The sequence below is a fragment of the Pseudomonas taetrolens genome, from assembly GCF_900475285.1.
GTDB lineage: Bacteria > Pseudomonadota > Gammaproteobacteria > Pseudomonadales > Pseudomonadaceae > Aquipseudomonas > Aquipseudomonas taetrolens.
This window is the reverse complement of the sequence record NZ_LS483370.1, coordinates 4693943-4745000: the sequence shown is the minus strand read 5'-3', so window position 1 is coordinate 4745000 and position 51058 is coordinate 4693943. Positions and strand designations below refer to the sequence as shown.

At 57.1% G+C, this 51058-nt stretch carries 33 protein-coding genes, 1 tRNA gene, 3 rRNA genes and 3 pseudogenes (2 of these 40 cut by a window edge); 31 read left to right on the top strand and 9 right to left on the bottom strand.

Annotated features, from left to right (window positions below; all coding sequences use genetic code 11):
- The 5 genes and pseudogenes from DQN55_RS21775 to DQN55_RS22710 all read left to right on the top strand — a co-directional run.
- Positions 1 to 1816 (top strand): 23S ribosomal RNA (locus tag DQN55_RS21775) (it extends 1076 nt beyond the left edge of the window).
- A gap of 157 nt (positions 1817 to 1973) precedes the next feature.
- Positions 1974 to 2089: ribosomal RNA gene (gene rrf, locus DQN55_RS21770) — 5S ribosomal RNA — on the top strand.
- A 106-nt stretch (positions 2090 to 2195) separates the two neighbouring features.
- A 5S ribosomal RNA gene (gene rrf, locus DQN55_RS21765) occupies positions 2196 to 2311 on the top strand.
- A 254-nt stretch (positions 2312 to 2565) separates the two neighbouring features.
- Positions 2566 to 3597 (top strand): annotated as a pseudogene (locus DQN55_RS22715) (HAMP domain-containing protein); the annotation flags it as partial.
- Between the two features lie 117 nt (positions 3598 to 3714).
- Positions 3715 to 4500: a methyl-accepting chemotaxis protein gene (locus tag DQN55_RS22710; protein ID WP_373274349.1), complete on the top strand. Its 786-nt coding sequence runs from the start codon at positions 3715 to 3717 to the stop codon at positions 4498 to 4500.
- A 67-nt stretch (positions 4501 to 4567) separates the two neighbouring features.
- Here DQN55_RS22710 and DQN55_RS21755 read toward each other — a convergent pair whose 3' ends face one another.
- Complete coding sequence (locus DQN55_RS21755) at positions 4568 to 5272, bottom strand: GntR family transcriptional regulator (protein WP_048384147.1); 705 nt, start codon at positions 5270 to 5272, stop codon at positions 4568 to 4570.
- 286 nt (positions 5273 to 5558) lie between these two features.
- On the opposite strand from DQN55_RS21755, the gene DQN55_RS21750 reads away from it, so the two are divergent.
- The 12 genes from DQN55_RS21750 (at position 5559) to DQN55_RS21695 (ending at position 27435) form a co-directional block, all read left to right on the top strand.
- Positions 5559 to 5816, top strand: coding sequence for a DUF2789 domain-containing protein (locus DQN55_RS21750; protein WP_048384165.1), 258 nt, complete (start codon positions 5559 to 5561; stop codon positions 5814 to 5816).
- Between the two features lie 100 nt (positions 5817 to 5916).
- Positions 5917 to 6348 carry a MarR family winged helix-turn-helix transcriptional regulator gene (locus DQN55_RS21745; RefSeq protein WP_048384150.1) on the top strand — a complete coding sequence of 144 codons (432 nt, stop codon included), beginning with the start codon at positions 5917 to 5919 and terminating at the stop codon, positions 6346 to 6348.
- Positions 6345 to 8429, top strand: a complete 2085-nt coding sequence (locus tag DQN55_RS21740; RefSeq protein ID WP_048384153.1) for an FUSC family protein — start codon at positions 6345 to 6347, stop codon at positions 8427 to 8429. Before DQN55_RS21745 ends, DQN55_RS21740 begins: the two co-directional genes overlap by 4 nt.
- A complete protein-coding gene (locus DQN55_RS21735; protein ID WP_048384155.1) occupies positions 8426 to 8635 on the top strand; it encodes a DUF1656 domain-containing protein in 210 nt (69 codons plus the stop codon). Before DQN55_RS21740 ends, DQN55_RS21735 begins: the two co-directional genes overlap by 4 nt.
- Complete coding sequence (locus tag DQN55_RS21730; protein WP_048384157.1) at positions 8632 to 9534, top strand: efflux RND transporter periplasmic adaptor subunit; 903 nt, start codon at positions 8632 to 8634, stop codon at positions 9532 to 9534. The genes DQN55_RS21735 and DQN55_RS21730 overlap by 4 nt, the downstream gene beginning before the upstream one ends.
- Positions 9531 to 10976 (top strand): efflux transporter outer membrane subunit, encoded by a 1446-nt coding sequence (locus tag DQN55_RS21725; RefSeq protein WP_048384159.1) that lies wholly within the window; start codon positions 9531 to 9533, stop codon positions 10974 to 10976. The genes DQN55_RS21730 and DQN55_RS21725 overlap by 4 nt, the downstream gene beginning before the upstream one ends.
- A 106-nt stretch (positions 10977 to 11082) precedes the next feature.
- On the top strand, positions 11083 to 11718 hold the full coding sequence (locus tag DQN55_RS21720; RefSeq protein ID WP_048384161.1) for a hypothetical protein: 636 nt from the start codon (positions 11083 to 11085) through the stop codon (positions 11716 to 11718).
- 139 nt (positions 11719 to 11857) lie between these two features.
- Complete coding sequence (locus DQN55_RS21715) at positions 11858 to 13360, top strand: YdgA family protein (RefSeq protein WP_048384163.1); 1503 nt, start codon at positions 11858 to 11860, stop codon at positions 13358 to 13360.
- Between the two features lie 825 nt (positions 13361 to 14185).
- A complete protein-coding gene (locus tag DQN55_RS22345; protein ID WP_197714156.1) occupies positions 14186 to 22303 on the top strand; it encodes a BapA/Bap/LapF family large adhesin in 8118 nt (2705 codons plus the stop codon).
- 249 nt (positions 22304 to 22552) lie between these two features.
- Positions 22553 to 23971 carry a TolC family outer membrane protein gene (locus DQN55_RS21705; protein WP_048384025.1) on the top strand — a complete coding sequence of 473 codons (1419 nt, stop codon included), beginning with the start codon at positions 22553 to 22555 and terminating at the stop codon, positions 23969 to 23971.
- Positions 23968 to 26151, top strand: coding sequence for a type I secretion system permease/ATPase (locus tag DQN55_RS21700; RefSeq protein ID WP_048383775.1), 2184 nt, complete (start codon positions 23968 to 23970; stop codon positions 26149 to 26151). The genes DQN55_RS21705 and DQN55_RS21700 overlap by 4 nt, the downstream gene beginning before the upstream one ends.
- Before the next feature lie 42 nt (positions 26152 to 26193).
- The gene (locus DQN55_RS21695) at positions 26194 to 27435 is read left to right on the top strand and encodes an HlyD family type I secretion periplasmic adaptor subunit (RefSeq protein ID WP_231995633.1); all 1242 of its coding nucleotides are present in this window, start codon (positions 26194 to 26196) and stop codon (positions 27433 to 27435) included.
- Between the two features lie 178 nt (positions 27436 to 27613).
- Here DQN55_RS21695 and DQN55_RS21690 read toward each other — a convergent pair whose 3' ends face one another.
- From DQN55_RS21690 to DQN55_RS21680, 3 genes are all read right to left on the bottom strand, one after another.
- Positions 27614 to 30772: a UDP-N-acetylmuramoyl-tripeptide--D-alanyl-D-alanine ligase gene (locus DQN55_RS21690; RefSeq protein WP_048383777.1), complete on the bottom strand. Its 3159-nt coding sequence runs from the start codon at positions 30770 to 30772 to the stop codon at positions 27614 to 27616.
- A gap of 239 nt (positions 30773 to 31011) precedes the next feature.
- A complete protein-coding gene (locus DQN55_RS21685; protein ID WP_048383778.1) occupies positions 31012 to 31212 on the bottom strand; it encodes a hypothetical protein in 201 nt (66 codons plus the stop codon).
- Between the two features lie 623 nt (positions 31213 to 31835).
- Positions 31836 to 31912: transfer RNA gene (locus DQN55_RS21680), tRNA-Arg, on the bottom strand.
- A 357-nt stretch (positions 31913 to 32269) separates the two neighbouring features.
- Between DQN55_RS21680 and gabD the strand changes: the two genes are divergently transcribed.
- Both gabD and gabT read left to right on the top strand, forming a co-directional pair.
- Positions 32270 to 33712: an NADP-dependent succinate-semialdehyde dehydrogenase gene (gene gabD / locus DQN55_RS21675; protein WP_048383779.1), complete on the top strand. Its 1443-nt coding sequence runs from the start codon at positions 32270 to 32272 to the stop codon at positions 33710 to 33712.
- A 175-nt stretch (positions 33713 to 33887) separates the two neighbouring features.
- Positions 33888 to 35171 (top strand): 4-aminobutyrate--2-oxoglutarate transaminase, encoded by a 1284-nt coding sequence (gabT, locus tag DQN55_RS21670; RefSeq protein ID WP_048383780.1) that lies wholly within the window; start codon positions 33888 to 33890, stop codon positions 35169 to 35171.
- Between the two features lie 148 nt (positions 35172 to 35319).
- On the opposite strand, the pseudogene desA reads toward gabT, so the two are convergent.
- Positions 35320 to 36502, bottom strand: a pseudogene (desA, locus tag DQN55_RS21665) (delta-9 fatty acid desaturase DesA).
- Between the two features lie 148 nt (positions 36503 to 36650).
- Here desA and dibA point away from each other — a divergent pair.
- Complete coding sequence (dibA, locus tag DQN55_RS21660; protein WP_048383782.1) at positions 36651 to 38573, top strand: phosphodiesterase DibA; 1923 nt, start codon at positions 36651 to 36653, stop codon at positions 38571 to 38573.
- A gap of 8 nt (positions 38574 to 38581) precedes the next feature.
- On the opposite strand, the gene DQN55_RS21655 is transcribed toward dibA, so the two are convergent.
- Complete coding sequence (locus DQN55_RS21655) at positions 38582 to 38866, bottom strand: hypothetical protein (RefSeq protein WP_048383783.1); 285 nt, start codon at positions 38864 to 38866, stop codon at positions 38582 to 38584.
- A 119-nt stretch (positions 38867 to 38985) separates the two neighbouring features.
- Here DQN55_RS21655 and DQN55_RS21650 point away from each other — a divergent pair, with 119 nt between their 5' ends.
- Entirely contained in the window at positions 38986 to 39645 is a 660-nt protein-coding gene (locus DQN55_RS21650; protein ID WP_048383784.1) for a glutathione S-transferase family protein, read from the top strand.
- 46 nt (positions 39646 to 39691) lie between these two features.
- On the opposite strand, the gene argH is transcribed toward DQN55_RS21650, so the two are convergent.
- On the bottom strand, positions 39692 to 41086 hold the full coding sequence (gene argH, locus DQN55_RS21645; RefSeq protein ID WP_048383785.1) for an argininosuccinate lyase: 1395 nt from the start codon (positions 41084 to 41086) through the stop codon (positions 39692 to 39694).
- Positions 41087 to 41351: 265 nt separating this feature from the next.
- On the opposite strand from argH, the pseudogene DQN55_RS21640 reads away from it, so the two are divergent.
- From DQN55_RS21640 to DQN55_RS21605, 8 genes and pseudogenes are all read left to right on the top strand, one after another.
- Positions 41352 to 41474, top strand: a pseudogene (locus DQN55_RS21640) (sensor histidine kinase); the annotation flags it as partial.
- On the top strand, positions 41471 to 42217 hold the full coding sequence (locus tag DQN55_RS21635; protein WP_048383786.1) for a LytR/AlgR family response regulator transcription factor: 747 nt from the start codon (positions 41471 to 41473) through the stop codon (positions 42215 to 42217). The pseudogene DQN55_RS21640 and the gene DQN55_RS21635, both read left to right, overlap by 4 nt.
- A gap of 125 nt (positions 42218 to 42342) precedes the next feature.
- Positions 42343 to 43284: a hydroxymethylbilane synthase gene (gene hemC / locus DQN55_RS21630; RefSeq protein ID WP_048383788.1), complete on the top strand. Its 942-nt coding sequence runs from the start codon at positions 42343 to 42345 to the stop codon at positions 43282 to 43284.
- Entirely contained in the window at positions 43281 to 44048 is a 768-nt protein-coding gene (locus tag DQN55_RS21625; protein ID WP_048383789.1) for a uroporphyrinogen-III synthase, read from the top strand. Before hemC ends, DQN55_RS21625 begins: the two co-directional genes overlap by 4 nt.
- Before the next feature lie 16 nt (positions 44049 to 44064).
- A complete protein-coding gene (locus DQN55_RS21620) occupies positions 44065 to 45189 on the top strand; it encodes a uroporphyrinogen-III C-methyltransferase (protein WP_048383790.1) in 1125 nt (374 codons plus the stop codon).
- Positions 45186 to 46427 (top strand): heme biosynthesis protein HemY, encoded by a 1242-nt coding sequence (locus tag DQN55_RS21615; protein ID WP_048383791.1) that lies wholly within the window; start codon positions 45186 to 45188, stop codon positions 46425 to 46427. Before DQN55_RS21620 ends, DQN55_RS21615 begins: the two co-directional genes overlap by 4 nt.
- Before the next feature lie 219 nt (positions 46428 to 46646).
- On the top strand, positions 46647 to 47147 hold the full coding sequence (locus DQN55_RS21610; RefSeq protein ID WP_048383792.1) for a disulfide bond formation protein B: 501 nt from the start codon (positions 46647 to 46649) through the stop codon (positions 47145 to 47147).
- Positions 47148 to 47365: 218 nt separating this feature from the next.
- Positions 47366 to 47848, top strand: a complete 483-nt coding sequence (locus DQN55_RS21605) for an Rsd/AlgQ family anti-sigma factor (protein ID WP_048383793.1) — start codon at positions 47366 to 47368, stop codon at positions 47846 to 47848.
- A 60-nt stretch (positions 47849 to 47908) separates the two neighbouring features.
- Here DQN55_RS21605 and DQN55_RS21600 read toward each other — a convergent pair whose 3' ends face one another.
- On the bottom strand, positions 47909 to 48574 hold the full coding sequence (locus DQN55_RS21600; protein WP_048383794.1) for an FKBP-type peptidyl-prolyl cis-trans isomerase: 666 nt from the start codon (positions 48572 to 48574) through the stop codon (positions 47909 to 47911).
- A gap of 246 nt (positions 48575 to 48820) precedes the next feature.
- Between DQN55_RS21600 and DQN55_RS21590 the strand changes: the two genes are divergently transcribed.
- The gene (locus tag DQN55_RS21590; RefSeq protein WP_048383795.1) at positions 48821 to 49789 is read left to right on the top strand and encodes an AlgP family protein; all 969 of its coding nucleotides are present in this window, start codon (positions 48821 to 48823) and stop codon (positions 49787 to 49789) included.
- Here DQN55_RS21590 and DQN55_RS21585 read toward each other — a convergent pair.
- Positions 49786 to 50250, bottom strand: a complete 465-nt coding sequence (locus DQN55_RS21585; RefSeq protein WP_048383797.1) for a TIGR02444 family protein — start codon at positions 50248 to 50250, stop codon at positions 49786 to 49788. The two genes, DQN55_RS21590 and DQN55_RS21585, sit on opposite strands and share 4 nt — an antisense overlap.
- A gap of 50 nt (positions 50251 to 50300) precedes the next feature.
- Here DQN55_RS21585 and DQN55_RS21580 point away from each other — a divergent pair, with 50 nt between their 5' ends.
- A protein-coding gene (locus DQN55_RS21580) for an ATP-binding cassette domain-containing protein (protein WP_048383798.1) crosses the window boundary here: on the top strand, positions 50301 to 51058 show its 5' portion. It continues 1153 nt past the right edge of the window; the window shows 758 of its 1911 coding nt (coding positions 1-758); the start codon lies at positions 50301 to 50303; its stop codon lies off the right edge, out of view.

Sequence of the window (51058 nt, the reverse complement as noted above, 5' to 3'; positions counted from 1 at the left end):
AGAAAGCGTAATAGCTCACTAGTCGAGTCGGCCTGCGCGGAAGATTTAACGGGGCTCAAACCATACACCGAAGCTACGGGTATCACTTAGGTGATGCGGTAGAGGAGCGTTCTGTAAGCCTGTGAAGGTGAGTTGAGAAGCTTGCTGGAGGTATCAGAAGTGCGAATGCTGACATGAGTAACGATAATGGGTGTGAAAAACACCCACGCCGAAAGACCAAGGTTTCCTGCGCAACGTTAATCGACGCAGGGTTAGTCGGTCCCTAAGGCGAGGCTGAAAAGCGTAGTCGATGGAAAACAGGTTAATATTCCTGTACTTCTGGTTATTGCGATGGAGGGACGGAGAAGGCTAGGCCAGCTTGGCGTTGGTTGTCCAAGTTTAAGGTGGTAGGCTGGAATCTTAGGTAAATCCGGGATTCCAAGGCCGAGAGCTGATGACGAGTGTTCTTTTAGAACACGAAGTGGTTGATGCCATGCTTCCAAGAAAAGCTTCTAAGCTTCAGGTAACCAGGAACCGTACCCCAAACCGACACAGGTGGTTGGGTAGAGAATACCAAGGCGCTTGAGAGAACTCGGGTGAAGGAACTAGGCAAAATGGCACCGTAACTTCGGGAGAAGGTGCGCCGGTGAGGGTGAAGCATTTACTGCGTAAGCCCACGCCGGTCGAAGATACCAGGCCGCTGCGACTGTTTATTAAAAACACAGCACTCTGCAAACACGAAAGTGGACGTATAGGGTGTGACGCCTGCCCGGTGCCGGAAGGTTAATTGATGGGGTTAGCTAACGCGAAGCTCTTGATCGAAGCCCCGGTAAACGGCGGCCGTAACTATAACGGTCCTAAGGTAGCGAAATTCCTTGTCGGGTAAGTTCCGACCTGCACGAATGGCGTAACGATGGCGGCGCTGTCTCCACCCGAGACTCAGTGAAATTGAAATCGCTGTGAAGATGCAGTGTATCCGCGGCTAGACGGAAAGACCCCGTGAACCTTTACTATAGCTTTGCACTGGACTTTGAATTTGCTTGTGTAGGATAGGTGGGAGGCTTTGAAGCGTGGACGCCAGTCTGCGTGGAGCCAACCTTGAAATACCACCCTGGCAACTTTGAGGTTCTAACTCAGGTCCGTTATCCGGATCGAGGACAGTGTATGGTGGGTAGTTTGACTGGGGCGGTCTCCTCCTAAAGAGTAACGGAGGAGTACGAAGGTGCGCTCAGACCGGTCGGAAATCGGTCGTAGAGTATAAAGGCAAAAGCGCGCTTGACTGCGAGACAGACACGTCGAGCAGGTACGAAAGTAGGTCTTAGTGATCCGGTGGTTCTGTATGGAAGGGCCATCGCTCAACGGATAAAAGGTACTCCGGGGATAACAGGCTGATACCGCCCAAGAGTTCATATCGACGGCGGTGTTTGGCACCTCGATGTCGGCTCATCACATCCTGGGGCTGAAGCCGGTCCCAAGGGTATGGCTGTTCGCCATTTAAAGTGGTACGCGAGCTGGGTTTAGAACGTCGTGAGACAGTTCGGTCCCTATCTGCCGTGGACGTTTGAGATTTGAGAGGGGCTGCTCCTAGTACGAGAGGACCGGAGTGGACGAACCTCTGGTGTTCCGGTTGTCACGCCAGTGGCATTGCCGGGTAGCTATGTTCGGGAAAGATAACCGCTGAAAGCATCTAAGCGGGAAACTTGCCTCAAGATGAGATCTCACTGGAACCTTGAGTTCCCTAAAGGGCCGTCGAAGACTACGACGTTGATAGGTTGGGTGTGTAAGCGCTGTGAGGCGTTGAGCTAACCAATACTAATTGCCCGTGAGGCTTGACCATATAACACCCAAGCAATTTGCTGACTCGAAAGAGCACCAGATTGCGGTGTGTGAAGACGATACAAACCGAAAGTTTGCAATTCACAAAACACCGACTCTATTACATACCCATTCGCTGGAGCGTGAACCGAAAGGTAAACGACCTGGCTACCGAATTTCTTGACGACCATAGAGCATTGGAACCACCTGATCCCATCCCGAACTCAGCAGTGAAACGATGCATCGCCGATGGTAGTGTGGGGTTTCCCCATGTGAGAGTAGGTCATCGTCAAGATTAAATTCCAAAATCCCTGTCTGCTCGCGCAGACGGGGATTTTGTTTTTATAGAAGTCCCAAGTTTTCACAGACACGTTTTTACTAACGGATCTGTCACAGAATTTCTTGACGACCATAGAGCATTGGAACCACCTGATCCCATCCCGAACTCAGCAGTGAAACGATGCATCGCCGATGGTAGTGTGGGGTTTCCCCATGTGAGAGTAGGTCATCGTCAAGATTGAATTCCGAAACCCCTGTCTGCTTACGCAGACAGGGGTTTTGTTTTTGCGTGCCATAAGCTTCTCAACCTCCCCCCCTCTAGCTTCGGCTTTTATCCCAAAGAATCACGCTACTGCCACCAGACCTCTGCTTTCGTCGGATTAAACTAATTGTCGTTACAAGCGGCTAATTTTTCCGTAATTGCTGCCGACAGCCTGTTGAACAATGTGTGCATTTCGTAGCAGGGCTTCGAAAAAATGTCTGCGCTGACATATGAAATGCCGCCTTCGTAAGCATCCCTCCTTTTGGCATAAGAAGTCCCATGCAATGAATCTCAAGTTCAGTCATAAAATTCTTCTGGCGGCTTCAGGCGTCGTGGTTCTGGCGTTCGCGTTGTTCACTTTGTACAACGACTATCTGCAGCGAAATACCATCAAGCAGAATATCGAGTCGTCGGTGGAGCAAGCGGGCAACCTGACTGCCAGCAGCGTTCAGAATTGGTTGGGTGGTCGTATTCTGATATTGGAAAGCCTTGCGCAGAACGTGGCTCATCAGGGCAGCGAAGCTGATTTGCCGGGACTGATCGACCAACCGGCATTCACCTCGAACTTCCAGTTCACATACGTGGGTCAGGTCAATGGCGTATTTACCCAGCGACCCGACGCTAAAATGCCTGAAGGATATGACCCTCGTCAGAGACCTTGGTACAAGCAAGCTGTGAGTGCGGGTCAGACCATGCTGACACCGCCTTACATGGCTGCCGTAGGTGGTTTGATTGTGACGATTGCCATGCCGGTCAAGAAAGACGGCCAACTATTGGGTGTGGCGGGTGGTGACCTGAGCCTGGACAGCCTGGTCAGCATTATCAACTCTGTTGATTCGGGTGGGTTGGGGTACGCATTTTTGGTCAGTGGCGATGGCCAGGTCATCGTCAGCCCTGATAAAGATCAGGTCATGAAGAACCTGAAGGATATTTATCCATCCAGTTCCCTGCGTGTTGAGAGAGGGATTCAGGATGTAACGCTTAATGGTAATGAGAGGATTATGTCCTTTACGCCAGTGACAGGTTTGCCATCGGCCGATTGGTATATCGGTCAATCGCTGGACAAGAAAAAGGCCTATGCACCGCTGTCTAAATTTCGGACATCTGCAGTCATCGCAATGTTGGTTGCTGTAGCAGCGATTGCGGCATTGCTTGGTTTGTTAATCCAAGTATTGATGCGCCCATTGAACACCATGAGTCGGGCCATGCATGACATTGCCCAGGGTGAAGGGGACCTGACGCGTCGCTTGGCGATTGAAAGTAAGGACGAGTTTGGTGATTTGGCTGGGGCCTTTAACCAGTTTGTTGAACGGATCCACGCATCTATTTCCGAAGTGTCTTCCGCGACTCGTCAGGTCCATGACTTGTCCCAGCGTGTGATGACCTCGTCCAATGCATCGATTGCAGGGTCGGACGAACAAAGTGCGCGCACTAACAGTGTTGCGGCAGCAATCAATGAGCTGGGAGCCGCTACTCAGGAAATAGCCCGTAACGCCGCCGATGCATCACAGCATGCGAGCGGCGCGAGCGAACAGGCAGATGATGGCCGTAAAGTCGTTGAGCTGACCATCCAGGCCATGACTGAGCTCTCGCAGAAGATCAGTTTGTCTTGTGCCCAGATCGAGATCCTGAATGCCAGCACCGATAACATTGGCCACATACTGGATGTTATCAAAGGTATTTCTCAGCAAACCAACCTGTTGGCCCTCAATGCGGCCATTGAGGCCGCGCGTGCGGGTGAAGCGGGTCGAGGGTTTGCAGTGGTGGCAGACGAAGTACGCAACCTCGCTCACCGGACTCAGGAGTCGGCTGAAGAGATCCATAAAATGATCACCTCGCTGCAAGTGGGCTCTCGCGAAGCGGTAAGCACCATGAATGCCAGCCAGGCTTCCAGTGAGGAAAGTGTTGAGGTGGCGAACCAGGCGGGTGCCCGTTTGATCAGCGTGACTCAGCGTATTGAAGAAATTGACGGGATGAACCAGTCAGTTGCCGCCGCAACGGAAGAACAGACGGCTGTGGTTGAAACACTCAACGTGGACATTAACCAGATCAATTTGCTCAATCAGCAAGGTGTGGTGAATCTCAACGAAACCCTTAAAGACTGCGATGCGCTCTCACAGCAAGCCAGCCGCCTCAAACAGTTGGTCGATAGTTTCAAAATCTGATACGCGGATAGGTGGTCCGCGCAAACGTCTTTACGCCGCTCATTGATTCATTAACAGCTCTGTCGTTTCAACGACCGGGCTGTTTTTGTTTCTGGCTGTGGAGGAAGGAAGTAATCGCCTGAACCCCGCGTTGTAAATGGAGTTCCAGCTCCTTGACGCTCGACTCAACATCATTCGCTTTTGCATGACGCAACAATGCCCGATGATCGTCCTGACACAATTTACCCAGATTCATCTGTTCAAGGTTGAAGCGCAGAAAACGCTCTTCTTCGATGAGGCCTGTTTCAATTAATGCCAGTAGTTTTTTATTGGGCGCCTTGCGGTAAAGCGTCTGATGAAAAAGTCGATTGAGTGTGCCGATTTTGCTGAAATCCTTTTCCACTTCAAGCGCCTCGATATAGCCAGCAGCGTCTTCAAAATCCACTTCACTCAACAACGGCAGTGACATGCGCAAGGCCTGGGCCTCGAGTAATAGCCGCAGCTCATAGGTTTCCAGCGAATTGTCTTCGATCAAGGGTGCTACGACGGCTCCCTTGTGTTGTATGACATTCAATAAGCCTTGAGCTTCAAGCTGACGTAATGCCTCGCGGACAGGCATGCGGCTGACGCCAAACAAACTCGCTAATGCCTGCTGTCGAATAGCTGTGCCGCAGGCCAGACGACCATCAAGAATGGCACTGCGCAGGACTTCTTCAATGGTCGATCGGGCCAAATGGGCAGGTATGGGGCCATGTACTTCGATATTGCTTAAAGGATTATGTTTTGCGGCCACGGCGGCACTACTCACGGGAGAAAATCAGCATATTGGGTTGGATCCAATTCAAGCTAGGTACTGACTCAATCCCTGTCAAACCTTGTTACGCATAGTTTAGCGTGACTGAGTACAGAGTGATTGCAGCTAGCCACTAGTTTTTTCGGTACCAGTTTTCTCATCTGCCAGTGGCTAATCTCCTGCCATGCAGGGGAGCTTAAGCGATACACATCGGTAATACGCGGGCTCGACTATATTGGAAGGATGTGCCGTTCAAAAGGCCATGAACCTGACGGGAGTCCACTCCATGCAAGCGCCTATCCATAGTCTCCCAGCGCTGTTCAAACAGCTGGGGTTGCCAGCCGAACCTGCTGACATCGAGAAGTTCGTCTCTTCCCATTCACCACTCAAAGCTGACCTGAGGCTGGACAAAGCTTTTTTCTGGACCCCAAGCCAGGCAGATTTTTTACGCGAGGAAATACTTGAAGATGCTGACTGGGCCGAGGTAGTCGACCAATTGAATTTGATGTTGCGCACAAAACCGATCACAGGCGCTAAGAATTAATTTGCAACACTTGACTGAGATCATTGGGCCGCGCAAAATTAATAGTTAGCAAACTAACATTGTGTGATACCTCTTGCCTGACACTCTTGATCTACTGCAAATGAGCATCAGCACCGGGATGGTGGTCGCGACTCGCCATTGGCGACGCGTCTGTCAGACCACGTTGGTCAACTACGGGATTTCCGAAGCCTGCGCCATGCCGTTACTGATTATCGGCCGCTTGGGTGAGGGCGTACGTCAAGTGACTGTGGCCCATGCTGCCGGAATGGAAAGTCCATCATTGGTGCGCCTGCTCGATCAATTATGCAGTGCGGGCTATGTGCGACGTAGTGCAGATGCCAGTGATCGCAGGGCCAAGACCTTGAGTCTGACCGAGTCCGGTCGAGTATTGGCTCAATCGATCGAGGCTCAGCTTGTACAACTGAGGCGCGCGGCTCTGGCCGGTGTCTCGCTGGAGGACCAGCAAGCTGCGTTGCGCGTGATCAATGCCTTTGAGGCTGCTGGCCAATTGCGTGATGGAGAAACCTCTTGAAAGGTTTTTTCAGCAGCGTGCCGCCTGCCCGCGACTGGTTCTATGGCTTGCGTACTTTCGCAGCGTCAATGATTGCGTTGTACATCGCGCTGTTGATGGAAATGCCTCGTCCCTATTGGGCCATGGCTACGGTCTATATCGTATCCAGCCCTTTCGTTGGACCTACCAGTTCCAAAGCCGTCTACCGTGCTCTGGGTACATTGATAGGTGCGGCCGCAGCCGTATTTTTTGTCCCGATGTTTGTGCAAACACCGTTTCTTCTGGTGCTGGTGATCGCGCTCTGGACGGGTATTTTGCTGTTTTTGTCGTTGCACCTGCGTACTGCCAACAGCTATGTGTTCATGCTCGCGGGTTACACCATGCCGATGATCGCTTTGCCGATTGTAGATAACCCACTGAACGTGTTCGATATCGCAGTCTCGCGGACAGAAGAAATCATGCTGGGAATCGTTTGCGCGGCAGTGGTGGGCAGCATGTTCTGGCCGCGTCGTCTGGCCCCTGTGTTTGTTGCTTCGGCAGCCAAGTGGTTCGATGATGCGTCCAATTACAGTAAACACTTCCTGGCCCGTGATGTAGAACCCGGCAAGGTCAGCGGTCTGCGCTCCTCAATGGTGGCAACCTTCAACAGCCTGGAGATGATGATCGGCCAGCTTCCCCATGAAGGTGCGCTACCGCAAACAGTGCGTAATACCAAAGAGTTGCGTGGGAGGATGATCCACCTGCTACCTGTCGTCGACGCGCTGGATGATGCGTTATATGCCCTGGAGCGTCGCACTCCCGAAGGAGTCGAGAAAATCACGCCTCTGCTGGCGAAAACACGAGACTGGCTCGAAAACACCAAAACAGACGCGTCTGTCGAGTCCTGGAAAGCGTTACGCCATGAGCTGGAGCAGCTACAACCGAGTGCCGAAGCGCTGGATGACCGACGTCAGCTTGTGTTCTCCAACGTGCTTTACCGATTGGGCGAGTGGATTGATTTGTGGCAAGACTGCCGCAGCTTGCAGCAGGCCATATCGACCGGGAGTCAGGATGTCTGGCGCGCAGTTTATCGACACTGGCGGCTGGGCCGGCTGACCCCGTTTCTTGATCGTGGCTTGATGTTCTACTCAGCGTTTTCAACCGTGACCGCGATCGTTGTTGCGTCGGTGTTGTGGATCTTGCTCGGCTGGACTGACGGTGCCAGCGCGGTGATTCTGGCTGCTGTCGCCTGTAGTTTTTTTGCGGCGATGGATGACCCGGCACCACAAATCTACCGTTTCTTTTTCTGGACCTCGCTGTCGGTGGTGTTCGCCAGCTTGTACCTGTTTGTGATCCTGCCCAACCTGCATGACTTCCCTATGCTAGTGCTGGCTTTTGCGGTGCCGTTTATCTGTGTCGGCACGCTGACTGTGCAGCCGCGCTTTTACTTGGGCACCTTGCTGACCATCGTGAACACCGCGTCGTTTATCAGCATTCAAGGTGCCTATGACGCGGACTTTATGATGTTCATGAACGCCAACCTGGCCGGCCCTATCGGGCTGTTGTTTGCCTTCATTTGGACCTTGATTGCCCGACCGTTCGGCGCCGAGCTGGCGGCAAAGCGCCTGACGCGTTTTAGCTGGCGCGACATTGTCACACTGACTCAGCCCGCGACTCTCGCCGATCATCGGCATATGGGGGCGCAAATGCTGGACCGCCTGATGCAACACCTGCCGCGTCTGGCGATGACTGGACAAGATACGGGTACGGCGCTGCGAGAGCTGCGCGTGGCTCTAAACCTTCTGGATCTGCTCGCTTACTCGCCACGTGTCAGCGGAGAACGGCAACAGTTGCTGGATCAAGTCGTCAACGAAGTGGGCGAATACTTCAGGGCCTGTCTCAAGGCAGGAGAGCGTTTGCCAATGCCGATGGGTTTGCAAATGACGATGGAGCGCACCCGTCGTGCATTGAACGTTCATGACTTGCAAGACGAAGGCGACGCCCGGGTGCACTTGCTGCATGCCCTAAGTGGTTTGCGTTTGGCAATCTTGCCGGGTGTGGAGTTTATCGTTGATCAGGGTGACCTGCCCCAGTCCCAAAGTATCGATGGAGCACCGCTATGATCGGCGAGGTAGATATCAGTGGCGTTTTTCTACCCACCTTGCTGGTCCTGATGGGCATTACGTACATCCTTTTTTTGCTGGTTCACGCGCTACTTACGCGCGTGCACTTTTACCGCCTGGTCTGGCACCGGGCTTTGTTCAACGTCGGTCTCTACGCTCTGCTTCTCGGCGTTGTGGATTCGTTTAGTCGATATCTGATGACATGAAAAAACCTTTACTGACCTTGGGCCGAGTGGTTCTCACCTTACTGGTGGTAGCGTTTGCCTGCGTCGTGGTCTGGCGCATGACGATGTATTACATGTTTTCGCCATGGACGCGAGACGGACATATACGCGCCAATGTGGTGCAAATAGCTCCTGATGTATCGGGCCTGATCAAGCAAGTAGACGTACGGGACAACCAGCCTGTCGTTCGGGATCAGGTGCTGTTTATCATCGATCAGGACCGATTCAAGCTGGCTTTGCGCCAAGCTCAAGCGACGGTAGCTGATCGCAAGGAAAGTCTGGCTCAGGCCCAGCGAGAAAATCGACGCAATCGGGGCTTGGGCAACCTTGTTTCCCGCGAGATGCTTGAAGAAAGCCAGTCCCGTGAGTTGCGAGCCCAGGCAGCGCTGACTGAAGCCGAAGTTGCGGTAGACAGTGCTCAACTCAACCTGGATCGCACGGTGGTACGTAGCCCGGTAGAGGGCTACGTCAATGATCGAGCGCCCCGGGTCAATGAATTCGTCACCGCAGGTCAACCGGTATTGTCGATTGTCGACAGCAGCTCGTTTCACATTGATGGCTATTTTGAAGAAACCAAGCTGGGTGGTATCCATGTTGGCCAGAGCGTTGATATTCGTGTGATGGGTGACAATGCTCGTTTGCGTGGTCATGTGGATAGCATCGTGGCGGGTATCGAGGACCGGGACCGCACCAGTGGTCGCAACTTGCTACCCAACGTCAACCCGGCGTTCAGTTGGGTGCGCTTGGCGCAGCGGATTCCTGTACGCATTGTGTTCGATGATGTCCCGGCGGACTTCCGCATGATTGCCGGGCGTACCGCCACGGTGTCGATCATCGAAGATTCTGCTTCCGCCAAGCCTACCCAGGAGAGCGCACCATGAAAGCCGTTTACCTGGCAGCTGTAGGGCTGGGAGTGCTGCTGTCTGGTTGTCAGTTATTGGGCCCCGATTATCACTTGCCCGAAGATGCCGCCATTCAACGCCCCGATCTGCAGGGCGAGCTGGTCGCGGAAGGCGCCAATGTGGTTTCGGCCCCGGTACCCGCCGACTGGTGGAAGCTCTATCAGGACCCGAAACTCAATGAGCTGGTGCACCAGGCGCTGGTTTCCAACACCGATTTACGGGTGGCTGCGGCCAATTTGTTGCGAGCGCGGGCTCAGGTTGAGCAGGCTCAATCGGCGGGTGGCTGGAGTGGTTCGGTAAAGGCGGGTGCACAGCGTCTGCAAGAGTCTGGCGAAGCTTTTCTGTTGGCGGATAAAGTGCCGGTGGCAAACGTTGGCGACTTGGGTATCAGCACGTCTTATCAGTTTGACTTGTGGGGTACGTTGCAACGAGGCATTGAAGCTGCGCAGGCCAACGCCGATGCGACTCAGGCTGCGGCAGACACCGCTCGTATAACTCTGGTGGCTGATGTGGTGCGTGCATACACCCAAGTATGCTCGGCGAATGAAGAATATGAAATCGCCAGAGAGTCACTGCATTTGCAGGCACAGAGCACCGACCTGACCCAGCGTCTGCGTGATGCCGGCCGGGGAGATGAAACGCAGGTGACGCGCTCCGAAACCCAATTCAGATCGCTGCGGGCGGAATTGCCACGCTACGAGGCCCTGCGTCAGTCCGGGCTGTTCCGTTTGTCGATGTTACTGGCTAAACCGCTGGATCAACTGCCGGCGGGTGTTGCCACCTGCGCCGAGCTGCCACATATCGCGCAATTGCTACCCGTGGGGGATGGTGCCGCGCTGTTAAAGCGTCGCCCTGATATTCGCCAGGCCGAGCGCCATCTGGCCGCGGCAACAGCTGAAATCGGTGTGGCCACCGGCGCGCTCTACCCGGATATCAGTTTCGGTGCGAGCATTGGCACGGTCGGGATCCTGGACAACCTGGGGACTGCACCCACCAACCACTGGGGTTTTGGCCCATTGCTGAGCTGGACCATTCCGAAAAATGGCTCGCGAGCGCGTATTCGGGAAGCCGAGGCGGTGACACAGGGAGCGCTGGCCAAATTTGATGGCGTAGTGCTTAACGCGATTCGTGAAACCCAGACCAGCCTGGTGCAATACACCGCTTTACTTCAGCGGCGTGAGGCACTGGCTGAAGCAGAAGCTTCTGCCAAAACGGCTGCCGATCAAACTCACCGGTTCTTCATGGCGGGACGTGAGTCGTTTCTGGCTGACCTGCAAGCCACCCGCACCTATACCGACATGCGTGCACAGCTTGCCACTGCCAACACCCAAGTTGCCATGGGCCAGATTGATCTGTTCCTGGCGCTCGGTGGCGGCTGGGAAAATGGACGAACGCCGCCCTCGGTCAGCGCGAAACCCTGACAGCGTTGCTATGCTTTGAGCTATCGGTACAGGAACGATGGCTCAGGGCTGTGCGGGTCTCAGGCCCTTCCCATCGCGCAAGCAATGCTTGATGGGGATACTAATAATGAAAAACCCTTATGCTCCCGGTTTCTGGTGTGCAGTTGCCGCCTTGGTGCTGCTCTCGGCGACCTACTTCTACGGCATCATGCTGGCTCACCAGATCGACAAGGCGATGATCTTTCTCGACAGCGCCAGTGCATTGATTGCGGTGTTGGCTATCGTGGTCGTGGCCTGGGCTTCGGTGCAAACCCGACAAATCAAAAAGCGCCAGATAGACCAGGGCCAGACGCGGGTCATGATCTGGGATACCAAAGTTGCGCTGCGTCGCGTCGAAACCGTATTCGACCGGTATTTCTGGGGCAGTTACTGGCAGCCTGGTCGTACCTTCCAGGAGTTCATGGGCGAGCTCACGGGCACCCCGCTGGAAAAAAGCCTCGAAGCCCTGAAAATCCAGTGCCTTAAGCTCGATAAGGCGTTGCCATCCGAAGATCGCCAATGGCTCGACAACGCCCGTGAGCTTTCCGACGTCGCCGCCGCAATGGCGCGTGAGCGTTATCAATTGGACTACTCAGACGTTACGTTTAATTCTGTAGGGGAAACCTGCCTGGATCATGACCTGGAAGTGCTGGTCTATACATGGAGTGCCAGCCTCAGGAGCTTTGACCATCAGCTTGACGAAATCGAGCAACAGTACGCCTGATACCCCCTCGATTCTTGCGCTCTACAGCCGCCGCCTCTGGCTAACAGCCAGTGTTAACCTGCACCCACTTTTCGGCCCATGACGGGTTCAGCAAAGACCGCATATCTTTCAACAGAACGGACATTGAACGGGTCAATTGATGAAAAAACCTTTAGGCGTATTGGTAGGGATTGTCGTTGTCGTCGGCGTTATAAGCACGGCTGGCGCGTGGTACACCGGGACCAAAATTGAAAGCGTTTTACAGGCGTCGATTCAGAAGGCCAATCAGGAGCTTGCATCGCAACTGGAGGGTACCTCGGTCCACGGTACTGTCGAGCTGGTTTCACTGGAGAGTCGTTTCTATAGCAGCACGGCACGCTATCGAGTCAACGTACAAGACGACGCTTCCGGCCCGGATGCCCAGCCGCTGGAATTGCTGATAGTCGATGAACTCGAGCATGGCCCCTTGCCCTGGTCACGTATCAAGACCTTCAAGTGGCTACCTGTGATGGCGAGTAGCAGCTATGTGCTGGAGGAAACGCCGTCTGTAGAGAAATGGTTCGCGGCCGCCAAAGACCAGTCGCCTCTCAACGGCCGGGCAACCCTGAATTATGACCGCTCTGTGGTTGGACATATGGAGTTGCTGCCACTGGATGCCAAGCTGGATGAAAGCTCCAGCCTCACCTTCTCGGGCATGATCATGGATGGCCAAATGGATGCCGATGGTCAAAACCTTAAAGCCAAAGGCTATATGGAACACCTCAAGGTTCATGCCGACACACCAGGCAAGCCACCGGTGCTGGTTGAGTTAAACGGCCTGACGATTGCCAGCGATCTGAACAAAAGCACTTACGGTTTCTACCTCGGGCAGAACGTTCTTCAACTGAGTGACGGTCAGTTGACGTTTGGAGAGCGGCGATCGGAGCTCAAGATCAAGGATTTCGAGTATGCGGACTCTGCGTCTGCTACCGACAACCTGCTGTCCGGGCGTCTTGCCTATAACGTGGGCGACATCACCTTGGACGGTAAACCGGTGGGCAGTGCGAAAATGGTCATGACGGCCAACAGCCTGGATATTCCGGCCATGCAATCGCTGCTGCAGTTGTATCAGACCAAGTTTCAGCCGCAAGCCGATGGCACTTTGCCCGAAACTCCTCTGACGTTGGCCGAACAAACCCTGATGCAAGCCGGTGTCGAAAATTTTCTGTCTGCAAAACCCCAGCTGGCGCTAGAAGACCTCACGCTTAAAACAGTTCATGGAGAAAGTCACTTTAACGTCACGGTAAGTCTGGCCAAGCCGGCTTCGTTTGAGCAGCCACCCATCGAGATCGCCAAGCAGATGATGACCGCTCTGAACGCCAAGCTTCAGCTGTCCAAGCCCATGATCGCTGACTTGTCAGCCGTACAAGCTCAACTGGCCGGGCAGAGCGATCCTCAAGCGATCGCTGAAGCAGCAAGCATGAACGGTGAAATGGCTGGGGTCATGGCGGTGCAAACGGGTCTGGCAAAAGTCGACAGCAACAACATTCTTGCGTCACTCAGCTACAGCGGCGGGCAAGTGGATTTCAATGGCCAGAAAATGAGTCTTGAAGATTTTGTCAGTGTGCTGATGACGCGTATCGAGGGCATGAGCGGCGAGCCTGTGGGCACTACTCGGCAGTAAGGTTTTTCGTCTATGGGGGCGGGCTGCCGGCTACGCTCTCATAGCCTCTGAGGCGGGAAGATGATCACCGGCCTTTCCCCTTTTGTTTCGACTTGGACGATCAGCGGATAGTCGTCAGAGTTCTGGATAAATACGTAAAAATTTCAATGTATAAGCGCGCAATAAAAAACAATACAAAATGTTACAGCTCCATATTTTCCAACTAGCCGCACATTATAAAAGTGTCTGGTACGCCTCTAATGTATTCCAGATAATATCCTATGATAATGAAATTATCATGCGGGATTATTAAGTTATACCTTGAAAGACATCCAACTATCACTGGCTGTGTCTCTGTATATTTTACGTGTCTAGCATTGAACTTTTCGCTTTAAGGAAATCGTCGGCCCGACTATTATCCCTGCTAGCGAGCCGTTCTTGATGAGGGCTAACGCTCTGTTACGACGGTTATTCGCTGATATCTTGCATCTTTAATAGGCATGCTTGATTTGCTTAACGTAAGGATGCGCACCCCGGTATTTTCGGGCAAAAGGACATGGAGCGTATACGGTGATCAAGCCTCTGCGTAAGCACCGCTTCTACGGCTTGATGCTGTTACAGTATTTCGCTGTCACTCCCTTGTGCAAACACCACTCCCGTCTTGCTGGCCTGCCTCGAAACCCGGCGCCCAGTGAGCGCGCAGGTGTGGGTTGAGCACTGTGCGTTGATTTAAAACTTTTACATAACCTTCGCGGATTCGAATGCTCAGCTTCTTATTAAGAGGCTGCGCTGCCGTTCGACTCGATTTTGTTATTGGTTTTAATTGGCTTAATAAAAAGGTGTGCAATGAAGAACATAGTCATAGTCGATAAGTCGACGGGGGCGGGAGCCGAACATGCGTTCGGTAATGTCGCCCTTAATGAGACCAGTATTGTAAAACTCCCCATAAGCCCGGCTAGCGTCCAATCGATGCAACAGTCGGGCAAGAACCTGGTGGTTACTCTTAAGTCTGGCGAAACCGTTACTATTCAAAACTTCTTTGCAGTGGGAGAGGACGGTGCGACGAGTCAGCTGGTCCTCGAAGATGAAGACGGCACGTTGTACCTGGGCCAGTACTCATCTCCCTACTCTGGTTTCACCTTTAGTGAGATCAGTTCTCTCGAAGAGCTGACACTGGCGGCGCAAGCGGGAACCGGTACACCAGACTGGTTGGTCTGGGGTTTGAGCCTGTTGGGTGTCGGTGCCGCTATTGCAATATTGAGTCGTGATGGCGGTGGTGGTGGCGGCGGTGGCGATGGTGATACAACAGCGCCGACGGCTCCTACGGACTTAAGTGTTTCCCCTGATGGCGCGACTGTTTTTGGCAAAGGCGAAGCGGGCACGACGGTTACCATCAAAGATGCCCAAGGCAATACCGTCGGTACAGGTACTGTCGGCTCAGATGGCAACTTCGCAGTTGGGCTGAAGCCCCCGCAAGTCAATGGCGAAACCCTCGACGTGACACTGACCGATCCTGCCGGCAATGTGTCTGACCCTTCTCAAGTGGTAAGCCCGGACATCGATCCTGCTGATACCACTGCCCCGGATGCGCCTACAAACCTGAGCGTTTCCCCTGACGGCGGTACCGTGTCGGGTAAAGGTGAGCCGGGCACGACAGTTACCATCAAAGATGCCCAGGGCAACACGGTGGGTACAGGTACGGTTGATGCCGATGGAAACTTTGTAGTTGAGTTGAGTCCCCCTCAGGTCAATGGCGAAACCCTCGACGTGACACTGACCGATCCTGCCGGCAATGTCTCTGACCCTTCTCAAGTGGTAAGCCCGGACATCGATCCTGCTGATACCACTGCCCCGGATGCGCCAACCAACCTGAGTGTTTCCCCCAATGGCGGAACTGTCTCGGGTAAAGGTGAGCCGGGTACCACAGTTACCATCAAAGACCCACAAGGCAACACGATCGGAACAGGTACGGTCGGTGCCGATGGCAACTTCGCAGTTGGGCTGAACCCTCCTCAAGTCAATGGCGAAGTCCTTGACGTGACACTGACCGACGCGGCCGGGAATATCTCGGATCCTGCGCAAGTAGTGAGCGCGGACATCGACTTCGTGGATACAACCGCTCCAGATGCCCCGACAAACCTCGTGGTCACCCCAAATGGCGTGAACGTTACGGGTAAAGGTGAAGCAGGTACCACCGTCCACATCAGAGACGACCAAGGCAACCTGCTGGGTACCGGTACGGTGGGGGCCGATGGCAACTTCTCAGTTGACATGGATACGCCAAAAATTAACGGCGAACTCCTGAGTGTGACGCTGACGGATGCCGCCCGTAATATCTCGGACCCTTCGCAGGTAAATAGCGCGGACATCGATGAGACCGACGCTGATGCTGATGCTGATGCTGATGCCGATGCCGACGCCGATGCGGATGCGGATGCTGATGCCGACGCAGATGCTGATGCTGATGCCGATGCCGATGCCGATGCCGATGCCGATGCCGATGCCGATGCCGATGCCGACGCCGATGCGGATGCGGACGCCGATGCCGATGCCGACGCAGATGCGGACGCCGATGCTGATGCTGATGCTGATGCTGATGCTGATGCTGATGCTGATGCTGATGCTGATGCTGATGCTGATGCGGATGCGGATGCGGATGCGGATGCCGATGCGGATGCTGATGCTGATGCTGATGCTGATGCTGATGCTGATGCTGATGCTGATGCTGATGCTGATGCTGATGCGGACGCTGATGCCGACGCCGACGCCGACGCCGACGCCGATGCGGATGCGGATGCGGATGCGGATGCGGATGCGGATGCCGACGCTGATGCCGATGCCGATGCCGATGCCGATGCCGATGCCGATGCCGACGCTGATGCGGATGCCGATGCCGATGCCGATGCTGATGCTGATGCGGACGCCGATGCTGACGCCGACGCCGATGCTGACGCCGATGCTGACGCCGATGCGGATGCGGATGCGGATGCCGATGCCGACGCGGATGCCGATGCCGACGCCGATGCCGATGCCGACGCTGATGCGGATGCGGATGCGGATGCGGATGCGGATGCGGATGCGGATGCCGATGCGGATGCGGACGCCGATGCGGATGCCGATGCCGATGCGGACGCCGATGCCGACGCCGATGCCGACGCCGACGCCGACGCCGATGCCGATGCCGACGCCGATGCTGATGCCGACGCTGATGCCGACGCCGACGCCGACGCCGATGCCGATGCCGATGCCGATGCGGATGCGGATGCGGATGCGGACGCCGATGCGGACGCCGATGCTGATGCGGACGCCGATGCCGATGCCGATGCCGATGCCGATGCCGATGCGGACGCCGATGCCGACGCCGATGCCGATGCCGACGCCGACGCCGACGCCGACGCCGATGCCGATGCCGACGCCGATGCTGATGCCGACGCTGATGCCGACGCCGACGCCGACGCCGATGCCGATGCCGATGCCGATGCGGACGCCGACGCCGACGCCGATGCCGATGCCGATGCCGATGCTGACGCGGATGCGGATGCGGATGCGGATGCCGATGCCGATGCCGACGCCGATGCGGACGCTGATGCCGACGCCGACGCCGACGCCGACGCCGATGCCGATGCCGATGCCGATGCGGATGCCGACGCCGACGCCGACGCGGATGCCGACGCTGATGCGGATGCTGACGCTGATGCGGATGCGGATGCCGATGCCGACGCCGATGCCGACGCCGATGCCGATGCCGACGCTGATGCGGATGCGGATGCGGATGCCGATGCGGATGCCGATGCGGATGCCGATGCGGATGCGGACGCCGATGCGGATGCCGATGCCGATGCGGACGCCGATGCCGACGCCGATGCCGACGCCGACGCCGATGCCGATGCCGACGCCGATGCTGATGCCGACGCTGATGCCGACGCCGACGCCGACGCCGATGCCGATGCCGATGCGGATGCGGATGCGGATGCGGACGCCGATGCGGACGCCGATGCTGATGCGGACGCCGATGCCGATGCCGATGCCGATGCCGATGCCGATGCGGACGCCGATGCCGACGCCGATGCCGATGCCGACGCCGACGCCGACGCCGATGCCGATGCCGATGCCGATGCCGACGCCGATGCCGACGCCGACGCCGATGCCGATGCCGACGCCGATGCTGATGCCGACGCTGATGCCGACGCCGACGCCGATGCCGATGCCGATGCGGATGCGGATGCGGATGCGGATGCGGACGCCGATGCGGACGCCGATGCTGATGCGGACGCCGATGCCGATGCCGATGCCGATGCCGATGCGGACGCCGATGCCGACGCCGATGCCGATGCCGACGCCGACGCCGACGCCGATGCCGATGCCGATGCCGATGCCGATGCTGATGCCGACGCTGATGCCGACGCCGACGCCGACGCCGATGCCGATGCCGATGCGGACGCCGATGCCGATGCCGATGCTGACGCGGATGCGGATGCGGATGCGGATGCCGATGCCGACGCCGATGCGGACGCTGATGCCGACGCGGATGCCGATGCCGATGCCGACGCCGATGCCGATGCCGATGCCGACGCTGATGCGGATGCGGATGCGGATGCGGATGCGGATGCGGATGCGGATGCCGATGCCGACGCTGATGCCGACGCTGATGCGGATGCGGATGCGGATGCGGATGCGGATGCGGATGCGGATGCCGACGCTGATGCCGATGCCGATGCCGACGCTGATGCGGATGCCGATGCCGATGCCGATGCTGATGCTGATGCGGACGCCGATGCTGACGCCGACGCCGATGCTGACGCCGATGCTGACGCCGATGCGGATGCGGATGCGGATGCGGATGCCGATGCCGACGCGGATGCCGATGCCGACGCCGATGCCGATGCCGACGCTGATGCGGATGCGGATGCGGATGCTGACGCTGATGCCGACGCAGATGCTGATGCTGACGCTGATGCGGACGCTGATGCCGACGCCGACGCCGACGCCGACGCCGACGCCGATGCGGATGCGGATGCCGATGCGGATGCCGATGCGGACGCTGATGCTGATGCCGACGCAGATGCTGATGCGGACGCTGATGCCGACGCCGACGCCGACGCCGACGCCGACGCGGATGCCGATGCCGATGCGGATGCGGATGCCGATGCGGACGCCGATGCCGATGCCGATGCGGACGCCGATGCCGATGCCGACGCCGATGCGGATGCGGACGCCGATGCCGACGCAGACGCTGATGCCGACGCTGATGCGGATGCGGATGCGGATGCGGATGCCGATGCCGATGCCGATGCGGACGCCGACGCCGACGCGGATGCCGACGCTGATGCGGACGCGGACGCGGATGCGGATGCCGACGCTGATGCGGATGCGGATGCGGATGCGGATGCGGATGCGGATGCCGATGCCGATGCCGATGCGGATGCCGATGCGGACGCCGATGCCGACGCCGATGCGGATGCGGATGCCGATGCCGACGCAGACGCTGATGCCGACGCTGATGCGGATGCGGATGCCGACGCCGATGCCGATGCCGATGCGGACGCCGACGCGGATGCCGACGCTGATGCGGACGCTGATGCGGACGCTGATGCGGACGCGGATGCGGATGCGGATGCGGATGCCGATGCGGATGCCGATGCGGATGCCGATGCGGATGCGGACGCCGATGCGGATGCCGATGCCGATGCGGACGCCGATGCCGACGCCGATGCCGACGCCGATGCCGATGCCGACGCCGACGCTGATGCCGATGCCGATGCCGATGCGGATGCGGATGCGGATGCGGATGCGGACGCCGATGCGGACGCCGATGCTGATGCGGACGCCGATGCCGATGCCGATGCCGATGCCGATGCGGACGCCGATGCCGACGCCGATGCCGATGCCGACGCCGACGCCGACGCCGACGCCGACGCCGATGCCGATGCCGATGCCGATGCCGACGCCGATGCTGATGCCGACGCTGATGCCGACGCCGACGCCGACGCCGATGCCGATGCCGATGCGGACGCCGACGCCGATGCCGATGCCGATGCTGACGCGGATGCGGATGCGGATGCGGATGCCGATGCCGATGCCGATGCCGATGCCGACGCCGATGCGGACGCTGATGCCGACGCGGATGCCGACGCCGATGCCGATGCCGATGCCGATGCCGATGCGGATGCCGACGCCGACGCCGACGCGGATGCCGACGCTGATGCGGATGCTGACGCTGACGCTGATGCGGATGCGGATGCGGATGCCGATGCCGACGCCGATGCCGACGCCGATGCCGATGCCGACGCTGATGCGGATGCGGATGCGGATGCCGATGCGGATGCCGATGCGGATGCCGATGCGGATGCGGACGCCGATGCGGATGCCGATGCCGATGCGGACGCCGATGCCGACGCCGATGCCGACGCCGACGCCGATGCCGATGCCGACGCCGATGCTGATGCCGACGCTGATGCCGACGCCGATGCCGATGCGGATGCGGATGCGGATGCGGACGCCGATGCGGACGCCGATGCTGATGCGGACGCCGATGCCGATGCCGATGCCGATGCGGACGCCGATGCCGACGCCGATGCCGATGCCGATGCGGACGCCGACGCCGATGCCGATGCCGACGCTGATGCGGATGCGGATGCGGATGCGGATGCCGATGCCGACGCTGATGCCGACGCTGATGCGGATGCGGATGCGGATGCGGATGCCGACGCCGACGCCGATGCGGATGCGGATGCGGATGCCGATGCCGATGCCGACGCTGATGCGGACGCGGATGCCGATGCCGATGCCGATGCTGATGCGGATGCCGATGCCGACGCCGACGCCGACGCCGACGCCGATGCCGATGCCGACGCTGATGCCGATGCTGATGCCGATGCTGATGCCGACGCTGACGCTGACGCGGATGCCGACCTGGAAGCATTCGATGATGTTGCTACTGCCGAGCTCACTGTAACTCCGGTTACGACCAACACGGCGCTGGATGACATGAGAGTGTTCACGCTGCTGGGAGTGGGCGGAATTCAGCTCGGGGTGACTACGCGGTCGCAGGAATTCACTGTGACAGGCGATAACACTGGCACCTTGAATCTGTCCTTCGGTGAGGGCGAGCTGGTTTCCCTGTTGGGTGGCGGGTTCACTGCAACACTTGAAGTCAGCGACGGTGCTGGCGGTTGGACGCCTGTGGATGTGGGTGGTGTAAGCGGTGGCTTGCTTGATCTGCTAGGTCTCTTCGGCTCGAGTTCCAGCGCTGAAGTTGACGGTCTGGCGGCGGGTCAGTATCGCTTTACGCTCGCAATGGACCCTGCAGTCGTGGCAGTGGGTGCAAGTGCTACCGCGCAACTGAGTGTCGATAACGAAAGTCTGGTTGATTTCGATACGACAGGAGGCGATGTCAGCGGTAACGTCATCACGGATAACGGCGTGACCGGTTTGCCGGACTCTCCTGGTACTGGCGCAGATGCGACGGTTCAGACAGTCAATGGTGAGCCTGTTGATTCCGATCCAGCTGTCGGGACGGTCGTGCAAGGTCTGTACGGTGAACTGACGATCTTTGCCAATGGCGATTACAGCTACTCAGCCAATGGCGATCCGGCGAATATCGGTAAGGTCGATACCTTTGCGTATCAACTGACGACGCCTGCGGGCGGGACGGCTTCTGCCAACCTGTACGTACACATCGACAGCACTGACAGCACGGTCATCTGGGATCCTGCCGATCCGTCGGCTCCAGGTGTGATTGAGCTGGTGGCAACCGATGACATCGCAACGGCACAGATTGCTATTGATAACGTGGTAGAGACTGAAAGCGTTACGGCGCTCAGCTACTCGCCGCCAGTAGTCGGTAGCCGTACAGCGAATGGTGAAGCAGTCCTGATCGATGCAGATTCGACGGCAGAGCTAGTTGTCAGCCGTAGCTTCGCGGGCATCGGGGTACTTCCTACAACAACGATCGTCCTGCAGCATCTGGAGAATGGTGTCTGGACTAACGTGGCAGGGCAGTCCACAACCAACGCGACACATACCTTCACCGGTCTGATGGCTGGTGAATCGTATCGAGTGTCGTCCACCACAGGTGCATTGATATCTGCGGGTACGATTACGGTTGCACAAACGCTGAACACCACTCACCTGGATCAGTTCGTCACAGGTGCAGCAACTGCCGCGACAGGTAATGTCCTACTGGCCGGCGATCACTCTGTAGCAGACAGCCTGGGTTCTTCGCTGACTGTGCTGAGTGTGCTGGTGAACGGGGTCTATGTGATGCCGGGTCAAGTTGGTTCGGTAGTGCAAGGGCTTTACGGCACTCTGATGTTGCATGCAGACGGTAACTACAGCTACACCACTACGCCGGGACTGGCACTTGCAGATGTCGGCAAAGTGGATAGCTTTACTTACAAACTCACCACACCAAGTGGCCAAGAGGACACTGCCACGCTGTATGTACGTGTTGACTCACCTGATCGTGATTTGGTCTGGGACGATGCCAACCCTGGCGATCCTGCCACCGAAGCCCCTGGCTTCGCAGCAGCCTCGATTGCGGAAGACTCGTCACAAGCCACTATCACTGAAGGTACCGACGGTGCTGATCAGATCGCGATCCATGACACCGAGTTTGCAGCGGTGGATGGCGGGGCTGGTTTCGACACCCTGTTGTGGAACGGTGGAGATGCGACGGTTGACTTGAGCTTGCTGGTTGGCAAGGTCAGCGACATCGAGAGCATCGATCTGAACGACTTCAGCGCAGTCGATCTGACTGTGAGTCTGGAAGACCTGTTGGCAGTGACGGCACCTGAAACGGATAGATTGTTTATCGAGGGTGACGAGCAAGACAGCGTCCATCTGACGGGCAACTGGTCGGTGGGTACCACTCAACTGGAGAACGGGCAGGAGTACGTGGTGTACACCAGCCAGGAAGATGAAACCCATCAACTCTGGGTGCAGAGCGGTATCAACGTGGTTTAACCACGTTGTGGGCGGGGAGGGTCAGGCCTTAGGGCCTGGCACTCTCCCTTTCATCCCTTTGATGTCTACTGTAACGGTCCAGGCGGTGCAGATTGCACCGCTCTGGCGTTACACACCGAATTCTAGTAATGCTGTGCATGTCGCTGAAATTCATCCGACTGCATGGTGACTAGGCATCTATCTTCTTTTTGACTGTAAGCCGTTTTGGAGCATTACTTGAAGCCTAAGGATCGGTTCGGGTTCCTGTTTTTGGCTTTGTTGGCTAGCGCCATACAGCCATTGACGATAGAGCAGGCCGTAGCGCTAACACGCGACTACGCACCTGAAAGTATCAACACCATCAGCCCAAAAGATGTGGGCAAGAATTTACCGGGCGATTCGTTCGGCGCCAGCCTGCCGGCTGCCCCTCGAAACGAGATCCCCGACAACCTCGACTTGACGCAAGCCGTGCAAATGGCAGTTAGCTGGCATCCAGCCATCGCTGAGTCGATCAGTCTTCTGTATCAGCAAAATGACTTTGTGACCGTGGCGCGGGCAGGGTATTACCCGCAGATTAAAGCGGGGCTCAACTCCGGCTATGACAGTGGTCTGACCGGCAATGGCCAGAGCCAGGCCTTTACCTTGTCCCTGTCACAAATGCTGTATGACTTCGGCAAGGTGGACAGTAGGGTAGATAGCGCAGTGGCACGGGTGAACGGCAAGCAGGCTTCGGTCTTGCTGGCGATCGACCAAGTCGCGCGCGATACCGCTTTTGCTGTCATCGAGCTGCAGCGTTATCAAGCCTTGCTCGAGATTTCCAAGGCACAAGTAAAAGGCCTCACGGCCATTGCCGATCTGGCGCAAAAGCGCAGCGACATGGGTGCCAGCACCCGTTCTGACCTGATCCAGGCGCGCTCGCGGGTTGAGGCGGCAGTGGCGACACAGTTGCAATTCACTGCGCTCTATAACCGCTGGCGCAGTACGTTGGCCAGTTTACTCGGCGCGCAAACGCCGGTCAGTGTCACAGCCACTGTACCCGCTACGTTGAGTCAGTCCTGCGAGGGGATTAATCCGGACGAAGTCCTGACACCTTCGCTGTTGATCGCTCAGGCCCAGCAGGTGGATGCCATGGCGCAAATAGCCTTGGCCCGTGCCGAAGGGCTACCGACACTGTCGCTGGATCCGTCGGCCACTCAGTATCTGGACAGCAACGACGATGATGGTACTTCCGGCGGTCGCGACCGGACCCGCTACGGGGTGTTCCTCAACGTTGAAGTGCCGTTGTATCAGGGCGGTGCCATCAATGCCCGTAAAGCCGCCGCGGGACAAGCCCTGCGTTCTGCCGAATCGGCCAATGATGCCGCACGGCTAGCTGTGCGCCAGGGTTTGCTTGAGGCTCGTGACCAGACCTCCAGCCTTGTGCAGCGTCTCTCTACCCTGAGTTTTCGCGAGCGAAGCATTTCTGAAACCCGTGATTTGTATCGCCAGCAATACCTTGAGTTGGGCACACGACCGTTGCTCGATTTGCTGAACGCTGAGCAGGAAATCCACCAGGCTGCCATGGATCGGGCTAACACTGCAGCTGATCTGCACCGGTTGGAAATCGATTGCCTCTACAACAGTAGCGGCTTGCGCACGGCATTTAATCTGGATAGCAGCACTATCCAAGGTGTGGAGATCCGACCATGAACGATGCCGTAAAGCTGGAATCCAAAGAGACCGCCGAACCCCAGACGCTTGAGGAGAACAGCGCTCTGGATTACGAGGGCTGGCTTGAAGCAATCCTGGCGGTCGCGCGCCATCACCGACTGGATTGTTCGGCGCAGAATGTGCGTATCGCGGCGCAATGGAGTAAAGACGTCAACGTTGACGAGGTGCTGCGCCAGATGGCGCGGCAGGCCGGGCTCACCCTGAAGATTGTTGACTTCACCCCGTCGTTGCTGGTGCAGCGGCGTTTGCCATTGGTGCTGCAGTTCAGCGACGGTCAAATCGGAGTGCTGCAGGCGCTCAATGACGACGATGAGCTGGGCATTGTCTACAGTGGCGACCAAGGTCTGCAAAGTCGTATCAGCCGGGCCGAGTTGTTGAAGTCTGCGACCAAGGCGCTGATTTTGCGGCCCAACCAGCAGGCCAAGGACTCCCGGGTCGATGACTACGTAAAGCCCTACGACAGGAGCTGGTTCAAAAGCATCGTATTGCGTGACATGCGCCCCTATGGGCACGTCATGTTGGCGTCTTTGGCGGCGAACATCCTCGGTCTGGCCGGGGTGCTGTTTTCGATGCAGGTGTATGACCGGGTCATTCCAGCCGAATCAATGCCGACGCTGTATGTCTTGTTTGGTGGCGTCATGCTGGCGCTGTTTTTTGACTTCATCCTTCGGATCATGCGTGTACGCATTACTGATCTGCTGGGCAAGCGTGCAGATATTCGCGTCTCAGACCTGGTGTTCGGGCATGCCATCCGGTTGCGTAACAGCGCTCGGCCGAAGTCCACGGGGTCGTTCATTTCGCAGTTGCGCGAGCTTGAACAGCTGCGCGAATTGATTACATCCAGCACGGCCAGTGCCTTGGCGGATTTGCCTTTTTTCCTGATGTTCCTGGTGATTTACTGGTTTATTGCCGGACCTCTGGTGGCTGTTCCGTTGACGGCGCTGTTGTTTCTGGTGGTTCCAGGCTTGCTGGCGCAAAAGAAGTTGGCGCGGCTGGCGAATCAATCGATGCGTGAAAGTTCGCTGCGTAGCGCCATGCTCGTGGAAACGGTTCAGGGGCTGGACGACATCAAGATGCTCCAGGCCGAGCAGCGCTTTCAGCAACAATGGAACCACTACAACGCGACTGCGGCCGATGCCAGCCTGCGCTCACGGGTACTGACCAGTGGTTTGGTGGCCTGGACTCACAACGTACAGGGGGGGGTCTTCGCTGTGGTCGTGGTGTTTGGCGCGCCTATGGTCATGCTTGGGGATATGACCACCGGTAGCCTGGTGGCCGCATCGATTCTGGCTTCGCGCATGATGGCTCCGATGTCGCAGCTCACCCATGTTCTGACGCGTTGGCAACAGGCCAAAGTGGCATTGGAGAGCATGCACCGGATCATGCAGCTGCCGGTTGATCAGGCAGAAGGCAGCAAGCGTGTACATCTGCCTGTGATAAGTGGCAACTATGAGTTTAACCAGGCCGCCTTTAAGTACTCGGAAGACGCGAAACTGCCGGCCTTGACCGTTAAAGCCTTGAAGATCAAACCGGGCGAGCGCATCGCCGTGTTGGGGCGCAATGGGGCTGGCAAGTCGACGTTATTGCAGGCGATGGCCGGCATGATCGACCTCAGCTCGGGGGCTCTGACGCTGGATGGCGTCGGATTGAGCCATATCGATCCGGCCGATGTCCGTCGTGATGTGGGTCTGTTGACCCAGAACTCCAGGTTGTTCCACGGCACCTTGCGCGAAAATCTGATGCTGGGAGCACCCCACGCGAGCGATCAGCAAATTCTCGAAGCCCTGGAGTTGACGGGTGCGATGGAATTCATCAGTAAATTTGCGCTGGGCATGGATCACATGATTCTGGAGGGCGGGCTTGGCTTGTCCGGCGGTCAGCGACAGTCATTGTTATTGTCCCGGTTGATCATTCGCCAACCGCAGATTGTGCTGTTGGATGAGCCCACTGCGTCCATGGACGATATCACCGAGCGCAAGCTGATTCAGAGCCTGGGCCAGTGGGGCGCACAGCGCACACTGATCATTGCGACACATCGGATGAGCGTATTGAGCCTGGTGGACAGGATCATTGTTGTCGACAACGGTTTGGTTGTGATCGATGACACCAAGGACAACGCGATTGCACGGCTTTCAAAACCCAGGAATCAGGCGCAGTGAGTCGGCTGCCCATGCAATTGACTGCGCGAAAGGATGGCTCTGATGTTTAATAACAATAGTTCTTCGGGTTTGAAGCAGCAGCCAGGCGTGCCCATCGCGGGTGCTTCACCAAGCGATGATCATGCTGGCGACGATAGCCTCGATGACGCTGCAGTGGTGCGCTCAACGCGGATTGTCTGGTGCGTTGCATTAATGCTGCTGGCGTTCGGTATATGGGCCTATCTGTTTGAAATAGACGAGGTATCGACCGGTACCGGCAAGGTAATCCCGACCTCTCGCGAACAGGTTATTCAGTCGCTGGAGGGCGGTATTGTTGCGGAGCTCAACGTCTCCGAAGGGGATATCGTCAAGCAGGGCGAGATCCTTGCCAAGCTCGATCCGACCAAGACCGAATCCAACTTTGGTGAGAGTGCGGCCAAGTACCGGGCTTCGCTGGCCAGCGTGGCGCGGTTGCAGGCCGAAGTGAAAGGCGTAGCACTGAAGTTTCCTGATGAGCTCAAGGACTATCCGGCACTGATGGCCGCCGAAACCGATTTGTACCAGACCCGGCGCAAAGGGCTTGAAGAGTCTCAATCGGGGGTACGTGCATCGCTGGGGCTGGTACGCAGTGAGCTGGAAATCACCGAAAACCTGGCCAGGATCGGTGCGGCGAGTAACGTCGAGGTGTTGCGCCTGAAGCGGCAAAAGTCAGAACTTGAGCTGAAACTGACCCAATCACGCTCCGAGTACATGGTGCGGGCGGGTGAAGAACTGGCCAAGGCCAACTCTGATGTGCAAACCCTGTCTTCAGTCCTCAAGGGACGGTCCGACTCTGTCACCCGGCTGACATTGCGTTCGCCGGTAAGAGGCATTGTCAAAGACATCGAAGTGACCACGATCGGCGGGATCATCCCGCCCAATGGCCGGCTGATGCAGATCGTGCCCATGGACGACCAGCTATTGATCGAGGCCCGTATTTCGCCACGGGACATTGCGTTTATTCACCCCGATCAGGATGCCAAGGTCAAAATCACCGCCTACGACTACTCCATCTACGGCAGCATGGATGGCAAGGTCGTGATGATTTCGCCCGATACCATCCAGGATGAAGTCAAGCCAGAGGTGTTCTATTACCGCGTATTCATCCGCACCAACGCCAATGAACTGCACAATAAGGCCGGCAAGTCCTTTGCCATTGTGCCGGGGATGATCGCGGCGGCGGATATCAAAACGGGTCAAAAAACAGTGCTCGATTATTTGATCAAGCCGATGAACCGTGCGCGCGAAGCCTTGCGCGAGCGCTAAACCAGGGGCAGCGGCGTGATGCCGGCCTGAAAGCGCACTTGAAGTGCCGGCCATCGGGCCGGCCTTCTATCAACGACGCAAAGGTAGGGGGAAGGAAGCTGCGAAGTGTGTCTATCCGTGATGGCGCTGTTGGCTGGCCCGTTCAGGCGCCCGCCAACAACTTCGGCAATTACCGGCTCTAGAGTGCCTGGACGGCTTGCTCAGATGGCGTGAGGGACTCGACCAGTTTCGAGAGACGGGTGCCTCCCGAGCTTTTTACCAGCACCTTGTCACCCGCTCGGAACCACTGCTCGGCCCGCTCTGGCAGTTTGGCCAGCAGGGCATCGACGTTCTCGAACCACTCAATACTCAACTGATCGCGCAAATGCACATAAAGGCCGTGCATGAGCGGGCCGCAGAGGACTGTGTGACGAGGTGCGGCAGCCAGCAGGCGCGGGGCCAGCTCCAGGTGATAGCGTTGTGTGTCTGGCCCGAGCTCAAGCATGTCTCCCAACAACGCGACGCGCTGGGCGGGCGAACCTGGCAAGCCAGCCAGCATGTCCAATGAGGCCATCATCGACCCCGGGTTGGCGTTATAGGCATCATTGATCAGATGGTACTCACCGCCGTCGCACGGGATGGTGAGCGTGTTGCCGCGGCCGGAAACTGCCTCGAACGATTCCAGTGCTGCCAGTGCTTCGCTTGTGGACAAGCCAGCGGCACTCAGAGAGGCCAGCACCGACAACGCATTGAGTACCATGTGCTGACCACGGACCTGAAGTTTGAATTGCACGGGAGTGCCCTGAAAATTGGCATCGACCTGCAGACCGGACGGTTGGGTCAGGCACTTGATCACTCGCAGATCTGCCTGGGGGTGCTCGCCGTAGCTGATGACAGTCAGTTGTGCACGCTCGGCTGCTTGAGCGAAGACAGAATAGTAGGGCATGTCATGGTTCAGCACGGCATGGCTGCCGGGCGCCATGGACCTGAAAATTGCACTTTTCTTGCGTGCCAGATTTTCCAGGGTGCCGTGGTATTCAAGGTGCGCTGGCGACAGGCTGGTGACGATTGCAATGTGGGGGCGTACCAGGTCGGAGTTGAGGGGCATTCTGCCGACTGCCATTTCCAGTACCCAGAATTTCGCCGGATCCGTCATGCTGGCCAGGTTCCAGGCGATGCCATGGGGCAGGTTGGCGTTGCCTTCGGTTTGCGCCACTGTGCCCAGCTGTTGCAACGCATGAGTGAGCATGGCAACCACGGTGGTCTTGCCGGCGCTGCCGGTGACGCCGAACACCTGTCCGCCGAACGCTTGCCTGGCATAGCGGCCCATTCTCAGCATGGCGTCTGCAGTGTCCGCTACTTGCAGCACTGGCAGGCCGGTATCCAGATAGGGGGCCGGGTCGACGCACATAAAGGCAGACGGGCGTTTCGCCTTATCCGCTTTTGCCCAAACCTGAGCCAGTCGTGTTTCATTGGGGCCGACCCAGCTTAAAGGGCGGGTCAGCATGCGCTGCGGTTTGAAATGCAGCATGGAAGGAGTGAGGCCCGAGGCTTGCCAGCCTGGCGCTGGCGCAACTGCCCAGGTGCCGCCGGTCGCTCGTGCAACCGTTGCTGCGTCCCAGCGCCAGCCGTCGGTACTCTGCTGCACTGTTTGAACCTGAGGGGCGCCATCGAGCAGGTAGCGGTGATAAGCGATAAGGCCTGAGAGGTAGTGTTCGACATCATCGATACGGACGCGGAAAGCGTGATGGCGGATGAAGAACGAGCCCACAATGCGGGCCGGGTTGCGAAAGAACATGGCCATTTCCGGCCAGAAATAACCGTTGAGCAAATGCCGGGCGCGATGATGCAGCGCGCGATAGAACGCATCCAGGTTGACTTCGTTGAGCAAGTTTCGCAACGCGGGCTGCTTTTCGATGCGTTGCAGCATCTGCTGTGCAGCCATCATTAATTCCAGCAGCGTCGGGAACGTCGTGATGCGTTGTTGTACAAAATCCAGGTAGTCGACGAAGTTGTTCAGGCCAAAGCGAAAGTATTTCTCTTCAGGACGGTAGCGAGTCAGCTCATTGACGCAGTAGCTCAACCAGTGGTCGTGTTCGCGCCAGTGCTCTTTGGCAATGAAGTAGTCGAACGCTTTTTCGACGATGTTCAGCCAGCGTTCGTCGCCGCTTAAACCATAGAGACGCATCAACCCGAAGGCGGCCTCACCGTCATAGTAAATAATTCTGAAAGGCGCTTTGACGCTCAGGTCTTTAGCGTGCAAGACGTGGTTGAAACCACCAGCCTGGACGTTTTGCATCCAGGCAATGCCATTGGCCAGGGCTTCCAGCAACGGCAGATAGTCTCGGGTATCGGTCACTTCGCAGTATTTGACCAGTGCCAGCAGGCAGACCGCATTGCCTCCCAGCTTGATCTCGTCGCCGGTGTCGACCAGGAACGCGGCATGGCTGCCGTCGGGCAAGGTGTAAGGTTTGATCAGGTGTTGTGTAAGGTAATCGAGGGATCGGTGGATGGAGGCTTCGAGCTCAGGGTCCTTGACCAGTGCCCAGGCCTCGATCATTGAGTACGTGGTACTGGCATGACGCAGTGTGTTGTAGTTCTGGATCGTGCGATCAAAACAGGGGAACTGGCCGTAGACAAACTGGCCGCTGTCTTTGACTTGATGGCGGAGAAAGTCGGAGGCCGTCTCAATCTTGCTCCTGACATCGGCTGCGTCCAGCAACCCCGTAGTGCGTCGACCGACATCGGGCCCAGAGCTGCCGAGGGCATAGGCTTTTCCGTCTTCTGCACAGAAAACACCTTGAGTCTGGAACAGGTACACCGGGGTTTGAGGAAAGGCCTGCGCGTTCATGGCGGCGGCCTGCGCAGCGGAATCCTCAAACCGTCTTTTCGCGTAAACCGAGAAATTGTTCATGTTGAAGCTGGCGAGGGGAACCGTTGGGCCACCGTAAAGAATGGCGTTTCCATTAAGCTCCTGCTCGGTCAAGGCAGTCTCCAGCGCCGGGTCGAAAGCGAGCCCGTACCTGAAGTAGTTGCGCTTGTAGCGTTTAAAGCGCTCCTGCAATTCATCCCATGACAGCGACGTGATGTTGACGGCTCGCTCTACCCTTAACCACAGGCGTTCCGGTGGCTGCTCTTGATTGGGTGGCGTCTTCGGTTGCGCCAGCCTCAGCACGCCTGCGCTCCACGCCTCCTCGAAGGTGTCGCCGCTGGACTGAATCACCTCCGCCCGCTGAGCGCCGTTGCTGATGGAGAAAAAGAGCGTACAAGGTGTTTTCGCTTCATCGCGGACACTCGTGCCTGCATCAATGTTGACCAATAAAGTGTGGCAGGCGTCGAGTTGCTGTATCAAAGACATAAGAAAATCCATAGTCAACGTCACATGAAAACAGAGAGCGCACGGAAATAAGTGTCGGGTATTGCTCGTAATTTCTCGTTCCACCTGGGCGATGATGACACTCATGTGCGGTGCGTCACATAAAAGGCCCGTGCGTCACGAGTGGAAAACAGTAGTAGCGATGTGTGGCGATAGAATTTTAATTCTTTAGTATGGGTATAATTCTTTAGTACTAACTCAAGCTAACTAGTACTGATGTACTAGTTAATTGTATGTAATGGCCCCTGCAGTGTTTCCTTGATAGGCATGTCTCTCGGCGTTTCTAGAGTGTTCAGGTGGTTTTTTATGAGTTTTCTAAGAATTTGTGACACCGTCAGATCGACCGTTGCAGACAGCGCCTCTAATTTTTCTTTAGTTGGCGCATCAATCAATATAGTCAGTCGTGCAGATTTCTTATCCATGATCGGCCCTTCATATTACGCCGCTACGCCGAGGGCAGCGGACGACTGTTATTTCAGCAAATGATACATTTATATAGTAGCTTTGAAAGACTTAGCAAGTGCCCTAGTTACTGAGGTCTAAAACTTTACACGGAAAAGCCGTAAAAACGTCGGCCGTGCGCTGCCTCATGAACTTGAGGTCTAGCCAATACTTCAGTAATGCCATTGTGATATTACGGAGCGCTAGTTGAAACGCTGGAGTGTCCAGCGGGGGTTAACTTTTAGTCGACTCCGGTAGGGCCCATATCTGTCGATATGAAGCGATAGCTTTTTCTAAGCGCGTTTTAAGGTATTCGAACGAATGGTATTGGTTCGTCCGGCAACCTGATGCTTATGTCTGCGGAAGGCGGCTTTATCAGGTGGGGCTGGGTTAAAAAATGAGCGTGCAGGAAGTAACAAAGCGTAGTCAGGATGATCGGGCAAAGAAGGGGAGAAGCAGATGTTCAGAGGGAGTAGCCAGAAATCGGCAGGACTGTCAGGGCTCACCCTTGCGGTGGCTCTCTGAAAACACTTGGCAGTGCTTTGCCGGTCAGTAGCGACACTGTTTGTCGGAAAGTCAGCTTCCGACCCGCAGTTAAAGAAAATGGTGCACCAGGCGGGATTCGAACCCACGACCCCTGCCTTCGGAGGGCAGTACTCTATCCAGCTGAGCTACTGGTGCAACGCGGCGCCATAATACTCATCTGCGTGTCGCTCGTCCATGCCGCTGATTCGTCAGGTGTTTCTTATCGCGTTATGAGCTATTAATGAGGCTTGGGTCAGCAAACCACAGCAAACCACAGCAGACGACCGCTTGTTCTTTTTTTCGAACAGCCTATTGTCCTTTACCCCCTTTAACCCTAGGATTCGTTTGAGATTTCAAACGCTCTTGTCTGAGTGCTAAACCGCACGGCTTCTACTTTGTGCGTTTTCTAGATACTTTGGCCGGTGTATGACTTCCTGACGGCAGCCTTTTACGGCGCCTTTCACTTCTAATAATTCGCTCCGCCCTCGTGCGGTGCTGTTAAGGAAAGCCCACATGCAGCTCAAAGACGCACAATTGTTCCGCCAGCAAGCCTACATCGATGGTGCTTGGGTTGATGCGGACGGTGGTCAGACGATCAAGGTCAATAACCCTGCGACCGGTGAAATCATCGGTACAGTGCCTAAAATGGGCGCAGCTGAAACGCGTCGCGCCATTGAAGCTGCAGATAATGCGTTGCCGGCCTGGCGTGCCCTGACTGCCAAGGAACGTGCGACCAAGCTGCGCCGCTGGTTTGAGCTGTTGATCGAAAATCAGGATGACCTCGGTCGCCTGATGACGCTGGAGCAAGGCAAGCCATTGGCTGAAGCCAAGGGCGAGATCGTTTACGCCGCTTCGTTCATCGAGTGGTTCGCTGAAGAAGCCAAGCGTATTTATGGCGATGTGATTCCGGGTCACCAGCCAGACAAGCGCCTGATCGTGATCAAACAACCGATCGGCGTGACCGCTGCCATTACCCCGTGGAACTTCCCGGCGGCCATGATCACCCGTAAAGCAGGCCCGGCGCTGGCGGCGGGTTGCACCATGGTGATCAAACCGGCTTCGCAAACCCCATTCTCGGCACTCGCCCTTGTTGAGCTGGCGCATCGTGCCGGTATCCCGAGAGGTGTGCTGAGTGTGGTGACCGGCAGCGCCGGTGACATTGGTGGTGAGCTGACCAGCAACCCGATCGTGCGCAAACTGTCTTTCACCGGTTCGACCGAAATCGGTCGTCAACTGATGGCTGAATGTGCCAAAGACATTAAAAAAGTGTCGCTTGAGCTGGGCGGCAATGCGCCGTTTATCGTGTTTGACGACGCAGACCTGGATAAGGCCGTCGAAGGCGCGATCATTTCCAAGTATCGCAATAACGGCCAGACCTGCGTCTGTGCCAACCGCCTGTACATTCAGGACTCGGTTTACGATGCATTTGCCGAAAAACTGAAAGTAGCGGTCGCCAAGCTGAAAATCGGTAACGGTCTGGATGAGGGGACCACCACAGGTCCGCTGATCGATGACAAGGCAGTGGCCAAGGTCAAGGAACACATTGCTGACGCACTGAGCAAAGGCGCGACCTTGCTGACCGGCGGCAATAGCCTGGAAGGCAGCTTCTTTGAACCGACCATCCTGATCAATGTGCCGAAAAACGCAGCAGTGGCGAAGGAAGAAACCTTTGGCCCGCTGGCTCCGCTGTTCCGTTTCAAAGACGAAGCAGAAGTGATCGCGATGGCTAACGACACCGAGTTCGGTCTGGCGTCGTACTTCTATGCCCGTGACCTGAGCCGTGTATTCCGTGTGGCTGAAGCTCTGGAATACGGCATGGTGGGCGTCAATACCGGTCTGATCTCCAACGAAGTCGCACCGTTCGGTGGTATCAAGGCGTCGGGTCTGGGCCGTGAAGGTTCCAAATACGGCATCGAGGACTACCTGGAAATCAAATATCTCTGCCTGGGCATCTAACCCGGCGGGTGGTTCAACAGACGGGACACGAGAGCGATGTCTCGTCTGTGTTTCAAACAGTTAATTCCTGTGGCCGGGAGCGCCATGCCAGTCGATCATCGCATGCTGGCATCGTCGTCTCCCTGGCGCGTCAGCCTTGAACCACGCCGCACGATGAGCGGCGAATGAGGACACCATGAGCAACAAGACCAACGCATCCCTGATGAAACGCCGTGAAGCCGCTGTTCCGCGCGGCGTTGGCCAGATTCACCCGATTTTTGCCGAGTCGGCGAAAAATGCGACTGTCACCGACGTAGAAGGTCGTGAGTTCATCGACTTCGCTGGCGGCATTGCAGTGCTGAACACCGGTCACTTGCACCCGAAAATCATTGCCGCCGTGCAAGAGCAACTGACCAAACTGACCCACACGTGTTTCCAGGTGCTGGCTTACGAGCCGTACGTTGAGCTGTGCGAAAAGATCAACGCCAAGGTGCCGGGTAACTTCGACAAGAAAACCCTGTTGGTCACCACCGGTTCTGAAGCTGTCGAAAACGCCGTGAAAATCGCCCGTGCCGCCACGGGCCGTGCAGGCGTGATCGCCTTCACCGGCGCGTATCACGGCCGCACCATGATGACCCTGGGCCTGACCGGTAAGGTCGTGCCGTACTCGGCCGGTATGGGCCTGATGCCGGGCGGTATCTTCCGCGCCTTGTACCCGTGCGAACTGCATGGCATCAGCGTTGACGACTCCATCGCCAGCATCGAGCGCATTTTCAAAAATGATGCCGAGCCTAAAGATATCGCCGCCATCATCATCGAACCGGTTCAGGGTGAGGGTGGCTTCTATGTGGCGCCGAAAGCGTTCATGGCCCGCTTGCGCGAGCTGTGCGACAAGCACGGCATTCTGTTGATCGCTGACGAAGTACAGACCGGTGCGGGCCGCACGGGCACTTTCTTCGCCATGGAGCAAATGGGTGTCACCGCTGACTTGACTACCTTCGCCAAATCCATCGCGGGCGGTTTCCCGCTGGCGGGTGTGTGCGGCAAGACCGAGTACATGGATGCCATCGCGCCAGGCGGTCTGGGCGGCACTTATGCCGGTAGCCCGATTGCTTGCGCTGCTGCTCTGGCGGTACTGGAGGTGTTTGAAGAAGAACACCTGCTGGACCGTTGCAAGGCCGTCGGCGAGCGTCTGGTCTCTGGCCTGAAGGCTATTCAGGCCAAGTACCCGGTGATCGGCGACGTCCGTGCACTGGGCGCCATGATCGCAGTCGAGCTGTTCGAAGGGGGCGATACCCACAAGCCGAACGCAGCCGCGGTGGCTCAAGTGGTTGCCAAGGCGCGTGAAAAAGGCCTGATCCTGCTGTCGTGCGGTCCTTACGGCAACGTACTGCGTGTGCTGGTGCCACTGACGTCACCAGACGAGCAGTTGGACAAGGGCCTGGCTATCATCGAAGAGTGCTTCGCTGAACTGGCTTGAGCCCTCCCGCTTTTAGCGGGATGACCTGAAACGCAAAAAAACCGCTTCGGCGGTTTTTTTGTGTCTGGCGTATTGAGTTGTGTACCTCTGTCTGCAACCGCTGACGGGTTGAATTCCGGTAAGGGACGCAACCCGTCGCTGGAGAGGTTCAGACCGCTGCAGGACGCAGTGAGTAGGTCTTGAGCTGATGAGCAAACTCGCGCAGCGAGTGGATCCCGCTGGCCTCCGCTTCGTGAACCCACTCTTTGATCGCAGCCAGCATGTCATGTCCGTTGGAGCTGGTTTTGACCCAGATCTGCTGCAGGGCCAGACGCTTCTCGTAAATCACTTTGAGCGAGTGGCTGTGCTCAAGCAAGGTCTCGATACGCTGATGATGGCGTTCTTCCAGCAGGCTGGTTTCACGGGAAAGCAGGCGCTTTGCCCGGCGGAACTGATGTCTTACCGAGTGATCGACCTTGGCCAGCTCTTGCTGAACCAGCGGAGCGATCACCAGCTTGCGGTACTGCGCCATGATCTGGAAGCGGTTGTTCAGGATCGCCATCGCGGTGTCCATGTCCAGATGGCCTTTGCCTTCGACCCTGTGGGCGATAGGTGCAACACGCTGAACCTTGGCCAGGCGCAAAGCTGAACACTTTGATCCATGCCCAGCCCAGGTCGAACTCCCACTTCTTGACCGATAGCTTGGCCGAGTTCGGGTAGGTGTGATGATTGTTGTGCAGCTCTTCGCCACCAATAATGATCCCCCACGGCACCAGATTGGTCGCAGCGTCGCGGCATTCAAAGTTGCGATAGCCCACGGCATGCCCCAGCCCGTTGACCACGCCTGCGGCCCAGACCGGGATCCACATCATCTGGATGGCCCAGATCGTCAAGCCGATGGCCCCGAACAGCAGCAGGTCGATGACCAGCATCAACGCCACGCCCAGCATTTTGTACCGCGAATAAAGATTGCGCTCGATCCAGTCTTCAGGGCAGTTTTTGCCGTAAATACGCAGTGTCTCGGGGTTCTGTGCCTCTTCGCGGTACAGCTCGGCACCTTTTCGCAGCACAGTCGACAACCCTTTGATGACCGGGCTGTGGGGGTCATCGACGGTTTCGCATTTAGCGTGGTGTTTACGGTGAATGGCGGTCCATTCCCGTGTGTTCTGCGCCGTGGTCAGCCACAGCCAGAAACGGAAGAAGTGTTTCAGACCACCATTCAGCTCCAGAGAGCGGTGAGCTGAGTAGCGGTGTAGATAAACCGTGACACCGATAATGGTCACGTGGGTCATCAACAGGGTGACTGCCACCAGTTGCCAGGCTGACAAGTCGAGAAAACCGTTGTACCACATAGGCTGTTTGGCCCTCGGAAAGATAAAAAAACTGCAACACGCATTATCACCATGCAGCCGGATAAAACCAGTCGACCTTTCAGATAAGAGTGCCGGGATGTTTCTTACTCTATAATTCCTCTTTTTTTGTAGGCGCTTTAATTTTCTTATGTCGGTTTCTTCTCGCGACGCTTTGCGCGCGGCCTTGATGTACGGCGGCCTGTCGTTGCTCTGGCTGCTCTCCACTGATTATTTATTGACCAGTTATTTCGATGGTTCGGAGCAATTGACGCGCTGGCAGCGGATGAATGGCTACATTTGGGTGCTGTTCAGCGCCGTGATGATTTTTCTCGTTCGCGCTCGCCTGTTCCGTTTTCTGGGGGACGGGGCTGACTTGAAGCGTCAGCGTGAAGATCAGGAGCGCCTTCGGCAGGCGGGTGCAGTGTTTGATTGCACCCGGGAAGGAGTGCTTGTCAGCGACCGCAGCGGGGTGATTGTGCATGTGAACCGCGCCCTGGTTGAAATCACTGGCTATACCCCGGAAGAAGTACTGGGGCGAAGACCCAGCATGTTCAAGTCGGGACGCCACGGCCCTGAGTTCTATCAGGCCGTGTTCAAGTCATTGCAAGACCACGGTGATTGGCATGGCGAGATCTGGAACCGACGCAAAAGCGGTGAAATTTACCCGCAATGGCAGACAGTTCGCGCAATTACCGATGCCAAAGGCCAGGTCAGTCACTACGTGGCGGTGTTCTCGGATATCTCCGCGATAAAGAAATCTCAGACCGATCTGGTGCGTCTGGCACACCATGACCCGCTCACTGACCTGCCTAATCGCCTGCTGTTTACAGACCGTGCCGAACAGGCGCTGGCATTTTCACGGCGCCACAATTGCGGCTGTGCACTGCTGCTGATCGATCTCGACCATTTCAAAATCATCAACGACAGTCTTGGTCACAATGTAGGCGACCTGTTGCTCAAGGCCGTGGGTGATCGCTTGCAGAGCGTGTTCGGTAAAAACTTTACCGTCGCGCGCTTGGGAGGCGACGAGTTCGCCGTACTGGCCGAGAGCTGCGCTCAGGTTGCTCAGGCCGTCGTCATGGCGCAACAGGTGCTGGAGCTGATGAAAGGCGCATTTGAAGTCGATAAGCACCCATTATTTGTCAGCGCCAGCATCGGCATCAGTGTGTTCCCCGGTGATGCATTGAACGCTGAGCAATTGCTGCGCAATGCGGACTCGGCTTTATTCAAGGCCAAAAGTGCCGGGCGCGAAGGCTATGCCCTGTACACCGAAGAGCTGACAACCCATGCGCAATATCGTGTTGAAGTGGCCAGCGACCTGCGTCGGGCCCTGGAGCGACATGAGCTTCGCGTGTTCTACCAACCGGTGCATGATTTGAGTACCAGTCGCTTGATCGGAGTTGAAGCGTTGGTGCGATGGGAGCACCCACAGCGGGGATTGTTGGCCCCGGGTGAGTTTATTCCGGTCGCGGAGCGCACCGGGTTAATTGCTGAAATTGACGCTTGGGTGCTGGAGCAGGCCTGCTTGCAAATGAAGCAATGGCAATCGTCGGGCATTCATCTGTCGTTCGTAGCAGTGAATATCTCGAGCCGATTGTTTACCCGTCCCGAGCTATACACACTGGTTTCGACAGTATTGACCGATACCGGGCTGGATCCGGCGTTGCTGGAGCTGGAAGTGACCGAAAGCGCGGTGATGGAGGATTCACATGTCGCGCTCGAGCAAATGCACCGCCTGCGAGCATTGGGCTTGCGACTGGCTATTGATGATTTTGGCACCGGGTTCTCATCGCTGCTGCGGCTCAAGCAATTGCCGGTGCAAAAGTTGAAAATCGATCAGGGATTTGTTGCCGGATTGCCGGAAGACAATGACGATGCGGCCATTGTGCGTGCAGTCATCGCGCTCGCACAGAGCATGGGTCTGCAGGTGCATGCCGAAGGGATAGAGCAAGTCGAGCAGGCGCAATTCCTGCTCGACTTTAATTGCGACCTGGGCCAGGGCTACTGGTTTGGCCGGCCGATGCCAGCCAAAGAGTTGGACTGGCAGCGAGCCCCGGCGATTCGCCCCTGAGTCGCGACTCAGTTCTTCTCGGGTGGCAAGGTCGGCAGCGCACGCAGTGCGGTTTCGTACCATTCGGTGTTGAAGGCGCGGTCTTCTTCGAGGATCGCGTCAATCTCGATGGCCAGAACATGGGCCATCATGTTCAAAATATCGTCACGCTCATAGCCGACCAACGTCAATTTGTTGAACGTGGCCTTGGCGGCGGGCGGGTTGTCACTTTCGATCTGATTTTCGATCGCCTGAATCAGGGTGGACTCAGCGAACTCTTCTTCTTCGTTATCGATATCTGTTGGCTCGCTCATGGCAGGCTCCTCAAGTTAAGGCCGGCAGTTTAACTGTATTCGGGCCGGTGGCTAGCCAGCTTGGCGACGAAGCTCTATAACAGCGGTTGCCAACCCCGACATGGCCTGGAGGCTTTGCAATGCTCAAGCTTTATGGATTTGCAGTCAGCAATTACTACAACATGGTCAAGCTGGCGTTATTGGAAAAGGGTGTACCGTTCGAAGAGGTTCCCTTCTTTGCTGGCCAAACGCCAGAAGCGCTTGCGATCAGCCCGCGTGGCAAGGTCCCGGTGCTGGGTGTCGATCAAGGCTTCATCAATGAAACCAGCGTGATCCTCGAGTACATCGAACAAACCCAGCCTGGCCCAAAACTGCTGCCGGCCGATCCGTTCGAGCGTGCCCAGATACTGGCCCTGGCCAGAGAAATCGAGTTGTACATCGAGTTGCCCGCCCGCGCGTGCTATGCCGAGGCATTCTTTGGCATGCCCGTGCATGACGCGATCAAGGAAAAAGCCAAGGGCGAGTTGCTTCTAGGGATTGCTTCGCTGAGCCGTCATGGCAAATTCACGCCTTATGTGGCGGGCGAAACCCTGAGCGTGGCGGATATCTACTTCCTGTTCAGCATGGATCTGGCCTGTGCTGTCGGTCATAAAGTATTTGGTCTGGACTTGCTGGCGCAATTCCCTGCCGCCAAAGCGCTTCTGGAGCGTTTGGAGCAGAGCCCGCACGTGAAAAAAATTGCAGCGGATAAAGACGCTGCCATGCCGCAGTTTTTAGCATGGATCAGCAGTAAGAAGTAATCATCTGGCCAGCAGGAGCGAGCAGGCCCGCTCCTGCTGATCAGTGTTAGCGGCTGGCCAGCAGGGCCTTGCCGCGAACTACTGCGGCTTTCACCTGTTCAGGTGCCGTGCCGCCGATGTGGTTGCGCGCATTGACCGAACCTTCCAGCGTCAGCACAGCAAACACGTCAGCTTCGATCTGATCGCTGAACGTGCGCAGCTCTTCGAGGCTCATTTCAGCCAGATCCTTGCCCGTGTCCACGCCGTACTTCACGGCATGGCCGACGATTTCGTGGCAGTCACGGAACGGCAGGCCACGGCGTACCAGATAGTCTGCCAGGTCTGTTGCTGTGGAGAACCCGCGTAGCGCCGCTTCACGCATGATTGCGTGCTTGGGTTTGATCGCCGGGATCATGTCGGCAAATGCACGCAACGAGTCACGCAGCGTGTCGGCCGCATCGAACAGTGGCTCCTTGTCTTCCTGGTTGTCCTTGTTATAGGCCAGCGGCTGGCCCTTCATCAGGGTCAGCAGGCCCATCAGCGCACCGAATACACGGCCACTTTTGCCGCGCACCAGTTCAGGAACGTCGGGGTTTTTCTTTTGCGGCATGATCGAGCTGCCGGTGCAGAAACGGTCCGGCAAGTCGATGAACTGGAATTGTGCGCTGGTCCACAGCACCAGCTCTTCGGAGAAGCGCGACAGGTGCATCATGGCAATACTGGCTGCTGCACAGAACTCGATGGCGAAGTCGCGATCGGACACGTTGTCCAGCGAGTTGCCGCCCACAGCATCGAAACCCAGCAATTGAGCGGTGAGTTCACGATCGATCGGGTAAGTGGTACCGGCCAGTGCTGCGCTGCCCAGTGGCATGCGGTTGGTGCGTTTTCGGCAATCTACGAGACGCTCGTAATCGCGGCTGAGCATTTCGAACCACGCCAGCATATGGTGGCCGAACGTGACCGGCTGGGCCGTTTGCAGGTGCGTAAAGCCGGGCATGATGGTCTCGGCTTCGCGCTCGGCTTGCTCCAGCAGGCCTTTTTGCAGGCGGGTGATTTCCGCCAGAATGATGTCGATTTCATCCCGCAGCCACAGACGAATATCGGTGGCCACCTGGTCGTTACGGCTGCGTCCGGTGTGCAGTTTTTTACCGGTCACGCCGATGCGGTCAGTCAGGCGCGCCTCGATGTTCATGTGCACGTCTTCCAGATCGATGCGCCAGTCAAAGGTGCCCGCTTCGATTTCGCTCTGGATGGTTTTCAAGCCTTCGATGATGCTGTCGCGTTCGGCATCGGTCAGCACGCCGACCTTGGCCAGCATGGTCGCGTGGGCTACAGAGCCCATGATGTCGTGGCGATAAAGGCGCTGGTCGAATGTGACGGAGGCAGTGAAGCGCGCAACGAAGGCGTCGACGGGTTCACTGAAGCGGCCGCCCCAGGACTGATTGGTCTTGTCGGTGCTCATGGATTCGCTCGTAATCGGCTGAGGGGAGTTACACAAAAAGTTACTGCGATCATAACAGGGTTGCCAATCGTGGCGTTGACGCAGGTCGGCCGGTTTTGGCGTGAAGTGACGTATTAATAAATTTCCGAAACGAAATGTATCGATTGGGCACTTTCGTCTTGGCAACCGTCTACAGTTGGTCGTATGGATCAGTCGCTGCAAGTCTCTGTAGATTGTCAGACGTATCCGGTATTAAATCGAACAACAGACACAGGTGAATTTTGCTGTGAGGGTTGCGGCACTTTTTGGTCTTCGCGCTAGTCTTAGCGTGGATCGCCGTGACAGTTGTCACTTCACCTGTCTACGCTATCCTTGTGCGAGACTCACGCAGGAATACAGCGCTATATGAATGTCCTGATCGTTGATGACGAAACCCTGGCCCGCGAGCATCTGAGCAATGTGCTCGGTGCGCTTGGGGGTTATAAGTTGCTGGAACCTGGCGCCTCTCATGGTGAAGAGGCCTTGGGCCTGATTGAAAGCCTCAAACCGGATGTCGTTTTGCTTGATATCCATATGCCGGGCCTCGACGGGTTGCAGGTTGCAGCCAAATTATGTGAGCGCGAGCTACCGCCCTCAATCGTGTTTTGCGTGGCGCCGGACGAGTTTTCAGTGCAAGCACTGCAAGACAGTGGTGTCAGCTACGTGCTCAAACCGGTCAGCGCCGAGGCCCTTGGCGTTGCATTGAAAGAAGCGCACCGGCCGAATCGCGTCCAGTTGGCAGCGCTTACCCGCCCCGCTGCACAAACGGGCAGTGGTCCGCGCAGTCACATCAGCGCCAGAACCCGTAAAGGCATTGAGCTGATCCCCATCGACCAGGTGATTTACTTTATCGCCGACCACAAATACGTGACCCTGCGTCATGAAGGCGGCGAAGTCCTGCTCGATGAGCCGCTCAAGGCCCTTGAAGACGAGTTTGGCGAGCGCTTTGTGCGTATTCACCGAAATGCACTGGTGGCACGCGACCGGATCGAGCGCTTGCAGCGCACACCGCTGGGGCACTTTCAGTTGTTCCTCAAAGGCTTGAATGGCGATGCACTGATTGTCAGTCGGCGTCATGTGGCCGGTGTTCGCAAGATGATGCAACAGCTGTGACCCGCGACTAACAAGGCGTGTGGACGCGTTTATGGCCAGGGAGGCCACGTACTTTCTGATACAAGTCAAAGCTGTTTTGGCTGAGCTGTTATTATCAGCCGTATCTTTTCAGTACGGATTGATCCATGTCCTCTCGCGAAATCCGCATAGCTACTCGTAAAAGCGCCCTGGCTCTGTGGCAGGCCGAATACGTAAAATCCCGTCTAGAGCAGGCCCATCCTGGTCTTGTGGTGACGCTGGTGCCCATGGTGAGCCGTGGCGACAAGCTACTGGACTCGCCGCTGTCGAAAATCGGTGGCAAGGGGCTGTTTGTCAAAGAACTGGAAACAGCCCTGCTCGAAAACGAAGCCGATATTGCCGTGCACTCGATGAAAGACGTGCCGATGGACTTTCCTGAAGGTCTGGGGCTGTTTTGCATTTGTGAGCGCGAAGACCCGCGTGATGCCTTCGTATCCAACACGTTCTCCAGCCTTGATGACTTGCCCGAAGGCAGTGTGGTCGGCACCTCCAGCCTGCGCCGCCAGGCCCAGTTATTGACCCGTCGTCCTGATCTGCAAATCCGTTTTCTGCGCGGTAACGTCAACACTCGTCTGGCCAAGCTCGACGCAGGTGAGTACGACGCGATCATTCTTGCCGCGGCCGGTTTGATTCGCCTCGGTTTCGAAGACCGCATTACCTCGGCGATCAGCATCGAAGACAGCCTGCCAGCGGGCGGCCAGGGTGCCGTGGGTATTGAATGCCGTAGCGCCGACCACGAAATTCACGCGTTGCTGGCCCCTTTGCATCATGCGGAAACAGCCGTGCGTGTGACCGCAGAGCGGGCGCTGAACAAGCACTTGAATGGCGGTTGCCAGGTGCCGATTGCCTGTTATGCGGTGCTGGAAGGCGAACACATATGGCTTCGCGGCCTGGTCGGTGAGCCGAGCGGGGGGTTGCTGTTGAGTGCTGATGCACGCGCACCTCAGAGCCAGGCCACTGAGCTGGGGGTGCGGGTTGCTGAAGACCTGTTGGCCCAGGGTGCCGGCGATATTCTGAAAGCCGTTTATGGTGAGGCAGGTCACGAGTGACCGGCTGGCGCTTGTTGCTGACCCGGCCCGTCGAAGAGTCAGCTGCGCTCGAGAGTGAGCTGGAAGCCGCCGGGATTTTCAGCTGCAGCTTACCGCTTTTGGCGATCCGCCCGTTGGCGCTGGCTGTCGAGCAGCGAGCGCTGATCGCTCATCTTGATCGTTATTGCGCGGTGATTGTGGTCAGCAAACCCGCGGCACGCCTGGGCCTTGAGCTGGTCAGCCAGTACTGGCCGCAAGCGCCGGCTCAGAAGTGGTTCAGCGTGGGGGCCGCCACGGCGCAGATTCTCACCGACTACGGCCTTGATGTTAGCTACCCTCAATCCGGTGATGACAGTGAAGCGCTCTTGGCAATGCCGGAATTCCACCAGGCAGTAGGGGGCGATCATCCGCGGGCACTGATCCTTCGCGGCGAAGGGGGAAGGGAGATGCTGGCTGAACGCTTGCGTGGTCTTGGGGCCAAGGTCGACTACCTTGAACTGTATCGTCGCGAGTTGCCGTCCTACCCGTCGCAGACCCTGATTCAGCGTGTGAAAGAGGAACACCTGAACGGTCTGGTGGTCAGCAGTGGGCAGGGTTTTGAACATTTACACCAGTTGGCCGGTCATGACTGGCCGCAACTGGCATGCTTATCGTTGTTTGTTCCAAGCCCCCGGGTGGCGGAGATGGCCCGCCACGCCGGGGCCAAACATGTTGTGGATTGCCGTGGTGCGAGTGCCACGGCTTTGCTGGCGGCGCTACGGGAGCGTCCCGTACCTGCTTTCTAATGCAAAGGATGGATACGTGAGCGAAACAGACTTGCCAAAAGAACACGTGCAGCCCGCGCCAGAAGCGCCGGTTGAAAAGCCAGTCGCCGTGCGGGAGCGCCGGGGCACTGGTCTGGCCGCGGTGGCCTTGCTACTGGGCGCCGCCGGAGTCGCCGTTGGCGGCTGGAGCCTGTGGCAGGTACGGCACCTGCAGGCCAGCACCGAGCAACAGCTGACCGAAGTGCAGACCTTGGGCACGCAGACACTGTCCATCAAGCAGGGTGAACAAAAACTGCTGGCACGTCTTAACCAACTGCCTTCTGCTGCTGCACTGGATGATCAGCGCCAGTTGATTGTGCAGTTGCAAGGTGATCAGCAGCGACTGAACCAGCGCCTTGAAACAGTGCTCGGCGCAAGTCGCAAGGACTGGCGCCTGGCTGAGGCCGAGCATTTGTTGCGGCTGGCCAGCTTGCGCTTGTCAGCGCTGCAAGACATCAGCAGCGCGCAAGCATTGATGCAGGGCGCCGATACGATCTTGCGCGAACAGAACGATCCGGGTGCTTTTGCTGCACGTGAACAGTTGGCCAAGAGCCTGACAGCCCTGCGCAGTGTTGAGCAGCCGGACCGCACCGGGCTGTTTCTGCAATTGGCAGCCTTACGCGACCAGGTCGCGCAGCTCAATGCCCTCGCACCTGTCTATCAGGATAAGGGTGATTCTTTGCTGGGGCTGACGGCTGATGGCGATGGGGCCAGCCGATGGGAACAGTGGTGGGACGATATCTCGCACTACATTCGTATCGACTTCAATGCCGACAAGAACGTACGGCCGTTGTTGGCCGGTCAGAGCCTGACTCAAGTGCGTCTGGCGTTGAGCCTGGCCCTTGAACAGGCCCAATGGGCCGCCCTCAACGGTCAGGAGTCGGTATACACCCAGGCCTTGGCGCAAGCTCAGGACGTGCTCAAAGGCAACTTCAACCAGGACAACCCGCAAAGTAAAAAAATCCTGGAGCAAGTGGTTGAGCTCAGCAAGCAGCCGGTTACGGTGAAAACCCCAGACCTTGCCGCGACATTGAGCGCGGTGCAGGCATATCTTGAGCGTCGGCATGTCAGTGCCGATGAACAGGGGGCGGTGGCCAATCCTGCGCAGGAGACCAGCCCATGAAGCGTTTCTATGTGATTGTGTTTTTGTTGATTGCAGCCGCGGCTTGCGTCGGCCTGGCAATCGCCGAAGACGCAGGCTATGTGCTGATCGCCTACAAAAATTTCCGCTACGAATCCAGCCTGTGGGCCACCCTTGCCCTGATGGTCATCCTGGGGTTGCTGCTGTGGGGCATAAAGTTGCTGGTGGAGCTGGTCACGGCCTCTACTGGATTGGTCAACCCATGGTCGCGGCGCAATCGTAGTCGTCGGGTGCAGATTGCCATCGAGCAAGGCCAGATGGACCTCGCCGAGGGGCGCTGGGCCAGTGCGCAAAAGCATCTGGCGCGTGCCGCAGAAGCCGAACGCCAACCCTTGCTCTTCTATCTCGGGGCTGCCCGTGCCGCCAACGAGCAAGGACGTTATGACGAAAGTGACAACTTGCTTGAACGCGCTCTGGAGCGTCAGCCACAGGCCGAGCTGGCCATTGCCCTCAGCCATGCGCAACTGCAGGTGGACCGGGCTGATACAGAAGGCGCGCTGAGCACGCTGCAAGCCATGCACGAGCGTCATCCACACAACGTTCAAGTGTTGCGTCAGCTGCAACGCCTGCACCAACAGCGAGGGGACTGGGCAGCCTTGATCCGCTTGCTGCCGGAGCTGCGTAAAGACAAAGTGCTGCCTGCCAATGAACTGGCGGAGCTTGAGCGCCGGGCCTGGGGCCAAAACCTCAATCTGGCGGCCCAGCGTGAGGCCGGAGGGGACGTGGGCCTGCAATCGCTCACGCGTGCCTGGCAGCAATTGAGTTCGGCGCAGCGTCAGGAGCCGACACTGGTCCTGGCTTATGCCGAACAGCTACGCCAACTGGGAGCGCAAGCTGAGGCTGAGGAAGTCTTGCGTGGCGCCCTCAAGCGTCAATACGACAGCCATCTTGTGCGGCTTTATGGGTTACTGCGCGGCAGTGATCCGGTCAAGCAGCTGCAGACCGCTGAAGGATGGCTCAAGGCCCATCCAGGTGACGCCAGTTTGCTTTTGACCCTTGGACGCTTGTGCCTGCAAAACAGCTTGTGGGGCAAGGCCCGGGACTATTTTGAAAGCAGCCTGAAGGTTGAGCGCAACCCTGAAACCTGTGCAGAGCTGGCGCGATTGCTGGCTCAGTTGGGGGACACGGCGCGCAGCAATCAGTTGTTCCAGGAAGGCTTGAACTTGCTGGATGAGCGATTGCTGGCCTTGCCTTTGCCTGCAACGGGTACGAGCCTTTAAGAAGGGCGTCCGGTAGGTGTCAGCGCGCACCGGACGCTTCAGGGTAAGTTGGCGACATGGCACGTAAGCGAGTAAGTCTTACACGATTTGCTCGCTTGGCTTTCAAATGTTGTTGGTAATTCCCTACATCCTTCAGGAAGGATCCGCTGGGGACCACCTTGAAAGCGCCAATGGCTTTCATCTACCGTAACCAACTGTCTCTTTTGTTACGGAAAAGCCATGTTTTTGGCCTACTCACGTTTCATTTTTTTCTTGGCTTTTTTTGTCGCCGCCCTCGTGATGGGGGCTTCGTTGTACCTGGAGTTTGGTGTCGGACTGGAACCGTGCTGGTTATGTTTTGTGCAGCGCGGTTTCTTGCTGGTGTTCGGTGTCGTCAACTTGATGGGGTATGTTCACAAGCCTGGCCGTACGGGGGTTTTGATGTATTCCGTGGTGTCGACATTGCTGGCACTGGGAGGCACCGCGAGCGCCTTGCGACAGGTTGTCATACAGAGCGCGCCACCTGAGCGTCTGATGTTCTGCCAGCCTGACCTTGCCTGCATGTGGCGGATCCTGTCGCCGGGCGACATGTTCTCGGTGATCTATCGCGGCAGTGAAGCGTGTGCACGTATTCGCTGGACCCTGTTTGATCTGAGTATTGCCGAGTTGAGTCTGCTGGCCTTTGTGGGGCTGTTTGTGCTGAGCAGTTGTCAGATACTTCGTGCGATTTTTTACCGATAATTACCCGGTTCCTGCGACGCGAGGTAGCAGTCAGCATTAAACGCTTGTATGAACTTTCTCTCGTGCGTACCTTGAAGGTGTTGTCGTGCGAGCATAATCTGGCCCGCACGCATTATTGGAAATATGCCGCCCATTGTTGGTGCGCTTGCGCACATTTGGGTTCAGACAGGCCCGGCTGACGCTGGGTGGCATGGGCCCACAAGGGAAGAGAGATCATCATGCTCGAGAGTTGCAGTAATGCCCAGGAACGTTTCAATGGCGTCCACAAGCTGATTGATAACTGGCTGCATGATCGCGGCGAACTTGTGAAAGCCTATGAGGCGGTGAAGGTCGAGCAGAAGACCTCAAATCCCAAGCGCAAGACACAGCGGGAGTTTTGCCAGATTCTGGTGGACTACGTCTCTGCGGGGCACTTCGAAATCTACGAACAACTTAACGACGAAGCCAAAGCGTTCGAGGATGATCGAGGTCTGGAGCTGGCCAACACTATCTACCCCCGAATTGATGCCATCACCGAAGCCGCCCTGGCCTTCAACGATCAGTGCGATGGCAAGGATCATCGGCCTGACTGTGAAAAGCTCGCGGCGAAATTTCAGGCACTGGGTGCCTTGCTTCATGAACGCTTCGAGCTGGAAGACTGCCTGATTGAAGTGCTGCACAACGCGCACCAGCAGAAAGAAGCGCAAGTCGTCCAAGCCTGACCTGAGTCCTGGATCGATCATTAACGGTGCGCATGGCGCACCGTTTTTGTAGGTGACAGTTCACTTTTTGATGTCGAGCAACTCGATGTCAAACACCAGGGGTGTGTGGGGTGCAATCAAACGTCCTGCACCGTCTGCACCGTAGGCCTGCCCGGAAGGTATCACCAAACGCCATTTAGCCCCGATCGGCATCTGTACCAACGCAGTGCGCCAGCCTGCGATAACGCTGTCCAGGCGAAACCATTGAGGCTCAACGCTTTGATCGAATGGAGTGCCGTCGGGCAAGCGTCCTGCATAATTCACATAGACCGAATCATGGAGGCCAGGCTTTGCGCCGTGGCCAGGCCTGAACTCGGTCAGGATGATGCCGTCAGCCAACTCGCGTGCCCGAGGCTGTTGCTTTTCCTTGAGCAGGAAGTCGCGTTCGGCAGCGAGTGCCCGCTCACTCGACGGTAAGGGTTGAGTCGCATCAGATTGGGCCTGGTGTTGAAGCAAAATCTGTTCGATACGCTCATTGCTGAGTGCTAACGGTTTATCTTGATAGGCTGCCCGCAGCCCCTCGATCAAGGCTTGAATCTGCAGTCCGGGGACTTCTTCACGCAAGCGCTCACCCAGGCTGACCCCGAGGCTGTAAGCGAGATCGTGGGCATTATCGGTGTCGGTTGCCCAGGCTTTAGGGAGGAGAGGTACCAGGCACAATAACGTCAATAAGAGGTAGCGCGGCATGGGCATTCTCCAGCCTGAAATGCAGGCGATTATGCCAGTGCAGGCGCGGATTTCCGTGGTTTATTTGGCGGCCAATAAACGTTGAACCATTTGCAGGAATTAGTCGGATCGCAGCTTAAAGGTTGATCCGGAACAAGTTTTTTAACGACATGCAACCCATGACGGTCGTTAGTGTCAACATGCTCTAGCGGCGGTAGTTGCAGAGGTCTAGTATGAGCCGCACTCACTTCAGCCAGGAGGTAAACCATGTCGGCCAATAAGAAGCCCGTAAATACGCCGTTGCACTTGCTCCAACAGCTCTCAGGCAGCTTGCTTGAGCATTTGGAAAACGCTTGCTCCCAAGCGTTGGCTGATGCTGAGAAACTGCTCGCCAAGCTTGAAAAGCAGCGCGGTAAAGCTCAGGAAAAACTGCATAAGGCGCGTGCCAAGTTGCAGGATGCGGCGAATGCCGGCAAGTCCAAGGCGCAGTCAAAAGCCAAGGCTGCAGTCAAAGAGCTTGAGCAACTGCTTGATGCACTCAAAGAGCGTCAAACCGAAACCCGCGATTACATTCTGCAACTCAAGCGCGATGCGCAAGAGAGCCTGAAGCTTGCCCAGGGTATTGGTCGAGTTAAAGAGGCCGTGGGCAAAGCGTTGACGGTCCGCAATGCCAAGCCTGCAGCAGGCACCAAGAAGCCCGCTGTCAAAGCGAGCGTTAAAGCTGCGGTCAAGGCTCCTGTAAAAGCCGCTGCCAAACCGCCCGTAAAAGTAGCAACCAAGCCTGCGGCCAAGGCGCCAGCCCAAAAGCCGGCAGCCCGCACGGCTAAACCGGCTGCCAAGCCTGTAGCTACTAAAACTGCAGCCACCAAGCCCGCTGCCAAAGCAGCAGCTGCCAAACCGGTTGCTGCAAAAGCACCGGTGAAAGCACCTGTGAAAGCACCTGTGAAAGCGCCGGCTAAAGTAGCTGCCAAGCCTGCTGCCAAAACGGTAGCCGCCAAACCAGCCACAGCGACAAAGCCAGCGATCAAACCGGTTGCTAAACCTGCCGTTAAAGCCCCCACCAAGCCTGCTGCAAAGCCAGCCGCTAAAAAGCCTGTAGCTGCCAAGCCTGCTGCTGCGACACCTGCCAAGTCAGCTGCAACGCCGGTCGCTGCAACACCGGCTGCGACCTCTGCGTCGACGGCAACGCCAGTGCCGGCTACGACCCAGGCCACCCTCCCGCCCAGCGCTTCTTAAGCTGGGTTGATTGCGGCGCGCAGCTTCTGCAGCGCGTCGCGATCAGGCAGGGCAACAACGCTTGCCATTCTTTGCAGCCAGTCGCAATCCGTATCGGAATGGGCGGATGGCCAGCCGTGTGTCACTGACTCAAGGCGTCGCAGCACTTCACGTTCCGCATCTAACTCCAAAGCCTTGATCTGCGTCCTTAGCATGGCCAGCACCTCATCGTGCAGGGCAGCTTCGCGCCATTGCGTGCGCAACTGCCGTAGCGGCTGCACCACCTCGCGTTGCCAGGGTTCAGCACACGCTTTCAATTGCGCCAGACGGGCCTCGTCACAGGGCACACACCGGTATTCCAGCCAGGCGGCACTCAGCAACAGGCACACGTCCAGCCCCTGGGCCTGGAGGCTCAAACACGCCTGTTCCACCCCAGGTCGGGCGTAGAGGTTTAAACAGTAGTTCCACAGGTCAATCTGCATAGTGCAATTCGCGCCAGTTAAGAGGGAAGCTGGTAGACTCCGCGGCCATTATGATCCGACTTCAGAACCTGACTTTACAGCGTGGCCCGCAACGTCTGCTAGAAGACGCCGAGCTGACCCTGCACGCCGGCCACAAAGCCGGTCTGGTCGGCGCCAATGGCGCCGGTAAATCCACTTTGTTCGCCTTGTTGCTGGGTGAGTTGACGCCTGATTCCGGGGATTGTCTGCTGCCGGCCGACTGGCGGATTGCCCACATGCGGCAAGAAATCGACACGCTCGACCGCATCGCGATCGACTACGTGCTCGATGGCGACCAGCGCTTGCGCCAGGTGCAGGCCGATCTGGCCAAGGCCGAAGCCGACGAAGATGGCGCCGCCCAGGCCCGCCTGCACTCCGAGCTGGACAGTGCCGATGGCTACACGGCAGATGCCCGCGCACGCAAAATGCTTGCCGGCCTGGGGTTCACCAACGAGCAAATGGACCGCCCGGTTGCCGACTTTTCCGGCGGCTGGCGGATGCGCCTGAACCTGGCGCAAGCCTTGATGTGCCCGTCGGATCTGTTGCTGCTCGATGAGCCGACCAACCACTTGGACCTCGATGCCATCCTGTGGCTGGAAGACTTCCTGAAAAACTATCCAGGCACCTTGCTGCTGATCTCCCACGACCGGGATTTCCTGGATGCCGTGGTCGACAATATCGCCCACGTCGATCAGCGCAAAATCACGCTCTATCGCGGTGGCTACAGCGCCTTTGAGCGTGCCCGTGCCGAACGTCTGGCCCAGCAGCAACAGGCCTACGAGAAGCAGCA

What these genes read in the sequence shown, in the direction of transcription:
- DQN55_RS22710 (WP_373274349.1), top strand. Translation starts at nt 3,715, where the DNA reads ATGACCTCGTCCAATGCATCGATTGCAGGGTCGGACGAACAAAGTGCG.
- DQN55_RS21750 (WP_048384165.1), top strand. Translation starts at nt 5,559, where the DNA reads ATGCAAGCGCCTATCCATAGTCTCCCAGCGCTGTTCAAACAGCTGGGG.
- DQN55_RS21745 (WP_048384150.1), top strand. Translation starts at nt 5,917, where the DNA reads ATGAGCATCAGCACCGGGATGGTGGTCGCGACTCGCCATTGGCGACGC.
- DQN55_RS21735 (WP_048384155.1), top strand. Translation starts at nt 8,426, where the DNA reads ATGATCGGCGAGGTAGATATCAGTGGCGTTTTTCTACCCACCTTGCTG.
- DQN55_RS21730 (WP_048384157.1), top strand. Translation starts at nt 8,632, where the DNA reads ATGAAAAAACCTTTACTGACCTTGGGCCGAGTGGTTCTCACCTTACTG.
- DQN55_RS21725 (WP_048384159.1), top strand. Translation starts at nt 9,531, where the DNA reads ATGAAAGCCGTTTACCTGGCAGCTGTAGGGCTGGGAGTGCTGCTGTCT.
- DQN55_RS21720 (WP_048384161.1), top strand. Translation starts at nt 11,083, where the DNA reads ATGAAAAACCCTTATGCTCCCGGTTTCTGGTGTGCAGTTGCCGCCTTG.
- DQN55_RS21715 (WP_048384163.1), top strand. Translation starts at nt 11,858, where the DNA reads ATGAAAAAACCTTTAGGCGTATTGGTAGGGATTGTCGTTGTCGTCGGC.
- DQN55_RS22345 (WP_197714156.1), top strand. Translation starts at nt 14,186, where the DNA reads ATGAAGAACATAGTCATAGTCGATAAGTCGACGGGGGCGGGAGCCGAA.
- DQN55_RS21700 (WP_048383775.1), top strand. Translation starts at nt 23,968, where the DNA reads ATGAACGATGCCGTAAAGCTGGAATCCAAAGAGACCGCCGAACCCCAG.
- DQN55_RS21695 (WP_231995633.1), top strand. Translation starts at nt 26,194, where the DNA reads ATGTTTAATAACAATAGTTCTTCGGGTTTGAAGCAGCAGCCAGGCGTG.
- DQN55_RS21690 (WP_048383777.1), bottom strand. Translation starts at nt 30,772, where the DNA reads ATGTCTTTGATACAGCAACTCGACGCCTGCCACACTTTATTGGTCAAC.
- DQN55_RS21685 (WP_048383778.1), bottom strand. Translation starts at nt 31,212, where the DNA reads ATGGATAAGAAATCTGCACGACTGACTATATTGATTGATGCGCCAACT.
- gabD (WP_048383779.1), top strand. Translation starts at nt 32,270, where the DNA reads ATGCAGCTCAAAGACGCACAATTGTTCCGCCAGCAAGCCTACATCGAT.
- gabT (WP_048383780.1), top strand. Translation starts at nt 33,888, where the DNA reads ATGAGCAACAAGACCAACGCATCCCTGATGAAACGCCGTGAAGCCGCT.
- dibA (WP_048383782.1), top strand. Translation starts at nt 36,651, where the DNA reads ATGTCGGTTTCTTCTCGCGACGCTTTGCGCGCGGCCTTGATGTACGGC.
- DQN55_RS21655 (WP_048383783.1), bottom strand. Translation starts at nt 38,866, where the DNA reads ATGAGCGAGCCAACAGATATCGATAACGAAGAAGAAGAGTTCGCTGAG.
- DQN55_RS21650 (WP_048383784.1), top strand. Translation starts at nt 38,986, where the DNA reads ATGCTCAAGCTTTATGGATTTGCAGTCAGCAATTACTACAACATGGTC.
- argH (WP_048383785.1), bottom strand. Translation starts at nt 41,086, where the DNA reads ATGAGCACCGACAAGACCAATCAGTCCTGGGGCGGCCGCTTCAGTGAA.
- DQN55_RS21635 (WP_048383786.1), top strand. Translation starts at nt 41,471, where the DNA reads ATGAATGTCCTGATCGTTGATGACGAAACCCTGGCCCGCGAGCATCTG.
- hemC (WP_048383788.1), top strand. Translation starts at nt 42,343, where the DNA reads ATGTCCTCTCGCGAAATCCGCATAGCTACTCGTAAAAGCGCCCTGGCT.
- DQN55_RS21615 (WP_048383791.1), top strand. Translation starts at nt 45,186, where the DNA reads ATGAAGCGTTTCTATGTGATTGTGTTTTTGTTGATTGCAGCCGCGGCT.
- DQN55_RS21610 (WP_048383792.1), top strand. Translation starts at nt 46,647, where the DNA reads ATGTTTTTGGCCTACTCACGTTTCATTTTTTTCTTGGCTTTTTTTGTC.
- DQN55_RS21605 (WP_048383793.1), top strand. Translation starts at nt 47,366, where the DNA reads ATGCTCGAGAGTTGCAGTAATGCCCAGGAACGTTTCAATGGCGTCCAC.
- DQN55_RS21600 (WP_048383794.1), bottom strand. Translation starts at nt 48,574, where the DNA reads ATGCCGCGCTACCTCTTATTGACGTTATTGTGCCTGGTACCTCTCCTC.
- DQN55_RS21590 (WP_048383795.1), top strand. Translation starts at nt 48,821, where the DNA reads ATGTCGGCCAATAAGAAGCCCGTAAATACGCCGTTGCACTTGCTCCAA.
- DQN55_RS21585 (WP_048383797.1), bottom strand. Translation starts at nt 50,250, where the DNA reads ATGCAGATTGACCTGTGGAACTACTGTTTAAACCTCTACGCCCGACCT.